This is a genomic window from Streptomyces sp. NPDC048479 (assembly GCF_040651435.1).
Taxonomy (GTDB): domain Bacteria; phylum Actinomycetota; class Actinomycetes; order Streptomycetales; family Streptomycetaceae; genus Streptomyces.
Genome location: NZ_JBEZKA010000015.1, coordinates 1 through 57,157, shown reverse-complemented (window position 1 = coordinate 57,157; position 57,157 = coordinate 1). Strand labels below are relative to the sequence as shown.

General features: G+C 68.6%; 51 protein-coding genes and 6 pseudogenes (1 of these 57 cut by a window edge). 32 read left to right on the top strand and 25 right to left on the bottom strand.

The features are described from left to right. Both AB0D12_RS23145 and betA read right to left on the bottom strand, forming a co-directional pair. Positions 1-22, bottom strand: partial view of a 5,10-methylenetetrahydrofolate reductase gene (locus tag AB0D12_RS23145; RefSeq protein ID WP_362685936.1) — the start only. 803 nt of this gene lie to the left of the window's left edge; the window shows 22 of its 825 coding nt (coding positions 1-22); the start codon lies at positions 20-22; its stop codon lies beyond the left edge, outside the window. Then, on the bottom strand, positions 19-1,677 hold the full coding sequence (betA, locus tag AB0D12_RS23140) for a choline dehydrogenase (protein ID WP_362685933.1): 1,659 nt from the start codon (positions 1,675-1,677) through the stop codon (positions 19-21). The genes AB0D12_RS23145 and betA overlap by 4 nt, the downstream gene beginning before the upstream one ends. Positions 1,678-1,821: 144 nt before the next feature. On the opposite strand from betA, the gene AB0D12_RS23135 reads away from it, so the two are divergent. Continuing rightward, the gene (locus AB0D12_RS23135; RefSeq protein ID WP_362685930.1) at positions 1,822-2,619 is read left to right on the top strand and encodes an IclR family transcriptional regulator; all 798 of its coding nucleotides are present in this window, start codon (positions 1,822-1,824) and stop codon (positions 2,617-2,619) included. A gap of 125 nt (positions 2,620-2,744) precedes the next feature. Here the strand turns inward: AB0D12_RS23135 and AB0D12_RS23130 are convergent, their stop codons facing one another. From AB0D12_RS23130 to AB0D12_RS23120, 3 genes are all read right to left on the bottom strand, one after another. Next, on the bottom strand, positions 2,745-3,878 hold the full coding sequence (locus tag AB0D12_RS23130) for an aromatic ring-hydroxylating dioxygenase subunit alpha (RefSeq protein ID WP_362685927.1): 1,134 nt from the start codon (positions 3,876-3,878) through the stop codon (positions 2,745-2,747). Positions 3,879-4,004: 126 nt separating this feature from the next. Next, entirely contained in the window at positions 4,005-5,168 is a 1,164-nt protein-coding gene (locus AB0D12_RS23125; protein WP_362685924.1) for an FAD-dependent oxidoreductase, read from the bottom strand. Continuing rightward, positions 5,165-5,527, bottom strand: a complete 363-nt coding sequence (locus tag AB0D12_RS23120; protein WP_362685921.1) for a bifunctional 3-phenylpropionate/cinnamic acid dioxygenase ferredoxin subunit — start codon at positions 5,525-5,527, stop codon at positions 5,165-5,167. The genes AB0D12_RS23125 and AB0D12_RS23120 overlap by 4 nt, the downstream gene beginning before the upstream one ends. Positions 5,528-5,703: 176 nt before the next feature. Here AB0D12_RS23120 and AB0D12_RS23115 point away from each other — a divergent pair, with 176 nt between their 5' ends. Further along, on the top strand, positions 5,704-7,083 hold the full coding sequence (locus AB0D12_RS23115; RefSeq protein ID WP_362685918.1) for an L-serine ammonia-lyase: 1,380 nt from the start codon (positions 5,704-5,706) through the stop codon (positions 7,081-7,083). Positions 7,084-7,160: 77 nt separating this feature from the next. On the opposite strand, the pseudogene AB0D12_RS23110 reads toward AB0D12_RS23115, so the two are convergent. After that, positions 7,161-7,556: pseudogene (locus AB0D12_RS23110) on the bottom strand (DDE-type integrase/transposase/recombinase); the annotation flags it as partial. Between the two features lie 293 nt (positions 7,557-7,849). Between AB0D12_RS23110 and AB0D12_RS23105 the strand changes: the two are divergent. From AB0D12_RS23105 to AB0D12_RS23065, 9 genes and pseudogenes are all read left to right on the top strand, one after another. Beyond that, complete coding sequence (locus AB0D12_RS23105) at positions 7,850-7,987, top strand: DUF6507 family protein (RefSeq protein WP_362685915.1); 138 nt, start codon at positions 7,850-7,852, stop codon at positions 7,985-7,987. Between the two features lie 2 nt (positions 7,988-7,989). Beyond that, a complete protein-coding gene (locus tag AB0D12_RS23100; protein ID WP_362685912.1) occupies positions 7,990-9,291 on the top strand; it encodes a hypothetical protein in 1,302 nt (433 codons plus the stop codon). 786 nt (positions 9,292-10,077) lie between these two features. Beyond that, positions 10,078-10,299, top strand: a complete 222-nt coding sequence (locus AB0D12_RS23095; RefSeq protein WP_362685909.1) for a hypothetical protein — start codon at positions 10,078-10,080, stop codon at positions 10,297-10,299. Then, positions 10,300-10,503 (top strand): hypothetical protein, encoded by a 204-nt coding sequence (locus tag AB0D12_RS23090; protein ID WP_362685906.1) that lies wholly within the window; start codon positions 10,300-10,302, stop codon positions 10,501-10,503. It abuts the gene before it with no gap. Then, positions 10,500-11,360 carry an immunity 49 family protein gene (locus AB0D12_RS23085; RefSeq protein WP_362685903.1) on the top strand — a complete coding sequence of 287 codons (861 nt, stop codon included), beginning with the start codon at positions 10,500-10,502 and terminating at the stop codon, positions 11,358-11,360. Before AB0D12_RS23090 ends, AB0D12_RS23085 begins: the two co-directional genes overlap by 4 nt. Next, positions 11,344-11,499 carry a hypothetical protein gene (locus AB0D12_RS23080; RefSeq protein ID WP_362685900.1) on the top strand — a complete coding sequence of 52 codons (156 nt, stop codon included), beginning with the start codon at positions 11,344-11,346 and terminating at the stop codon, positions 11,497-11,499. The genes AB0D12_RS23085 and AB0D12_RS23080 overlap by 17 nt, the downstream gene beginning before the upstream one ends. An 8-nt stretch (positions 11,500-11,507) precedes the next feature. Further along, a pseudogene (eccCb, locus tag AB0D12_RS23075) lies at positions 11,508-14,960 on the top strand (type VII secretion protein EccCb); the annotation flags it as partial. Between the two features lie 29 nt (positions 14,961-14,989). Next, positions 14,990-16,165: pseudogene (locus AB0D12_RS23070) on the top strand (DUF6177 family protein); the annotation flags it as partial. Next, positions 16,116-16,358 (top strand): DUF6177 family protein, encoded by a 243-nt coding sequence (locus AB0D12_RS23065; protein WP_362686360.1) that lies wholly within the window; start codon positions 16,116-16,118, stop codon positions 16,356-16,358. The pseudogene AB0D12_RS23070 and the gene AB0D12_RS23065, both read left to right, overlap by 50 nt. Before the next feature lie 438 nt (positions 16,359-16,796). Here the strand turns inward: AB0D12_RS23065 and AB0D12_RS23060 are convergent, their stop codons facing one another. The 4 genes from AB0D12_RS23060 to AB0D12_RS23045 form a co-directional block, all read right to left on the bottom strand. Then, a complete protein-coding gene (locus tag AB0D12_RS23060) occupies positions 16,797-17,426 on the bottom strand; it encodes an MBL fold metallo-hydrolase (RefSeq protein WP_362685897.1) in 630 nt (209 codons plus the stop codon). Then, positions 17,426-18,511 (bottom strand): S-(hydroxymethyl)mycothiol dehydrogenase, encoded by a 1,086-nt coding sequence (locus tag AB0D12_RS23055; protein WP_362685894.1) that lies wholly within the window; start codon positions 18,509-18,511, stop codon positions 17,426-17,428. Before AB0D12_RS23055 ends, AB0D12_RS23060 begins: the two co-directional genes overlap by 1 nt. Before the next feature lie 662 nt (positions 18,512-19,173). Further along, complete coding sequence (locus tag AB0D12_RS23050) at positions 19,174-19,368, bottom strand: hypothetical protein (RefSeq protein ID WP_362685891.1); 195 nt, start codon at positions 19,366-19,368, stop codon at positions 19,174-19,176. Next, positions 19,365-20,192, bottom strand: a complete 828-nt coding sequence (locus AB0D12_RS23045; RefSeq protein WP_362685888.1) for a class I SAM-dependent methyltransferase — start codon at positions 20,190-20,192, stop codon at positions 19,365-19,367. The genes AB0D12_RS23050 and AB0D12_RS23045 overlap by 4 nt, the downstream gene beginning before the upstream one ends. A 474-nt stretch (positions 20,193-20,666) precedes the next feature. On the opposite strand from AB0D12_RS23045, the gene AB0D12_RS23040 reads away from it, so the two are divergent. From AB0D12_RS23040 to pgm, 4 genes are all read left to right on the top strand, one after another. Beyond that, positions 20,667-22,160: an APC family permease gene (locus tag AB0D12_RS23040; RefSeq protein WP_362686358.1), complete on the top strand. Its 1,494-nt coding sequence runs from the start codon at positions 20,667-20,669 to the stop codon at positions 22,158-22,160. Between the two features lie 36 nt (positions 22,161-22,196). Continuing rightward, complete coding sequence (locus AB0D12_RS23035) at positions 22,197-23,171, top strand: hypothetical protein (protein WP_362685885.1); 975 nt, start codon at positions 22,197-22,199, stop codon at positions 23,169-23,171. Between the two features lie 6 nt (positions 23,172-23,177). Beyond that, positions 23,178-24,875: a phenylacetic acid degradation protein PaaN gene (paaN, locus tag AB0D12_RS23030; protein WP_362685883.1), complete on the top strand. Its 1,698-nt coding sequence runs from the start codon at positions 23,178-23,180 to the stop codon at positions 24,873-24,875. Between the two features lie 122 nt (positions 24,876-24,997). Beyond that, complete coding sequence (gene pgm / locus AB0D12_RS23025) at positions 24,998-26,638, top strand: phosphoglucomutase (alpha-D-glucose-1,6-bisphosphate-dependent) (protein ID WP_362685882.1); 1,641 nt, start codon at positions 24,998-25,000, stop codon at positions 26,636-26,638. Between the two features lie 57 nt (positions 26,639-26,695). Here the strand turns inward: pgm and AB0D12_RS23020 are convergent, their stop codons facing one another. Beyond that, positions 26,696-29,017: a collagenase gene (locus tag AB0D12_RS23020; RefSeq protein WP_362685879.1), complete on the bottom strand. Its 2,322-nt coding sequence runs from the start codon at positions 29,015-29,017 to the stop codon at positions 26,696-26,698. Positions 29,018-29,186: 169 nt separating this feature from the next. Between AB0D12_RS23020 and AB0D12_RS23015 the strand changes: the two genes are divergently transcribed. The 5 genes and pseudogenes from AB0D12_RS23015 to AB0D12_RS22995 all read left to right on the top strand — a co-directional run bounded on the left by AB0D12_RS23015 (position 29,187) and on the right by AB0D12_RS22995 (position 34,035). Next, positions 29,187-30,551 carry an aminopeptidase P family protein gene (locus AB0D12_RS23015; protein WP_362685876.1) on the top strand — a complete coding sequence of 455 codons (1,365 nt, stop codon included), beginning with the start codon at positions 29,187-29,189 and terminating at the stop codon, positions 30,549-30,551. Between the two features lie 200 nt (positions 30,552-30,751). After that, positions 30,752-31,088 (top strand): annotated as a pseudogene (locus AB0D12_RS23010) ((2Fe-2S)-binding protein); the annotation flags it as partial. Between the two features lie 74 nt (positions 31,089-31,162). Continuing rightward, positions 31,163-32,071, top strand: coding sequence for a dihydrodipicolinate synthase family protein (locus AB0D12_RS23005; RefSeq protein ID WP_362685873.1), 909 nt, complete (start codon positions 31,163-31,165; stop codon positions 32,069-32,071). Positions 32,072-32,087: 16 nt separating this feature from the next. Then, positions 32,088-33,089 carry a proline racemase family protein gene (locus AB0D12_RS23000; protein WP_362685870.1) on the top strand — a complete coding sequence of 334 codons (1,002 nt, stop codon included), beginning with the start codon at positions 32,088-32,090 and terminating at the stop codon, positions 33,087-33,089. 223 nt (positions 33,090-33,312) lie between these two features. Then, entirely contained in the window at positions 33,313-34,035 is a 723-nt protein-coding gene (locus tag AB0D12_RS22995; RefSeq protein WP_362685867.1) for a GntR family transcriptional regulator, read from the top strand. Positions 34,036-34,146: 111 nt separating this feature from the next. On the opposite strand, the gene AB0D12_RS22990 is transcribed toward AB0D12_RS22995, so the two are convergent. Next, positions 34,147-34,524, bottom strand: coding sequence for a hypothetical protein (locus AB0D12_RS22990; protein ID WP_362685864.1), 378 nt, complete (start codon positions 34,522-34,524; stop codon positions 34,147-34,149). A 344-nt stretch (positions 34,525-34,868) separates the two neighbouring features. Here AB0D12_RS22990 and AB0D12_RS22985 point away from each other — a divergent pair, with 344 nt between their 5' ends. From AB0D12_RS22985 to AB0D12_RS22975, 3 genes and pseudogenes are all read left to right on the top strand, one after another. Continuing rightward, positions 34,869-35,429, top strand: coding sequence for a hypothetical protein (locus AB0D12_RS22985; RefSeq protein WP_362685861.1), 561 nt, complete (start codon positions 34,869-34,871; stop codon positions 35,427-35,429). A gap of 55 nt (positions 35,430-35,484) precedes the next feature. After that, positions 35,485-35,988 (top strand): hypothetical protein, encoded by a 504-nt coding sequence (locus AB0D12_RS22980; RefSeq protein WP_362685858.1) that lies wholly within the window; start codon positions 35,485-35,487, stop codon positions 35,986-35,988. A 197-nt stretch (positions 35,989-36,185) separates the two neighbouring features. Further along, positions 36,186-36,299, top strand: a pseudogene (locus AB0D12_RS22975) (transposase); the annotation flags it as partial. Between the two features lie 7 nt (positions 36,300-36,306). On the opposite strand, the gene AB0D12_RS22970 reads toward AB0D12_RS22975, so the two are convergent. From AB0D12_RS22970 to AB0D12_RS22960, 3 genes are all read right to left on the bottom strand, one after another. Next, the gene (locus AB0D12_RS22970; RefSeq protein WP_362685855.1) at positions 36,307-36,576 is read right to left on the bottom strand and encodes a WhiB family transcriptional regulator; all 270 of its coding nucleotides are present in this window, start codon (positions 36,574-36,576) and stop codon (positions 36,307-36,309) included. Between the two features lie 432 nt (positions 36,577-37,008). Continuing rightward, a complete protein-coding gene (locus tag AB0D12_RS22965; protein ID WP_362685852.1) occupies positions 37,009-37,800 on the bottom strand; it encodes a DUF1206 domain-containing protein in 792 nt (263 codons plus the stop codon). A 412-nt stretch (positions 37,801-38,212) separates the two neighbouring features. After that, positions 38,213-39,127: a LysR family transcriptional regulator gene (locus AB0D12_RS22960; protein WP_362685849.1), complete on the bottom strand. Its 915-nt coding sequence runs from the start codon at positions 39,125-39,127 to the stop codon at positions 38,213-38,215. A gap of 230 nt (positions 39,128-39,357) precedes the next feature. Here AB0D12_RS22960 and AB0D12_RS22955 point away from each other — a divergent pair, with 230 nt between their 5' ends. The 3 genes from AB0D12_RS22955 to AB0D12_RS22945 all read left to right on the top strand — a co-directional run bounded on the left by AB0D12_RS22955 (position 39,358) and on the right by AB0D12_RS22945 (position 42,797). After that, positions 39,358-40,113 carry a sulfite exporter TauE/SafE family protein gene (locus tag AB0D12_RS22955; protein WP_362685846.1) on the top strand — a complete coding sequence of 252 codons (756 nt, stop codon included), beginning with the start codon at positions 39,358-39,360 and terminating at the stop codon, positions 40,111-40,113. Positions 40,114-40,165: 52 nt separating this feature from the next. Then, a complete protein-coding gene (locus AB0D12_RS22950; protein ID WP_362685843.1) occupies positions 40,166-40,723 on the top strand; it encodes a DUF6817 domain-containing protein in 558 nt (185 codons plus the stop codon). A 175-nt stretch (positions 40,724-40,898) separates the two neighbouring features. Next, entirely contained in the window at positions 40,899-42,797 is a 1,899-nt protein-coding gene (locus tag AB0D12_RS22945) for an ABC transporter ATP-binding protein (RefSeq protein ID WP_362685840.1), read from the top strand. Between the two features lie 260 nt (positions 42,798-43,057). On the opposite strand, the gene AB0D12_RS22940 is transcribed toward AB0D12_RS22945, so the two are convergent. The 6 genes from AB0D12_RS22940 to AB0D12_RS22915 form a co-directional block, all read right to left on the bottom strand. Beyond that, positions 43,058-43,510: a lamin tail domain-containing protein gene (locus tag AB0D12_RS22940; RefSeq protein ID WP_362685837.1), complete on the bottom strand. Its 453-nt coding sequence runs from the start codon at positions 43,508-43,510 to the stop codon at positions 43,058-43,060. A 137-nt stretch (positions 43,511-43,647) separates the two neighbouring features. Next, positions 43,648-43,926 (bottom strand): YkvA family protein, encoded by a 279-nt coding sequence (locus AB0D12_RS22935; RefSeq protein WP_362686355.1) that lies wholly within the window; start codon positions 43,924-43,926, stop codon positions 43,648-43,650. A 139-nt stretch (positions 43,927-44,065) separates the two neighbouring features. After that, positions 44,066-45,037: an NAD(P)-dependent alcohol dehydrogenase gene (locus AB0D12_RS22930; RefSeq protein ID WP_362685834.1), complete on the bottom strand. Its 972-nt coding sequence runs from the start codon at positions 45,035-45,037 to the stop codon at positions 44,066-44,068. Further along, positions 45,034-45,267 (bottom strand): helix-turn-helix transcriptional regulator, encoded by a 234-nt coding sequence (locus AB0D12_RS22925; RefSeq protein WP_327327788.1) that lies wholly within the window; start codon positions 45,265-45,267, stop codon positions 45,034-45,036. Before AB0D12_RS22925 ends, AB0D12_RS22930 begins: the two co-directional genes overlap by 4 nt. Beyond that, complete coding sequence (locus AB0D12_RS22920; protein ID WP_362685831.1) at positions 45,261-45,689, bottom strand: hypothetical protein; 429 nt, start codon at positions 45,687-45,689, stop codon at positions 45,261-45,263. Before AB0D12_RS22920 ends, AB0D12_RS22925 begins: the two co-directional genes overlap by 7 nt. A 782-nt stretch (positions 45,690-46,471) precedes the next feature. After that, a complete protein-coding gene (locus tag AB0D12_RS22915; protein WP_362685828.1) occupies positions 46,472-46,927 on the bottom strand; it encodes an Asp23/Gls24 family envelope stress response protein in 456 nt (151 codons plus the stop codon). A 372-nt stretch (positions 46,928-47,299) separates the two neighbouring features. Here AB0D12_RS22915 and AB0D12_RS22910 point away from each other — a divergent pair. Then, positions 47,300-47,542, top strand: a pseudogene (locus AB0D12_RS22910) (monooxygenase); the annotation flags it as partial. Positions 47,543-47,678: 136 nt separating this feature from the next. Here the strand turns inward: AB0D12_RS22910 and AB0D12_RS22905 are convergent. Both AB0D12_RS22905 and AB0D12_RS22900 read right to left on the bottom strand, forming a co-directional pair. Beyond that, positions 47,679-49,235 (bottom strand): glycerol-3-phosphate dehydrogenase/oxidase, encoded by a 1,557-nt coding sequence (locus tag AB0D12_RS22905; protein WP_362685825.1) that lies wholly within the window; start codon positions 49,233-49,235, stop codon positions 47,679-47,681. Continuing rightward, positions 49,232-49,831, bottom strand: a complete 600-nt coding sequence (locus AB0D12_RS22900) for a TetR/AcrR family transcriptional regulator (RefSeq protein WP_362685822.1) — start codon at positions 49,829-49,831, stop codon at positions 49,232-49,234. Before AB0D12_RS22900 ends, AB0D12_RS22905 begins: the two co-directional genes overlap by 4 nt. Before the next feature lie 69 nt (positions 49,832-49,900). Between AB0D12_RS22900 and AB0D12_RS22895 the strand changes: the two genes are divergently transcribed. After that, entirely contained in the window at positions 49,901-51,496 is a 1,596-nt protein-coding gene (locus AB0D12_RS22895) for an FAD-binding oxidoreductase (protein WP_362685819.1), read from the top strand. Positions 51,497-51,525: 29 nt separating this feature from the next. Further along, complete coding sequence (locus AB0D12_RS22890; protein WP_327327782.1) at positions 51,526-52,407, top strand: YegS/Rv2252/BmrU family lipid kinase; 882 nt, start codon at positions 51,526-51,528, stop codon at positions 52,405-52,407. Between the two features lie 14 nt (positions 52,408-52,421). On the opposite strand, the gene AB0D12_RS22885 is transcribed toward AB0D12_RS22890, so the two are convergent. Both AB0D12_RS22885 and AB0D12_RS22880 read right to left on the bottom strand, forming a co-directional pair. After that, positions 52,422-52,820 (bottom strand): nuclear transport factor 2 family protein, encoded by a 399-nt coding sequence (locus tag AB0D12_RS22885; RefSeq protein ID WP_362685815.1) that lies wholly within the window; start codon positions 52,818-52,820, stop codon positions 52,422-52,424. Between the two features lie 91 nt (positions 52,821-52,911). After that, positions 52,912-54,618 (bottom strand): RICIN domain-containing protein, encoded by a 1,707-nt coding sequence (locus AB0D12_RS22880; RefSeq protein ID WP_362685812.1) that lies wholly within the window; start codon positions 54,616-54,618, stop codon positions 52,912-52,914. Between the two features lie 800 nt (positions 54,619-55,418). Here AB0D12_RS22880 and AB0D12_RS22875 point away from each other — a divergent pair. The 3 genes from AB0D12_RS22875 to AB0D12_RS22865 all read left to right on the top strand — a co-directional run. Further along, positions 55,419-55,769, top strand: coding sequence for a MerR family transcriptional regulator (locus AB0D12_RS22875; RefSeq protein WP_362685809.1), 351 nt, complete (start codon positions 55,419-55,421; stop codon positions 55,767-55,769). 429 nt (positions 55,770-56,198) lie between these two features. Next, entirely contained in the window at positions 56,199-56,402 is a 204-nt protein-coding gene (locus AB0D12_RS22870) for a cold-shock protein (RefSeq protein WP_069775160.1), read from the top strand. Between the two features lie 360 nt (positions 56,403-56,762). After that, positions 56,763-57,157: DEAD/DEAH box helicase (locus AB0D12_RS22865; RefSeq protein ID WP_362685805.1), on the top strand; the 395-nt coding region annotated here is incomplete at its 3' end.

Sequence of the window (57,157 nt, the reverse complement as noted above, 5' to 3'; positions counted from 1 at the left end):
CGCTCTTCAGCAGTGTTCTCACCGTGGGTCGCGGTGCCGGTAGTACTGGGCCTTGGAGGCCGGAAGCGGCTTCTTGCCGAGGATGAGGTCGGCGGCCTTCTCCGCGATCATCATCACGGGTGCGTAGATGTTGCCGTTGGTGACGTACGGCATCACGGAGGCATCCACGACGCGCAGCCCCTCCACGCCGTGCACCCGCATGCTCTCCGGGTCGACCACGGCCATCTCATCGGTGCCCATTTTGCAGGTGCAGGAGGGGTGCAGGGCGGTCTCGCCCTCCTTCGCGACCCAGGCGAGGATCTCCTCGTCGCTCTCCACGGAAGGTCCGGGTGAGATCTCTCCATCGTTGTACGGGGCGAGCGCGGGCTGGCTGAGGAGCTTGCGGGTCACCCGGACCGCCTCGACCCACTCGCGGCGGTCCTGTTCGGTGGACAGGTAGTTGAAGCGCAGCGCCGGGTGCTCTCGCGGGTCCTTGCTCTTGATCTTCACGGAGCCGAGGGCGTCGGAGTACATGGGTCCGACGTGCACTTGGTAGCCGTGCCCGCCCGCCGGCGAGGTGCCGTCGTAGCGGACCGCGATGGGCAGGAAGTGGAACATCAGGTTGGGGTAGTCCACGTCCTCGTTGCTACGGGCGAAGCCGCCGGCCTCGAAGTGGTTGGTCGCGGCCGGACCCTTGCGGAAGAGCCACTGGAGGCCGATGAACGGGGCACGCCACTTCGCCATGTACGGCTGCATGGAGACCGGCTGCTTGCAGGCGTGCTGGACGTACACCTCCAGGTGGTCCTGCAGATTCTCGCCGACTCCCGGCAGATGGTGGACGACGTCGACGCCCAGGGACTTGAGTTCCTCCGCGTTACCGACGCCGGAAAGCTGCAGCAGTTGGGGGGAGTTGATCGCACCACCGCAGAGGATCACTTCGCGGGCACGGACCTGCTGGGGCTTGCCACGGCCGCGCCGGTACTCGACACCGACGGCGCGCTTGCCCTCGAAGATCACGCGGGTGACAAGAGCACGGGTCTTGACGTCGAGATTCGGCCGCCTCTTCACGGGCTTGAGGTACGCCTTGGCGGCTGACAGGCGGCGTCCGCGGTGGACGTTGCGGTCGAACGGGGCGAAGCCTTCCTGCCGGTAGCCGTTGACGTCGTCGGTGCGGGGGTAGCCGGCTTCCTGGACGGCCTCGAGGAAGGCGGGGAAGAGCGGGCTGGAGGCCGGGCCGCGTTCGAGGACGAGGGGGCCGTCGTGGCCGCGGAACTCGTCGTCGGGGTCGGCCGCCAGGCAGTTCTCCATGCGCTGGAAGTACGGCAGGCAGTGTGCGTAGTCCCAGGCCTCCATCCCCGGGTCGGCCGCCCACCGCTCGTAGTCCATGGGGTTGCCCCGCTGGAAGATCATGCCGTTGATGCTGCTGGAACCGCCGAGCACTTTGCCGCGGGCGTGGTAGACACGGCGGCCGCCCATGTGGGGCTCGGGCTCGGATTCGTACTTCCAGTCGTAGAAGCGGCTGCCGATGGGGAAGGTCAGCGCCGCAGGCATGTGGATGAACACGTCCCATGGATAGTCGGACCGTCCGGCCTCCAGCACCAGAACGCTGTTGTCCGGATCAGCGGAGAGCCGGTTCGCCAGTGCGCTGCCGGCCGATCCGCCGCCGACGATGACGAAGTCGTACTGCAGGGGAGCCATGGCTACCTCGTCTCGATCGCGCCGTTCGATACGCGGGGCATGCTAGTACGGGTAGCGCTATACGCACCAGGTTGCGAGCCACGCAACTTGCCGAGCCGCTCGTTCCTCTGTCCAGCTGTTGTTTACTGCGCGTATAGTTTCGCTGTGAGCAACTACAGTCCAGATACCGAAACGACCGGTTCGCAGCCCGGCGGAGTCCAGTCCGTCGACCGCGCCATCAGCGTGCTGGAAATCCTTGCCCAACAGGGCGAAGCGGGCGTCAGTGACGTGGCAGCCGAGATCGACGTCCACAAATCCACCGCATTCCGCCTGCTCGGCGCACTGGAGGCGCGCGGTCTGGTGGAACAGGCGGGCGAGCGCGGCAAGTACCGCCTCGGCTTCGGAATCGTGCGCCTGGCCGGCGCGGTCACGAGCCGCATCGACATCACACAGCAGGGCCGCCCGGTCTGCGAGCGCCTCGCGGAGGAGATCGGCGAGACCGTCAACATCGCCGTCATGCAGGAGCACTTCGCGATCAACCTGTTCCAGGTGCGCGGGCCTGCGGCAGTGGCGGCGCACAACTGGGTCGGCCAGCTGACCCCGCTGCACGCCACCTCCAGCGGCAAGATCCTGCTGGCCCACCTGCCCGCCAAGGAGCGCGCCGAGCTTCTGGCACAGACGGGCCTGAAGAAGGTGACCCCGCACACCCTGACCGCGAAGACGAAGCTCGAGAAGAACCTCGCCGAGGTCAGAGAGCACGGCTATTCCTGGACCCGGGAGGAACTGGAGCTCGGGCTGCACGCCATGGCCGCGCCGGTCCGCAACAGGGACGGAGAGGTCATTGCGGCGCTCAGCGCCTCAGGGCCCTCGTACCGGCTGACCGAGGAGCGTATGCGCGAGCTCGCCCCGCTGCTGATCCAGGGTGCGGAAGAGATCAGTCACCGGATGGGCTACCTGGGCTGATCCGGGTGCGCTCGCTCCGGCCGCAGGAGCGGTCGGAGCGTCATGAGCAGGGCGTGGGTCACCGCGGGGATTCCCGGGCGGCCCAGGTCTCGCTCCTTCCGATCTGAAGGCCGCCGTCGCCTGCGCTAATCCGGCTGCCGGGTGCCGAGGCGCTCGTGGATCCAGTCGTGGAACACGCCGATGTGGTGCTCGCTGGGTACGAGTACGCCGCCCTTGGCGTACAGGCGGGAGCTCATCGCGGGCTGGCAGCGCTCGCAGGCGTCGAAGTCCTGCCGGTTGACCCGGTCGAAGAGCTCCACGGACCGGCTGACATCCTTGCTGCTGTCCACCACGTCCTTGAGGTAGAGCCAGTCGCACTCGACGATCGTGCGGTCGACAGCGACCGGGTACATCCGGTGGAAGATCACGTGGTCGGGGACGAGATTGATGAATACCTGCGGCGGGACGGTGATCGCGTAGTAGCGGCGGTCCTGGTCCTCGGAGACCCCGGGGATGCGGTCCAGGCCTTCGGAGCCGTCCACGGTGAAGCCCTTGACCTCCGCACCGAATTCGGCACCGTGGCCGACGTAGTACTGCGCGGCATAGCCGTCGGCGAACTCCGGCAGAACCTCGGTGAGTTCCGGGTGGATCGTTGCGCAGTGGTAGCACTCCATGAAGTTCTCGATGATCAGCTTCCAGTTCGCCTTCACGTCGTAGACGATCCGCCTGCCGACCTCGAGGCTTTCCACGTCGTAGCGCTCGACCGACTCCACGTCGCCGAGCCGTGCGACGACCTCACCGACGACCTGTTCCTCGAAGGAGGGCGGGGTCTCCGCCAGACAGACCCAGACATAGCCCAGCCATTCGCGAGAGGCCACATTCGCCAGGCCGTACTCGACACGGCCGACGTCGGGCATCTTCGTGAGGTTGGGCGCCGCGACGAGTTTGCCCGTCAGGTCGTACGTCCACGCGTGGTACGGGCACTGGAAGGCGCGCTTGACCTCGCCGGTCTCCTCCGTACAGAGCTTGGCGCCACGGTGCCGGCAGACATTGAAGAAGGCGCGGACGGAGTTGTCCCGGGCCCGGGTGACGAGGATGCTCTCACGGCCCACCTCGACGGTCCGGAAGGCGCCGGGCTTGGCCAGGTCGGAGGAGCGCGCGACGCAGAACCACATCTCCTCGAAGATGCGCTCCTGCTCCTGGGCGAAGATCCCGGGATCGGTGTAATAGGAGCCGGGGAGCGTGGCGATCAGGCTGTCCGGCAGGCTGGTCGAGGTCACAGTGCACTCCTCGCGGGGTGACGTCGTTGATCGGTCGTCGCGCTGGGGACGAGACAGTCCCAGCGGCGTAGTGCGATATGCAATACATGGCGTGCTGAGCAACAGCGGGTGACGCCGCGAGTGGCGTCAGAGCGTGGCGGCAGCGAGCTGCTTGCGCCAGCGGGTGAACAGGCGTGGCTGGTTCATCCCGAGCACCGCGACCGGATGGCCCGACCGCCTGTAGACCGCCAGGAAGCTGCGGTCGTCCGGGAGCCCCTCCTCGACCGTCACACTGTCGGCCCCGGCGGAATGCCCGGCGAACTGGATCCGTACGCCGTACTGGTCCGACCAGAAGTACGGCGGCTTGGGGACTCCCGGCGTTGCCGCACCGCCGGACAGCAGCGCGGCCACGGCCGCGTCGGGCCGTTCCCGCGCGCCGGTCCAGTGCTCGACGCGCCGGTGGACCCCGGCGACCGGGTCGTACCAGGAGGCGCAGTCGCCGACCGCGACCACAGCAGCCACGCTTGTGCGGCCGTCCGCGCCGCATGTGACGCCGTCGTCCAGGGCGACGCCACAACCGTCGAGCCACTCGACGCACGGACGGGCACCCACGCCGACGACGACGGTGTCGGCCGGGATGCTGCGGCCGTCCTCCAGCAGGACCGCCTCGACGCGGGCCGCCCCGCTCAGGCCTTTGACGCCGACGCCGCACAGCAGCCGTACGCCGTGGTCCGCATGGAGCGTGGAGACGACGCCTCCCATGACCTCGCCCAGCGGTCCGGCCAGCGGAGTCGGCGCCGCCTCGACGACCGTCACGTCAAGCCCCAGGCCGTACGCGGTGGAGGCGACCTCGGCGCCGATGAACCCGCCGCCGATCACCACCAGCCGCCCGCCCCGGGCCAGGTCGGCCCGCAGGGCACGGGCGTCGTCCAGGGTGCGCAGCGTATGCACCCCGGTCAGGCCGTCGCTGCCCGGCAGCATGCGCGCGGTCGCACCGGTGGCGATGACGACCCCGTCGGCACGGACGGACCGGCCGTCCGCGAGCCGCACAGCACGGTCACCGAGGTCGAATCCCGCGGCCCGCACGCCGAGCAGCCACTCCGCCTGAAGGTCCTCACCGTCCGCCTCCAGCGCGAGATCCGCTTCGCGGATCGTGCCGGCGAGGAACTCCTTGGACAACGGCGGCCTGTCGTACGGACGGTGCGGCTCGTCACCGATCACGACCAGCCGTCCGTCGTAACCCTGTTTCCGCAGGGAGCGTGCGGCCGACAGTCCCGCGAGCGAGGCGCCGACCACGGCCACCGTCCTCACGCGAGCCCTCCGGCGAGCCGCGCCGCGATGCAGGGTGGCAGATTCGGGGCCGCCGTGGACGGCTGGACGTAGATCATGCCGTCCTCGATCAGGACCTCATGGGTGCGGACGGGGAGCTTGGCCGGCGGTGAGTCGACGGCCCCCGTCCGGAGGTCGAACTTCGAGGCGTGCAGGGGGCATTCGACTTCGGAGCCCTCCAGCCAGCCGTCGGCGAGCGACGCGTCCTGGTGGGTGCAGGTGTCGTCGATGGCGAAGACCTCGCCGTCATCGGTGTGGAACACCGAGACGGGCGGATCGATGTCGAGCCGGTGGGCCTCGCCTCGCGGCAGATCCGCGAGACGGCACGCGGGAATCATCATGACACCTCGGGTGCTCGGGTGCATATAACGAAACAGATTGCGGTAAGCGCAACGCCAGTTTGAAGTCCCCCAAAGCCCGTGTCAAGGCATCCCCCGGACAGGCCGACCCCTTGTTCCATGTTTCTTTTTACGCAACGCTGTGCGTAGTACACAACTTCTGATCCGGAAGGAACGACGTGGCGATCAGCGTCTTCGACCTGTTCAAAGTGGGTGTCGGCCCCTCCAGCTCGCACACCGTGGGGCCGATGAAGGCCGCCCGCCTCTTCGTCAACGCGCTGGACGAGGACGGCCTGCTGTCCCGCGCCGCCTCGGTGCGGGCAGAGCTCTTCGGGTCCCTCGGTGCCACCGGCCACGGTCACGGCAGTGACAAGGCAGTACTTCTGGGCCTGGAGGGCGAGGATCCCGAAACCGTCGACACCGACACCGTGGACGACCGGGTGCACCGGATCCGCGAGACGGGCCGGCTGCGACTCCTGGGCGTCAAGGAGGTGGACTTCCGCGAGCGCGAGCACTTGGTGCTGCACCGCCGCCGCACTCTTCCTTTCCACCCCAACGGCATGCGGTTCCAGGCCCTGGACCACGACGGTGGCGAGCTGAGGACATGTACGTACTACTCGGTGGGCGGGGGCTTCGTCGTCGACGAGACCGCGACAGGAGCCGACCGGATCAAGGCCGACGACACACCCGTACGCCTCCCCTTCCGCTCCGCGTCCGAACTGCTGCTGCGCGCCTACGAGTCCGGCCTGCCCCTCAGCGGAGTGATGCTCGCCAACGAACTGTCCTGGCGGAGCGAGAGTGAGGTCCGAGCCGGCCTGCTGAGGATCTGGGCCGTGATGCGGGAGTGCGTCGACCGCGGCTGCTCACGGACCGAGACCACCCTGCCCGGGCGGCTGAACGTGCCACGCCGTGCTCCCCGGCTACTGCGCACCCTCGCCGAGGACACCACCCAGCCCGGGGACCCGCTGAAGGTCATGGACTGGGTCAATCTCTACGCCCTGGCCGTGAACGAGGAGAACGCCTCGGGCGGCCGCATCGTGACCGCGCCCACCAACGGCGCCGCCGGAATCGTGCCTGCGGTGCTCCACTACTACACCCGCTTCGTTCCCGGGGCCGACGAGGACGGAGTCGTCCGCTTCCTGTTGGCCGCCGGCGCGGTGGGAGCGCTGTTCAAGGAGAACGCCTCGATCTCCGGGGCGGAGGTGGGCTGCCAGGGCGAGGTCGGGTCCGCCTGCTCCATGGCAGCCGCCGGTCTTGCCGAGGCACTCGGCGGCACGCCGGAACAGGTCGAGAACGCGGCCGAGATCGGCATGGAGCACAATCTCGGACTGACCTGCGACCCGGTCGGAGGCCTGGTCCAGATCCCCTGCATCGAGCGGAACGCGATCGCCTCGGTCAAGGCGATCAATGCGGCGCGGATGGCACTGCGCGGCGACGGCACCCATGTGGTCTCGCTCGACAAGGTCATCAAGACCATGCGCGAGACCGGCGCCGACATGAAGGTGAAGTACAAGGAGACCTCCCGCGGAGGCCTCGCGGTCAACGTCATCGAGTGCTGAGAAAACCCCTGGAGCGTCTCCCGTTTGAACGTCGCGTTGAACGATTCCGCAAGCGCGTTGTCCGCGCTGCTGCCCACTGCGCTCATGGACTGGCGCACGCCGGCTTTTGCGCAGGCTGCGCGAACGCGGCGGAGGTGTATTGCGCCCCGTGGTCGGTGTGCATCACGGCCCCGGCGAGGCTGCCGGGTGCGTATTGCCGCGGCTAGGGCGTCGGTGACGAGTTCGGCCCGCATATGGTCGGCGAGCGCCCAGCCGGCCAGACGGCGCGAGGCGAGGTCGATGACCGTGGCCAAGTAGAGGAACTTCCCGCCGTCGAGCGGGAGATAGGTGATGTCGCCGACGTACTTCGTGTTCACGGTCCCGGCGGTGAAGGCGCCGCCGATCAGGTCCGGTGCCTTCGCCGCGGTCGGGTCCGCGATGGCGGTCCGGTGCCTGCGACGTAGCCGCAGACCGGCCAGGCCGGTTTGGCGCATGGGCGTTCACCCCCTGCGGACACACACGGCAGGCGGGGCACCCCACCGCCGCAGGCAGACAACGCCACGGCGATGCGGTGCAGCATCAAGAAGATCACCCCCGCCGCCCCACGTCTCATGTGGTGGGTGCGCCCGGACCAATCACTCGAACTCGGCCGTGTGGCCCTGCACGACGGCTACAGGCTCCGCTGAGCCCGCTCCACCTAACGCTCTGATCAAGCGCCTGGCGCATCGCACCTCGCCGCATCCGGACACGCCGCCGTCCGGTTCAGTGAGAACCGAAGGCGAAGTCCGTGAACGGCGCGCGTGAGGCCACCGCGTACTACGTCGCTGGGGATCTTGAGCATGCCGCGAACGCGGAACATCTCGCCCTGGCCGCGCCGGAGGTCGAACTGCCCAAGCCGGACGGCTCACAGGGCGGGAAGAAGTAGCGATGATCGAGCCGTCTGGCATACCCCAGTTCGTCGGCAACCTCGACCAGCTGGAGAAGGACGTCTCCGCGCTGCGCAGTGATGCCATCGGCATCCGCAACGGCGGCAAGGACGTGCATTCCCGCTTTCAGGCACTGGCCGGCGTCTACAAGGCGCCCGAGGACACCCAGCTGTTCGACACCACCCGTCCGGTCATGGACAAGGCCGAGGCGTTCGCGACGAAGCTCGAGACGGTGGCTGACGCACTGGACACCTTCTCCATCGAGGCCCGGCCGCTCGCCAAGCAGCTGGCCCAGCTCAAGACGGATGCCCTCGCATTCGTCGACAGCGTCGCGGGCGACGACAACTGGACGTACGACGAGGACAAGATCAACCGCCAACAGAAGCTCATCGATGGCGTGAGCGCCGCCGAGAGCGCTTTTCGGGACGCCGAGCGCAGAGCCGCCAGCAAGATCTCGGCGCTCGTGGGCGGCCCGCGGTTCGTGGTCGACGACGGCAGCCACACCGTCAACGACAAGTCGGTGATGTACGGCTACGACCTCGAAGCCCTCAAACACGCCAAGGAACTGCCCTGGGGCACGCCCGAATCCGAGTCCCACCACGCCTGGGAGGTCGGTTACTGGGCCAAGAGCTACGTGTGGGACGGGCTGATCGTCGACAACATCTGGGGCGGCATCAAGGGCCTGGGGACCCTCGTCGGCATCGGCCCGGAAGACACCAGCGACGCCTGGGGCCACATCTGGGACATGGTCGGGGGCATCGGCCAGTACACCGCCAAGCCCTACGACTGGGTCATGGACCACACGATCGGCCCGGACGAGGAAAGCGCTGACGAGGTCCGGCAGAAGCACGCTGCCAAAGATTTCGGCAAAGGCCTGGTCGCCTGGGACATGTGGGGCCAGAACCCCGCCCGCGCGTCGGCCACCGTCACCTTCAACCTCCTCACCCTCGGCGCGGGGCCGTACGGCGTCCAAGGTCGGCACCTACCTCGACCCGCTCTCAGCAGGCCTCACGGTCGGCGGGAAGGCGATCTGCGCTCTGCCCAAGCTGTCCGAGGTCACGGCCGGGATCCGCAACGTCTTCGACACCACGGCGAGCTCGCAGCGCCTGCACAGCGTCATCGAACTCCCCGACGGCTCCAAAGTCCTCATCAAGGACGGCAAGTTCATCCCCGTCAACGCGGAAGGCAAGGTCAACACCACCGCTCCTCACCAGGAGAAGGCCTCCGTCGAGCGGACAGGCCCCGAAGAAGTACCGTCCCAGCGCGAGCCTGCCCTGGTCGGCGCCGGCGCCCGGGCGCCTGAGGGTCCAGCCCCTGCGGGCGGAAACCTCCCGCCACAGGCCAGTCATGACGCTGCGACCAGAGGGGGCGGCAGCCATACCCCTCGCGGCCCGGGAGAGGCATCGGGCAGAGTCGGAGCCGCACACGCTGTCGGTTCCGAGACGCGCAGGTCGGGTGCTGGAACGGTCGGCAATGGCCATGCCCTTACTGGCTCCGGTAGCCACGGAAGGGGCGGGCTGGACGACGTCGGCCGGACCGGCGATGGTGTGGATGGCGCGACCGGGCCGGACAGTGACATCGCCGGTGGGCACACGGAGGTCCAACGCCCCAGCTTCATACGTGAGGGAGCCAACCCTTATGGCCCTCGCGGATCGCTCACGCTGAAGCAGATCGAGGAGATCCAGCTCTACCGGGCCAACCATGAGCCCGGATACTTCGAGCGCTACTACAGGAAGGACGGCACGCGCCGAAGCCTGGAGATCCACGACGAAAGCGGGTTCACTCCGCCTCATCTCACCCGGCTGTCGGACGACGCCCCGTTGATTCGTGCCAGGGACGTTCCTGCGCCGCCCAAACCGTATTTCCTAGATGACGAGTACATCAGCGTGGGGGCGGACACCGTCAAGAGCAAGGCGAGGCTCCGGGTCCTGGAAGAGGCCGCGCAGACACGCCACTTCGCCGTCGAGTGGGACAACAAGGTCGCGGACTGGAAGGCAGAGACCGGCAGGGCCCACGAAATCCAAGGCACCGTCGATTCGGCCGCGCAGTGGGGAGAAGCCAGGGGACGTACCAGGAATCCCACACCGCGATGGGCGAAGCAACGGAGAAATTCGGTGAGAAGGCAGCAGAACACCACTACATCGCCGAGCGCTACGCGGACTTCGAGAAGGAGACCCTCCTCGGGCCCAAGAACGGCAATGACCAGTTCGACCAGGTGTGGAAGCACGAGGACGGCCGAGTGGTCGTCATCGAGGCCAAGAGCAGTCCTGGCACCGAGCTCGGCAGGCGCACCCTTCCGGATGGTAGGTAAGTGTCCCAGGGAAGCCGGGAGTACTTTTCCGACATCCTCGCCGCCATGGAAAAGCGAGGTGAATTCGAGCTCGTAGATTCCCTGGAAAAGGCGCTCAAGGAGGGCAAACTGGAATACGTCGTCGTCAAGGGGGAGAGGAACACGGAAACGTATACTGGCTATCAGTATCGCCGGTTCGACATCAGCAAGGGGACCCTTCCGTGACTGTGACTGTTGCCCGGCATGGTGCGCCAGGACCCGACGCCGAGCGATTCGCGGAGCGGCTGGGCCGGCGAGTGGCCAGCCGAATCGACGATCTCGAAGAGTCAGCGGACATGATCGACTTCGCGTTCAGCACAGCTGTCATGGCGTTGCGCGCTCGCTGCATAGTCGATCCACGAGCGGCGGCGGCGGAGACGTGGGAGGCCGCGGTCAAGGCGATGCAGCTGGGCTCGGCGCTGTTCGCCGTGACGAGTGCGAGCGAGGGAACCGTCGAGTGTCGTATCGACCGGAAGATGCGGATCCTTCCGGCCATCGGCCCACGGTCGTTCGCCGACGCGGGGAACTGGCTGACGGCATTCTGGCTGGCGGTCGTCTGCCGTGAGCAGCAGCGGATGACCCAGCTGTGCGAGATTCCGCTGGAGCGGCTGCGTTCGCCGGAGGGGCAGTACGACGAGTACATCTACTCCTGGGTGGACACTCTGCAGACGTACTGGTTGCGGCGGCCAGGGCTAGTGGAGAAGCTCACCGCCGCGTTCCAGGCGTCGGATCCCGGGGTGGCGCGGGTCGCCCCGCGGGACCTGCTGCAGGGTCTGCTCTATCCGCCGATCAACCTCTTCTACCACTTCGTGCGCAAGGACGAGGAGGGCTTCAGTCCGGCCCTGGAGGAGGCACTGAAGCTGCACAAGGCGTACTGGACCCTGGACGAGGACCGGGAGGCGGACCTCGACGGCACCATCGCCCTCGGCCCCCTCGCCATAGCCTGCCTCGCCCACGACGGCGGAATCCCCATCCAGATCGAGTCCGAGTACCTGCCCAAGCACCTGCTCCAGCACGGCTGGCTCGGTGAGTTCCCCACCTGAGGCGTACATGACGGCGATCGTTTCGCGTCATCACTTCCGCACGGACAAGGCCGCCGAGGCCATGGTGCTGACCGTCGAGAGCGCCAAGGATGTGCTCGACGAGCTCAAAACGTCGGAGTTCGCCCCCTTCGATGCCTAGGACTCCAGCCGGATCCGTTCATGCTGAACGAGGCGCGGGCGCTGGTGGCCCGGTTCACCACAACCACCGACTTCCCCCTGACCGTCCCCCTGGACCGGGCCGGGAATGTCAGCATCGTCGGCGACCGGGAGGGCGTGCTGCGCGTCGCCCGCGCCCTGCTCATCCAGGCCGCCGTCACCCACGCGCCCGACGACTTGGCACTCGCGCTCGGCGTGCCCGGCGAGCGGCTTGAGGAGTGGGAGTGGGTCAAGTGGCTGCCCCACATCCTGGATACGCAGACGGACGACGGGCCGGTCGCGGCGCGCCGGATCGCGCCGAGTCTGCCGCAGCTGGCGCGGTTCATCGGACCGGATCTGCGGCAGCGCGCCTCGTACGCGGCCGAGGTGCGGCGCGGGCTGTCCGACAGAAACGCGCTCGTGCTCATCGACCGGCTCCTGGTCGTCAGCGACGAGTACGGGCAGAACGCCGATGAACTGGCCCGCCCCGACGTGGCAGTTGGCCTCACGGACATGGGCGTGACCGTGCTGCATCTGCTGGAGCAGCAGGTGCACGAACCCGACCAGGTGACGGTGCGGATCACGGTCGACGGCGACCAGGTCGTGGTCGAGGATCTGCGTAACCCCGATACCCCCACCGCCTCCGGCACGTCGGACAGTATCGGCACCGCCGGGGCCGAGGGCATCGCCCGGATGCTGGCCCCCCTGCGGCTGTCCGCCGAGTCAGTGGCCGAGGGCACGCCGGTGTCCGGCCCCATCGACTTCCCGGCCCTGCTCGGCATCGACGACCCGGCCGCCCTCGACCTTGACCGGCTCTGGGCGCCCCGCAGCGAACGGGATTTCCTGCGAGTACCCATCGGCCTCAACGACCGCCACGAACCGGTGCTGCTGGACCTGAAGGAGTCCTCAGAACTCGGCATGGGCCCGCACGGCCTGTGTGTGGGCGCGACCGGCTCCGGCAAAAGCGAACTCCTGCGCACCCTGGTCCTGGCCCTGATCGCCGCCCACCCGCCGGAGGATCTGGCGATGGTCCTGGTCGACTACAAGGGCGGCGCGACCTTTGCCCCCTTCGCCGGCCTGCCCCACGTCGCCGGAGTGATCACCAACCTGGAGAACCAGGCCGGGCTCGTCGAACGCGTCCACACCAGCCTCGCCGGCGAGGTCAAGCGCCGCCAGCAAGTGCTCAAGGACGCCGGCAATGTCGCCGACATCGGACACTACGCCGCGCTGCGCGCCCAGCGCCCCGAACTGGAGCCGCTCCCACACCTGTTCGTCGTCATCGACGAGTTCGGCGAACTCCTCACCGCCAAACCCGACTTCATCGACCTGTTCCTCTCCATCGGCCGCATCGGACGCTCCATCGGCGTACACCTGCTCCTGTCCAGCCAGCGCATCGAGGGCGGCAAGCTCAAGGGCCTGGACACCTACCTCGCCTACCGGCTCGGCCTGCGCACCTTCTCCGCCGACGAGTCGCGTACCGTCCTGGAGACCGCAGACGCCTTCCACCTGCCGCCACTGCCGGGCTTCGGCTATCTCAAGGTCGATACCTCGACGTATGAGCGTTTCAAGGCGGGTTACGTCTCCGGTGCCTATCGAGGACCTGCCCTGCCCGAATCTGCGGACGAGCGACCGCTCGTCCTGCCCTATCCTGCCTTCAACTCCCCTACACGGGCGGACGCTTCGGATGCTGCAGTTGACGCGCCCGCGATGCGGGAACGCGAGACCGGACAGACCGTGATGTCGACCCTGGTCGACCAACTTCGCGACGCCGCCGAGCCGGTACGCCGCATCTGGCTGCCCCCGCTGCCGCACGCGATCTCCCTGGACGCGGCCGCAGGCCCCCTTGACGTTTCCGAACGCGGCATGCAGCTGACCCGCCGGGCGGGCACCATGCGAGTACCCCTGGGGCTACTCGACGATCCAGGCCGCCAGTCGCAGGGCCAGTGGATCCTCGACCTCACCGTGGCCGGCGGCCACATAGCGGTCATCGGCGGCCCGCAGTCCGGCAAGACCACCCTGCTGCGCACCCTCGCGCTCTCCCTGTCCCTCACCCACCCAGCGACCGAAGTCGCTCTCTACGGACTGGACCTGTCGGGAGGCGGGCTCGCCGCCCTGGCGGGTCTGCCGCATGTGGGCGGCATCGCCGGCCGCGCCGACCGCGAACGCGCGGCCCGCACCGTCGCCGAGGTCCGCGCCATGCTGAGCGCCCGCGAAGAGGCCTTCCGCACGCACGGCATCGACTCCCTCGACCAGCTCCGCCACCTGCGCGCCCAGGGCGGACTTCCCGAGCTCGGCGCCACCGACATCGTCCTGTTCATCGACGGATTCGGCGCCCTGCGCGACGAGTTCGCCGACCTCGACGACGCGGTGGTAGATCTTCTCAAGCGCGGCAGCGGCTACGGCATCCACATCGTCGCGGGCATGCTCCGCTGGAACGACGTCCGCATCGCCACCCAGTCCATGTTCGGCACCCAGCTGGAGCTCCGGCTCAACGACCCGACCGATTCCTCCATCGACCGTAAACTCTCCGAGACCCTCAGCCCCGACACCCCCGGCCGTGTCCTCACCGGCGGCAAACTCTTCGCCCAGGCCGCCCTGCCCCGCATCGACACCGTTCCCACCGCCGACGGCCTCGGCCCGGCACTGGAAGACGCGACCCGCACCATCCGTGCCACCTGGAACGGCCACCTCGCCGCCCCCGTACGGGTATTGCCCACCCACTTGCCCGCACAGCGACTCCCGTCGGTGGCCGCCGAGCCGAAGAAGATCCCGATCGGCGTCGACCAGGACACCCTCGCACCCGTCCTGCTGGATCTGTTCGAGCAGGACCAGCACCTGCTGATCCTCGGCGACAACGAATGCGGCAAGACCAACCTGCTGGGGCTCATGGCCCGGCAATTCACCGCCCGCTACAGAGAAGACGAGCTGGTCTTCGCCGTCTTCGACCCGCGCCGGGGACTGCGCGCCGTCGTCCCCGAGCCGTATCGCGGCGGTTACGCCCACAACGCGAAACTCGCCGCGGCGCTGGCCACCGGCATCGCCGCCGAACTGGAAAAGCGGCTGCCGGACGACAGCGTGGACTTCGACGCGCTGGCAGACCACTCAGGCTTCACCGGCCCCCGCATCGTGATCCTCGTCGACGACTACGACATCCTCACCACCGCCGGCCAGCAGCCGCTGGCCCCGTTCCTGCCCTACATCTCCTCCGCCCAGGACATCGGCCTGCACTTCGTCGTCGCCCGCCGCACCGCCGGCTCCTCCCGCGCCCTGTACGAACCCTTCCTCACCGCCCTGCGCGAGACCGGCACCGCGGCCCTGGTCATGGCCGGGGACCGCACCGAGGGCCAGCTCTTCCCCGGCCTGTACGCATCCGCCCAGCCGCCGGGCCGCGGTGTGCTGGTCCGCCGCGGCCGCCCCCACCAGCTCATCCAGACCGCTCTCGCAGACCAGGAACCCACTCCGTGACCAAGGACGTCATCGCCCTCACGCCCACGATGCCGGACATCCGTACGTTGCTTGCGGGTCTCTACGCGGGCGGCCCCGACGTGCGGGTGGACTCCGCGGGCGACGGCGCGGTCGTCCAGCTCCGCGCACCCGGCGGACATCCCCTCATCTCAGTCGAAGCCCCCATCTTCGTCCAGGTCCCGGGCGAGGCCTCACGCCTCCTCGGCACGGCCATCGATGACGCCCAAGGTCCGTTCTGGTGGACCGAGACGCGGTCCACCACCGCCGTCCCCGACGCCGAATCCCTCGCCCGCTCCTTCGCCGGCCGACTCGTCTCCGTCCTGGGCGGCACCACCTGGCCCCCCGGCCCCGTGACCACTGATGTCGTCCCCCTCATCTCCGACAGCGCACAAGCCCCGGCAACGGACACCTCGCCTCCTGGCATTGACGTCCTCACCGATCAGGCAGCCGTGGTCATCCAGGACCGGCCCGTCGTCGCCATGAGCAGCTGGCTCTCCGACGCCCTGCGCACCGCGGCCACCACCAACCGCGCGCTGCAGATCGTCACCCCGCACACGACTCGCCTCACCGTCCCCACCCGCACCGCACTCCAGGGCCACCCCAACCGCTGGATCGTCCAGGACCCCGAGCATGGCTACTACGACGGCCTCTCCGGCGCCGCACTCCGCTGGCACAACGGCTCTTTCACCCCCATCCGTACGCATCCCGGCCCGGTCCCCGCCTTCACCGAGCAGCCCGCGTCCGGTGACCGCCAGCTGATCGTCTCCCTCCGCACCCAGCACGCCCCGGACGCGGGCCTGCTGCTGGGCGGCGCCCTGGAAACCACCTGGCAACACCTCACCGGCGCGCCTCCAACGGGCTGGAGCACCGCCGAACCCGTCAACCTTCCCTGGTCCACGCGCCAGTTGACCGACCTGACCCGCACCCGTGCCCCTCGCCCGACCTGGCTAATCGCTGTCGGCCACCCCGACCGCCCCGCCATCGCCACCCAGCGCATCACCCGCACCACCGCCGGAGTCGAAGAAGACATCACCCTCGCCCTGGGCTACGGCCCGGGCGAGACACCGCCCCTCGACACCATCCAGCCCCTCGCCGAGACCCTTGCGACCGAACACAACCTGGCCTCGATGCTCACCTCCCTCCGCTCCGCCCGCCGTGACCTCACCGTCCCCCCCGCATTTCGAGACGCCACCGGTCCCGCTCACCTTCACTCTCGGCACCAACCCCGTCAGCGACATCGGACTGGCCCACGCCAGTCGCCCGCCCCTGGGCCTGCACCCCGTACTGCTCGGTTCCGGCGCAGCGCCCGCCCTCCACTACCCCCTCGGCGACAGCGCGGCCACCTGGGGTGCCCTCCAACAGCTCACCACCCACCTCAAGGCCGCGCGGGAGAAGTGACAGGATTCTGGAGTCCCTCAACTGCCGCGCCCCGGCCACAAACACCGCCGAGGAGTTCAAAGACTGAGCTTCATTCGACGAAGCAACGGCCACGCACACCCACCGGGGCCAACCGGCAGCGGCTGGGACCGCCCCTCAGCCCGCCCCCCGGCCCGAGTGATCAGTCAGCGCCGTAGACCCGACCAGCCACATCTTGCGGTCGAGATCAGCCGACGCGCGTCTTGGGAAGATGCGTCGCCATCTGCACGACCAGCGAATCTCCGCAGGTCACAGCGGATGCGGCGCGACCAGCCCTTGACGGCGGCTCCCGCCAGGGACTCGAACCTGCGGCCAAGCGCTGACGGCCTACCGATTGAGCCGAACGACCGTCTGGATCACGAGCTGCCCACCCGATGGAATGCCGACGCGAGGCCGACGCGAGGCGGTCAGAACCCGCAATCAGAACCCGCGGTCGATCCACTCCTGCAGATGCGGGGCCTCGGCGGCGATGGTGGTCGTGTCCCCGTGGCCGGTGTGCACAACGGTGTCGTCCGGCAGTGCCAGCAGCCGGTCCCGGATCGACTCGATGATGGTGCCGAAGTGGCTGTACGACCGTCCCGTCGCCCCCGGCCCGCCCGCGAAGAGCGTGTCACCGCTGAAAAGGGCGTTCAGAGCGGGCGCGTACAGGCAGACCGCTCCGGGGGCGTGGCCGGGGGTGTGCAGCACCGTCAGATCGACACCCGCAACCGTGATGATCTGGCCGTGGGCCAGTTCACCGTCGGGCAGCCGCTCGGGATGGGTCTGCTTCCACAGCGGCTGGTCGTCCGGGTGCAGCAGGATCGGAGCGCCGGTCCGGTCGGCGAGCACCGGGGCGGCGTCGATGTGGTCGTTGTGGGCGTGCGTGCAGACGATCGCGCGAAGCGCCCGGCCCCCGAGCGCGGCCACGATGGCGTCGGCGTCGTGCGCGGCGTCGATGACGATCGCCTCGCTGTCGTCGCCGACCAGCCACACGTTGTTGTCCACGTCCCAGGTACCGCCGTCCAGGGAGAACGTTCCGGACGTGACCAGTCGTTCGATGCGCGCGGACATCACAGGACCACCACCGAGCGCAGCACGTCGCCGTGATGCATCCGCTCGAAGGCCTTCTCGACATCGTCCAGCGCGATGGTCTCGGTCACAAACGCCTCCAGATCCAGGCGCCCCTGCAGATGGAGGTCGATCAGCATCGGGAAGTCGCGGCTCGGGAGGCAGTCCCCGTACCAGGACGACTTGAGCGCTCCGCCGCGTCCGAAGACGTCCAGCAGCGGCAGCTCCAGTTTCATCTGCGGGGTCGGCACCCCTACCAGGACGACGGTCCCGGCCAGGTCGCGGGCGTAGAAGGCCTGTTCGTACGTCTCCGGACGGCCGACGGCCTCGATGACGACGTCCGCGCCGAAGCCGCCGGTCAGTTCGCGGACCGCCTCCACCGGATCGGTCTCCTTGGAGTTGACAGTGTGTGTGGCGCCGATCTTCTTCGCGGTGGCCAGCTTCCGCTCGTCGACGTCCACCGCGATGATCTTGGCTGCGCCTGCGAGCCGGGACCCGGCGATCGCCGCGTCGCCCACGCCGCCGCAGCCGATGACGGCGACGGAATCGCCGCGCCCGACGGCGCCGGTGTTGATCGCGGCGCCGATGCCCGCCATCACCCCGCAGCCCAGGAGCCCGGCGACCGCGGCCGACGCCCTCTCGTCGACCTTCGTGCACTGCCCGGCCGCCACCAGCGTCTTCTCGGCGAAGGCGCCAATGCCCAGGGCCGGGGACAGCTCGGTACCGTCGGCGAGGGTCATCTTCTGCTTGGCGTTGTGGGTGTTGAAGCAGTACCAGGGCCGCCCCCGCAGACAGGCCCGGCACTGTCCGCAGACCGCACGCCAGTTCAGGATGACGAAGTCGCCGGGTTCGACCTCGGTGACGCCCTCGCCGACCGCCTCGACCCGGCCCGCCGCCTCATGGCCGAGCAGGAAGGGGAAGTCGTCGTTGATGCCGCCCTCGCGATAGTGCAGATCGGTGTGGCAGACGCCGCAGGCCTCGACTTTCACCAGCACCTCACCCGGGCCGGGGTCAGGCACGATGATCGTTTCCAGGCTGACGGGGGCGCCCTTCCCCCGCGCGACAACAGCACGGACCTGGTGAGTCATGGCCACTCCTCAGCTGATACGAATCCATGGGGCACGCGTTGCTTATTACGGCACGCACCTCATGTGCCGCAACAACAGCATCATGGAGGGCCGACCTACGGTCAAGGATCCTGCGTATCAGGCATGCTGGATGACGGTGTCGATTCGCGCGTCGGGCGCGGAGTTCAGTCGATGCGGATCACGACCTTGCCGAAGGCGGTGCCCTCGGCGTAGTAGAGGTAGGCGTCCCGCACTCGTCGAAGGCGAAGACGCGGTCGATGACAGGCCGGGTCCCGTGCGCGGAGATCGCCTGGTCATGGCCTCGAAGTGGGCGCGGCTGCCGACAAAGACTCTTCTGATCGTGGCCAGGCTCTCCGCGTACGCCTCGTGCGAGACCAGGCAATAGCCGGCCCTGCGCCGCGAGGCAGTCAGCGCATCGCTGTCCGACGAATCGCTCCCACGTCTACGCCACCGACACCGACACCGTCGGTGAAGGACCGACCGGCGTGGCCATCACCCCGGCGGAGGACGAGCCGATGGCGAGGTTCCCGGCAAGCAGAACAAGCACACCTGCTACACCGCCACGTTCTCCGGCAACGACATCTACGTGGTCTCCACCGCCACCCTCTGCCGCTGCTCCGAGGGTGAGCCTCCTGCCCGGCCGAGCCGTGGCCCGACCGATGTCACCCCGACAGGGAACGCCGCCCCGTGCTCGCCAGCTCGTTGAGAGGGCCATCGGTCAGCGTGGGCACATGGAGCACCGCTGGTGCGTCCGTCATGGTCTCCATCGTCGCGTCGACGTCGAGGGTGGCGAACTCGCTGCTGGTGTGGAGCTCCCACACGCGCTCCAGCTGCGAGCGGACGGAGTCGGTCGTCATGGAAGGGCCTCCTCGGGCTTCCATCCCCAAGCGGTGATCAGTCCGGGTGAGAGTGCGGCGCATTCGGACGAGTCGAGCGAACGGATGGCCGCGTCGATCGTCGCTTCGTCGACCAGCCCGGTGTCCACGATGCTTGTCCTGGCCCGGTCCCAAGTCTGCGCCCAGAAGCGGCTGATGGGGCTGCCGGGCAGCAAGGGAGGTACATGGATCTCGGCCGCGACGGAGGTGAGACCCGCGTCGCGCAGCAGTCGTGGGTACTGCGGCACCCAGGTGACGTCGGTGCCGATGGTGTTTCGCAGGCCTTCCCACATCGCTCGCATGACCTCGGTGTACGGAGTACTGGGTTCGCCTGCCGTCGTCAGGTCGACGGCGTCGCCGAGAACCAGCACACCACCCGGGGCCACCAGCTCGCAGAGCTTGGTGATCATGCGCCGGTAGGAGGGCAGATGCATGAGGACGAACCGCGCGTGGACCAGGCGGAACCGGCCCGGGTCGAAGTCCGGCGCGCTGATGTCGGCCTCCAGTACCCGGAGCCCGTCAGTGGGGGACGCGGTGAGGAAACGTACGTCGCGGTCGACCGCGAGCACGGATGCGACCCCGGCCCGGCGCAGCAGCTGCCTTGCGACGGTGCCGGTGCCCGCCCCCACGTCGAGGCAGTGCCAGCCCGGGCCGGCTCCCAGCTCTCTCAGCCGGGCCAGGGTGGTGGCGTCATAGGTCAGCCCGCCGAGGTCGATGCGCTCGGCCTCGCCGCTCTGCTCGGGCCTGAATACCGTTTCTCCGTACCGCCTCGGGGACGGAGCATCGTCATGGCGGGGCACAGACACGTATGCGTCACCGCCTTACCTCGAGGCGTCGCGCGAGCAGGGTGCTGCGGGGCAGGGGCAACAGGGGGCAGCCACCGTCTCGTACTCCTTCATTATGACCGTCAAGACCGGTCGCTTCCTGTCGCGCCCGGCGCGGTGCCAATCGGCCGGAGAACGGCGGGGCCGACAGAGTGGCCCAGGCCGTTGAAGGCGGGTCCGGCTCCAGCCGGATGACGTGCTCGCAGGACTCGCGTGCGGCCACGTCGTATGAATGTGGATATTCTGCTGCTCGAACTCTTGCAAATTCACATTCATTTCGGCAGGATCTGCCGAGTCCACGCCGGTCAGCCGCATATCTGGCTGCCCGTGGACCCATGGGTCGCTGAAACGACACACTCTGACCTCTTCGTCAGCCCCTGGCGGGCCTGCTGTCCCATGGGGGAGCACCGCCGGATGCGCCGTTGTGGTTTCACTTGAAAGGCACGTCCGTTGAGCATGAGATCCGGCATCGGTGGCGGTCTGCGGGCGGATGCCCTCAGCACGTACGACATGGTGGTCATGGCCGTCGCGGGCTGTGGTCCGGCATACACGGTCGCCGGAACGATTCCCGCGCTGATCGCCGCCGTCGGTGTGGCAAGCCCCGCGGCTCTGCTCTATTGCGCCATACCGGTGATCGGCATCGCCCTGGCCTACCGGCAACTCGGCCGCGTGGACCCCAACGCGGGGGCCGCATACAGCTGGGTCGCCCGGTCGTTGCACCCCTTCCTCGGGTTCCTGTGCGGCTGGTCGCTCGTGGTCGCCTGCACCGTCTTCATGGCGTCCAGCACCGTGCCCGCCGGCAATGCGACGCTCTCACTCGTCGCGCCGAGCCTGGTCGGTGACCCAGTGCTGGCCGCGGTCGTCGGCTCCGGCTGGTTCCTCCTGATGGCAGGGGTGGTGGCGTACGGAGCCCGGATCGGAGCCCGCGCGCTGGCCGTCATCACCGCCGTACAGCTGTTCCTGTTGATCGGCTTCGCGGTGGCTGCGCTGCTGTCCGACGGGAGCGGGGCGGAGTTCTCCCCCTCCTGGTTCGGCTTCAGTCACTTCGAGGGACAGGAATCCTTCGTGACGGGCGCGCTCATCGCCACCTTCGCGTACTGGGGGTGGGACGTGACCAGCAATCTGGGTGAGGAGACCCGGCGCGGCTCGCGTGGTTCGGGGTTCGGCGGGGTCATCGGTGTGGTCCTGGCGTTCCTGCTGTTCGCGCTGATAGCCGTCGCGGTCAACGTCCTCATGACGCCGACCGCCGTGTCGAGCGCCCCGGAAGGCATTCTGATCGCGCTCGGTCAGCAGGTCTGGCCAGGTGTAGGCGGCACGTTGCTGGTGCTCGCGCTGCTGCTGTCGACGGTCGCCATGCTGGAGACCGCCCTCATCCAGGCCAGCCGCACCCTGTTCGCCATGGGCCGGGACAGGACGCTTCTCCCCGTCCTGGGCCGTATCCACGCCAAGCGGCACACGCCGTGGGTGGCCACCGCCACCATCGCGGTGGCCGCAAGCACGCTCGCCATCGTCGAGGCCGCCCGACTGAAGCCCGGCGAGTCGCTGCTCTCGGACGCGGTCAGTGGCGTGGGTCTGCAGGTCACTTTCTACTACAGCCTCGCCGGACTGAGTGCCGTCGTCGTCCACCGCAAACTTCTGCGCACCTCCGCGTCCAACTTCCTTCTCATGGGACTCTGGCCGCTGGCCGGCGCGTTGTTCATGCTGTGGATCATGATCGAGTCCGTTGCCTCCCTGAGCACGTCGGCGCTGATCATCGGGTTCGGCACGCTCGCCCTGGGACTCGCGCCGATGCTCACCGCGTGGCTCCGGCAGCGGCCGTACTTCGAGCCCGGGCGCCTCGACGCCGACCGGGCGCGCGCCATGGACGATTCCTTCGGCGGCGCGGACTCCGACGAGACGCACGCCGTCAACCTGACCAGGAACCAGGACGAGCTCCTCACCGACTTCTGACTCCAGTTCCGCCTTCTCATTCAAAGGACGCCTGCCATGGCCCCGGCCTGGAACCGAAGACGCTCCGCGGCACCTCACTACGACCAGACCTTCGGCGACAAAGCGCTGTCCGCAGCATGCGAGGACATGGTCATGGGCCGCTGGGAAGGCGCACACGATCTGCTGGCCACCGGCCCCCACAAGGACTGGGACCGCCGCAGTCACCGCATCCGGCTGCTGGCCCACACCGCCGCCGACAAGCGGATCGTGGAAGCCTGGCAGACCGCCCAGCCGAACAGCGCGGACGCCGTCGTACTGCGGGCGGACACCGAGGTGATGCGGCTTTTCGCGGCCGCCCGTACGGGAACCCTGCCCGGACCCGACAGCCTGGACCGCACGGCCCACATCTGTCTCAACGCCTCCGAGGCCTTCCCTGAGGACCCCCATCCCTGGGTATCGCTGATCACGCTGGGCCGGCTGTACGGCAGCGGGAACCATTCAATGAACCGGTGGTGGCCGGAACTCCTGGCCCGCGACCGGTACCACCGCGAGGCGCACCATCAGGCTCTGCGCTACATGTCGGCGCGCTGGCACGGCTCGCACGGCCAGGCCTACGCCTTCGCCCGTGACTGCGCGGTCTACGCACCGGCCGGCTCCCCGTTGCTGGTCATGCCGCAGATCGCTCGCGCGGAGGAGTTCCGGCACCGCACCGAGACCGAAGGGGCCAGGCCGCACACCATGGTCGGCTACTGGGCCGGGGAGCGCTGGGATCTCCTGGAGACCATGGAACGCTGGATAGCGGTCCGATCCCCCATCGAGGGGGCGCAGGACGTCGCCGATCTCAACCATCTCGCTCACGGTCTCGCGCATGCCGGACTTCTCGTCGAGGCCGCGACGGTCTTCGATCTGCTCAAGGGACGGGCCACCCGGGCGCCCTGGTCGTACACGGGCGACGCGGAAGCGGAGTACATGCGCTGGCGCGAGCGGGCGTCCCGTGCGGCGTCGGAGCAGACGGATCCCCGGAAAGGCTGACCTCTGATGCGTACCGGCTCCTTCAACGAGGGCAGCCTGCTGGAGCAGGCGGTGCAGGCTGCCGTGAGCGGTGCTGGTTTCGCTCCGTTCACCGAGGGGCCGGCCGGTGCTGTCGACCGTCGCAGAGGGGCGGCGCACAGTGCGGGAGCGGTCTTCCGGTCGATGCTCGGGAAGGACTTCAGCCTGGGGCAGCCCGGTGCCCGTGAACGGGTGGGGACCGAGTCGTCTCCGTACGGCTTCAGCCTGGGCGTGCGCTATCTCCGTTCCGAACCCAGTGAGTTGGTGGAGGCGGCGGTGCGGGCGACGGCGGGCTGGCGTGCGGCGGGACCGCGGCGCCGGGCCGGGCTCGCGGTGGAAATGCTCTGCCGACTCCATGACCGTAGCCATGAGATCGCGCACGCGCTGCATCACACCACTGGGCAGGCGTACACCACCGCCCACCGGTCGGGCGGTCCGCACGCGCAGGACCGGGGACTCGAGGCGGTGGCCCATGCGCTGACCGAGTCAGTGCGCAGACCCGCCGCCCTGTCCTGGGAGCATCCCGGCAAGTTGGGCGGCCCCGTGCAGATGGACGGCACGTGCACTGTCGTCCCGCGCGGCGTCTCGTTGCTCATCGGCTGCCCGGACTTCCCCACCTGGAACGGCTATCCGGGCCTCTTCGCAAGCCTGGTGACCGGGAATCCGGTGATCGTCAAGCCCCACCCCCGGGCGGTCCTGCCGCTCGCGCTGACCGTACAGGTCGCCAGGGACGTACTGGCGAAGGCGGGGCACGATCCCAACGTGGTGACACTGATGGCGGAAAAGCCCGGTGAGAAACTGGCGTCCCGGCTCGCGACCGACCCCGCGGTCCGACTCATCGACTTCACCGGCTCGGCCCGGTTCGGCGACTGGCTGCGGCGCAACGCCCGTCAAGCCGGCGTATACGCCACACCGGTCGGGGCCAACACGGTGCTGGTCGACTCCACCGACGACTACCGCCGAATGCTGCGCGAGCTCGCACTGTCCCTGTCGCTGTGCAGCGGCCAGAGCTGCACCGCGCCGCAGAACATCCTGGTGCCTTCCGGCGGGATCACCACCAACGAAGGCCACAAGCCCATAGGGCGGTTCAGCGTCGATCTGAGCCGCGCCGTGAAGCGGCTCCTGGCGGATCCGAGGCGTGCGGCAGGGATTCTCGGGGCAATTGGCAGCGACCGCATCCGCAGCTCCCTCGCGCATGCGGCCGAATGCGGGGTGGTGGTGCACGCATCCCTGCCGGTCGCACACCCCGACCATCCGGCGGCGGACATCCGTACCCCGCTGATCGTCCGGCTGGAGGCACACGACGAGCAGGTGTACTCCCGCGAATGGGCCGGGCCCGTCTCCTTCGTGATCGCCACCAAATCGACCTCGCAGAGCCTGGACATCTTCCGCCGCACCGCGCGCGGACACGGCGGCCAGTACGCCTCGGTCCACTCGACGGACCCGCTGGTCCTGGGGGCCGCCGAGGCAGCATCGCTCGACGCCGGAGTACATCTGTCGGAGAACCTCGCCGGTAATGTCTTCATGGACCAGTCGGCGGTGTACGGCGACTTCTGCGAGGCGGGCGCGCCCGCGGGTGCTCACACCTCCCTCGCGGACCCCTCCTTCGTCACCGGCCGGTTCCGTGTCGTGCAGGCCCGCCGCCCTGCGGCCCCGGTACTGGGCGTGAGCTCTGTCGGGGCGTAAGAGCCCCTCGCGCGGCTAATTCCCCAATGGCATATCCGTCCGAGGCGCGGTCGCATGAAACGCCATTGAGGCGCGATCATTGCCTGGGGCCGAGACACCGGTCGCGGAGGAGGAGTGGACTGATGCTGAACGAACGCGCGGGACAGCCGGCGCGGCCTGAGGATCTCGTCGATGTCGCCCGGCTGGTGACCGCCTATTACGCATTGCACCCCGATCTCGCCGACCCCTCCCAGCGCGTCGCCTTCGGCACGTCGGGGCACCGCGGGTCTTCCCTCGCCACTGCTTTCAACGAGGATCACATCGCCGCGACGAGCCAGGCGATCGTCGAGTACCGGGCCCGTCAGGGCACCGACGGGCCTCTGTTCCTCGGCGCGGACAGCCATGCGCTGTCGGAACCGGCCCGCGTGACCGCCATTGAGGTCTTCGCGGCCAACGGAGTGACCGTACTGATCGATACCGAAGACGGATACACCCCCACTCCGGCCGTGTCGCACGCGATCCTTACCCACAACCGCGGGCGTGCCTCCGGGCTGGCCGACGGTGTGGTGGTCACCCCCTCGCACAACCCGCCGGCGGACGGCGGGTTCAAGTACAACCCGCCGAGCGGAGGGCCGGCCGGCTCCGAGGCAACCGGTTGGATCCAGGAGCGCGCCAACCAGATCATTGAGGGAGATCTGAAGGATGTGCGCAGGCTGCCCTATGCCCGCGCGCTGGCCGCGTCGACCACCGGGCGGTACGACTTTCTCGGCTCCTACGTGCGGGACCTGCCGTCGGTACTCGATCTGGACGCCGTGCGCGCCGCGGGCGTGCGGATCGGTGCCGACCCCCTGGGAGGCGCGTCGGTCGCGTACTGGGGCCGAATCGCCGAGGAGCACCGTCTCGACCTGACGGTGCTCAACCCGCACACCGATCCGACGTGGCGGTTCATGACCCTCGACTGGGACGGCAAGATTCGGATGGACTGCTCCTCCCCGTACGCGATGGCGTCACTGATCGAGGGCCGCGACCGCTTCCAGATCACCACCGGCAACGACGCGGACGCCGATCGGCACGGCATCGTCACGCCGGACGGCGGACTCATGAATCCCAATCACTATCTCGCCACCGCGATCGACTATCTCTTCAGCCACCGCGAGCAGTGGCCGGCCGGTGCCGGCGTCGGCAAGACGCTGGTGTCGTCCGGCATGATCGACCGGGTGGCCGCCGACCTCGGTCGCGAGCTGGTCGAAGTACCCGTGGGTTTCAAGTGGTTTGTGGACGGGCTGGCCGAGGGCACCCTGGGCTTCGGCGGTGAGGAATCCGCCGGTGCCTCCTTCCTGCGCCGCGACGGCTCGGTGTGGACCACCGACAAGGACGGCATCCTCCTGGCGCTGCTCGCGTCCGAGATTCTGGCGGTGACGGGGCAGACACCGAGCGAGCACTACGCGTCGCTCACGGCCCGGTTCGGCGAGCCTGCCTACGCCCGCGTCGATGCTCCCGCAACCCGGGAGGAGAAGGCTGTGCTGAGCCGCCTCTCCGCCGACCAGGTGACGGCCGACTCCCTCGCCGGGGAGCCGATCACCTCGGTGCTCACGCACGCTCCGGGAAATGGGGCTCCCATCGGAGGTGTCAAAGTCACGACGGACAACGCCTGGTTCGCCGCACGCCCTTCGGGCACGGAGGACGTCTACAAGGTGTACGCCGAGTCCTTCCTCGGACCCGAACACCTGACCCGTGTGCAGGAGGAGGCACGTTCCCTTGTCTCTGCGGCCTTGGACGGTTGACCTCCTGGGTCGTACGGCGGTTGTGCCACGCGCCGGACGACCCAGGGGCTCATTCCGTCAGCTGCGCAGCGGGCCGTCGCAGGTGTAGTCGGCACTGCCGGCGCGGCCGTCCGTCCAGAGGTCGACCTTGCCGAAGTGGCAGTTCATATCGGCCAGGTTGGTGGAAGCGGGGCGAGTCCGATCCAGGATGAAGTAGTCGACCGTCTCGGACATGTCCTTGAAGATGCGGTCGGGGCTCGAGGCGTCGGTGAGGGTCGCGGTGATCCGGCCGGTGCAGACGAAGCGGCGCGTCGTCGGATCCGGTGCGGTCGCGCAGGTGGGACTGAGCTGGGTGGCGGTCGCGAAGGAGGCGCGGACGGCTTCCGCCGAGGAGTCCCTCAGCCGGTCGTTCGGATTGAACGTGGTGTTCGGCACGAAGAGTTTGTCCACCTGGGCGATCTGTACATCCAGGAAGCTGTCGTACGCGCGCTGCAGCGCCGCGTCCCCGCCCAGGCGGTTCCGCCAGGCGTCGAAGCCGGCAGGGTCGTCGGCGCGCAGGTACCCGTACATCTCGCGGATCAGCGACGGCCGCTCGGTCCACAGGAACTCGAAGAAGGTGCCCGCGTAGTCGTAGAAGCGGAAGCCGTCCCCGTCGTAGGTGGCGTGCAGCAACTGCTGCACGGTCATGCGCGGTCCGCCGCCCGCTGTGTCCTCGATGACGCCCTGCACCAGTGACTTGCGCACGGCGATGCCGTCGTCGCGGGTGCCGCCGTCGAAGAACTCGGCCGTGCCTTCGTCCATCGCGGTCGTGCGGTCGTCCTGGTACCACGGCCCCTCACCGAAGTAACCGGGCACCGCCCAGCGGCCGTTGAGGTAGTGCGTGTACTCGTGACGGAAGAGCTCCTCCAGGGTGAGCGAGGAGTCCTGCGGAACGCGCCGCTGGTAGGTGTAGAAGGTCGCGCCGCGCTCGATGTAGATGCCGCCGTTGTTGGTACCCATCCCGGTGAGCAGCGGGTGGTACGTCTCGTAGTCGGCGCGCGAGGCGTAGAGCACGATGTTCAGCGAGGTGTTGGTGTCACCGGCGAGCGGCGCGTCGGTGCCGAGGACGCGGTGGAACTGCGCCTTGACCTGCTTGCTCGCGTAGTAGAGCTGATCGACGGTGGCCCGGGCCAGCCCGGTACGGACCTTTATGGCGCCGTTGTCGTAGCTGTAGGTGTACGGGAAGATGCGGCGCTCGATGTCGTCCTTGCACACCCCGTACGGCTTGCATGCCTCGTAGAAGTTGAGCCAGCCCGCCACCTTGGCCCAGGGCTGGCTGCCCTCGCCGAAGTTGCGCGTGGTGACCGGCAGCAGTGCGCCCAGGCCCGAGACGGTCTCGGTCTTCAGTGCCTCGATCTGGCCGAAGCGGCCGTACTCGCCGAGCGCGTCCCGCACCACCCACTCGTTCGCTGTGCCCTTGAGATGGGTGTATCCGGCGAACTTCTTGAAGGCGTTGCGGTAGGTCGTGTTCCGGGTGACCAGCGTACGGAAGGAGGTGTCGTTGTTGCCCGGGTAGATGCCCAGGTAGTTGACGGAGAGCCCGGCGAGCGCGGCGCCGCCCCACGCCGGGTCCTTGTAGGTGGTGGTGTGGTACTGGTCCAGAGTGGCCAGCACCTTCTGGATCAGGCCGATCTGGGAGTGGCGCAGCCCCGGGCCGCTGCCCGCGTAGAGACCTTCGCGCAGGGTCTCGGCATTGGTGCGTGTCACGGTGAAGGAGCGGGCCGCTGTCCCGAAGGCGTTGATGGCGCGGCGCATGGCCTCGGTGGTCGGGGCGTCGGTGACGTCGATCTCGGCGCGTGAGAAGTCGTGGTAGACCACGGCGTGGAGGTAGGTGAACATCTCCAGGAGATGACTGCCGTTCTTCCCGTCATGAGCCGGGGAGAGCGTGGATATCCGTCGGGAGACGGCCTGGACGTGGGCATCGGACATGACAGGAGCGAGGCGGGCGTCCCAGGTCCAGATGAGGTTGCGCAGACAGCCGTCGGCGGTGACGGCCGGATCGGCGAGGAAGTCCGCGAACTGCTCCGGGCTCAGACGGGTGATGCCGTCCAGTGTGCAGGGAACTGCGAGAGCGCCGGCCGCCGTCTTTGCCGTACCTGCCGTACGGGCGCCGGGGACACGGCCCTCCGGCAGCCCGCCGGGCGCGGGCGCGGTACGGGTCGTGAAGGTGGGTGCCGTGGCGAGGCGTGCCACCTCGTCCTGCTGGTTGTGGCGTTCGACAGCCCCGGCGGGAGCGGCTGCCCGCTTCGGCTGGACGGGCGCCGCCGAGGCCTGGCCGAGCGGTGCGAGGGGGGCCAGCAGCGCTGCGGCCGTTATCACCGCGGCCAGCAGGGGTCTGGGGGCGTATCTGTTTCGAGACACCGATGTCTCCTGAGGGGGGCTTGGGGATGAAGTGCCGTGTCACAGGCAGCAGTTGAAGCGAGAGAGCAGCTGCCGCCATGTGACGTGTAACGTAGTAATGTGAAATTGCACTGACAACCCCTGTGCACACTCCACTTCGCCGGAACCTTGTCCCAGGGAGACGAATCCGATGACCGAACAGGCGCTCCGCACCGGAAGTCACGACTTGACGCCTTCCGCCGAGTTCCAGGCCGCCATGGCCCGCGACTGGGCCACCAGCCCGCTGCCCGGCGAGCTCCTTCTGCCCGCCGCCCGGTTCACCCCCTCCCGCCGCGCCCGGCTGTCCGCCCGCTTCCCCGGCGAACGACTGATGATCCCCGCGGGTGAGCTCAGGGTCCGTTCCAACGACTGCGACTACCGGTTCCGCCCGCACAGCGCGTATGTCTGGCTGACCGGACTGACCGGCGAGGACCAGGCGGGGCATGTGCTGGTGCTGGAGCCGTCGGGGCCGAACGGGCACGACGCCGTGCTCTACGTACGGCCCCGCTCCCCGCGCGACGACAGCGAGGAGTTCTACCGGGACCGCCGCTACGGCGAGTTCTGGGTCGGCCGGCGCCCCGACCTCGGCGAGGTGGAGCGGATGACCGGCATACCCTGCGCGCACCTGGACGCGTGCGGAAAGCTTCCTCCCGGCCGGGACGCGTCACACGACGCCGAACTCGCCTCCGTGCTGAGCGAATTGCGGCTGATCAAGGATGCCTGGGAAGTGGACCAGCTTCAGCTGGCAGTCGACCACACCGCGTCCGGTTTCGAGGACGTTGTCAGGGCACTGCCGCGTGCACTCTCGCATCCGCGCGGTGAGCGCTGGATCGAGGGGGTCTTCGGACTGCGCGCCCGCTCCGAGGGAAACGGCACGGGTTACGACACCATCGCGGCATCCGGCGCGCACGCCTGCGTACTTCACTGGATACGCAACGACGGCGCGCTGGACCCGCAGAAGCTACTGCTGCTCGATGCGGGCGTGGAGACCGACTCCCTCCACACCGCCGACATCACCCGCACCCTCCCGCTGTCCGGGCGCTTCTCGTTCCTCCAGCTGCAGGTGTACGAGCTGGTGCTGGCAGCCCAGGAAGCGGGAATGGCCGCACTCAGGCCCGGAGCGAGCTTCCGGGACTTCCACCGGGCGGGCATGCGGGTGATCGCCGAGGGACTGGCCGAGTGGGGAATTCTGAAGAGCCCGGAGGGCGATCTGCACCGGCGCTACACCCTCTGCAGCAGCGGCCACATGCTCGGACTCGACGTCCACGACTGCGCGCAGGCGCGCGTCGACACATATCTGGACGGCGTGCTGGAGGAGGGCAATGTGCTCACCGTGGAGCCGGGCCTGTACTTCCAGCCGGACGACGAGACGCTGCCGGCTGAGCTGCGCGGCATTGGAGTACGGATCGAGGACGACCTGGTGATCACCGAGGACGGTGCACGGCTGATGTCCGGCGCGCTGCCGCGGACACCCGAGGGGATCGAGTCCTGGATGGGCGCGCTTCTGGAGGGCTGACCTCCGTCCCATGGCGGGCGTCCGGCCGATCTTCGCAGCACCTTGGCAGCCCAAATACCATGTGACATATTACTCCTGTGTCCACAGAAAAATCCCCGGACGTCGTCATCGGGGCCGGCGCGGCCTGCGCCTTCCGCACAGCGCCGGCGGTCCGGGCGATCGCCGCACGGCTGTGCGGCACACCGGCCGTCACCGAGACGCTGCGCCGCCGCCGGGCCCGGATGCGCGCCTTCGCCGACGCGATGGGCGCCGCCCACGCTCCTGGTCCGGGGTGGGCCGGCCGGCTCACCCCGGACACCGACGTCTGCCGCTGCGAGCAGGTCACCGCGGGCCGTATCCGTGCGGCTGTGGACGACCTCGGGGCCCGCGACAGGCGCATCGTCAAGCTCATGACGCGCGCGCATGGGCTGGCGCCCGGGCCGTATATGCGGCCAAGCCGTGGCCTGCCCCGCAGGCGGAATCGAGTCCCCCGAACGACGGCCGCTCGCCACTCCGGTACCGCCCGATGTACCGACCGGGCTCGACCCCGCCGACTGAACCAACTCTGCGTACCCTTGCACACCCCGTAGGAGTGTTAATAAAATGTCACACCTCATCGAAGGGGATCCTTCATGACCTCCCACTCCTGGAGCAGCGCCCACCCGTGGCGCGGCATCATGGTCGCCACCGCCCTCCCGCTCCGCGACGACCTCTCCGTCGACTTCGACGCGTACGCCGAGCATGTCGCATGGCTCATCGCGAGCGGCTGCGACGGCGTCGTCCCCAACGGATCCCTCGGCGAGTACCAGACGCTCACCGACGACGAGCGGGCCCTCGTCGTCCGCGTCGCCGTGGATGCCGCCGGTGACGGAGCCCGGGTCATGCCCGGTGTCGCCGGCTACGGGAGCACCGAGGCCCGCCGCTGGGCCGACCAGGCGGCCGAGGCCGGAGCCGGCTCGGTCCTGCTGCTGCCGCCCAACGCATACCGCGCCGACGACCGTGCCGTATGCGCCCACTACGCGGAGGTCGCCCGGAGCGGACTGCCGGTCGTCGCGTACAACAACCCCCACGACACAAGGGTCGACCTCACCCCCGAGCTGCTCGCCCGACTGCACAGCGACGGCAGCATCGTCGCCGTGAAGGAGTTCAGCGGCGATGTCCGCCGCGCATACCAGATCGCCGAACTCTCCCCCGACCTCGACCTGTTGGTCGGCGCCGACGACGTCCTGCTGGAGCTCGCCGTCGCCGGAGCCGTCGGCTGGATCGCCGGCTACCCGAACGCCTTCCCGACCACCTGCACAGAGCTCTACCACGCCGCCGTCGCAGGCGACCTGGACACCGCGCTGCCCCTCTACAAGTACCTGCACTCACTGCTGCGCTGGGACTCCAAGGCCGAGTTCGTCCAGTCCATCAAGTTGTCCATGGACATCGCCGGGCGCCGCGGCGGCCCGGTCCGCCCGCCACGCTTCCCGCTCACCGGCGCCGTCGAGGCCGCTGTGCGCGCCGCCACCGAGAAGGCCGTCGCCGACGGCCATCACTGACCACAGGGGCCCACGCATGCGTACTCGCAATGTCTTCCATGCCGTCGACTCACACACAGAGGGCATGCCGACCCGTGTCATCACAGGCGGCGTCGGCGTCATTCCCGGCGCCACCATGGCCGAGCGGCGCCTCCACTTCATCGAGCACCTGGACAACATCCGCATGCTTCTGATGTACGAGCCCCGCGGCCACGCTTCGATGAGCGGGGCGATCCTTCAGCCGCCCACGCGTCCCGACGCCGACTACGGAGTCCTCTATATCGAGGTCTCCGGACTGCTGCCGATGTGCGGACACGGCACCATCGGCGTCGCCACCGTTCTGGTGGAGACCGGCATGGTGCCCGTGACCGAGCCGGTCACCAGGGTTCGCCTGGACACCCCGGCCGGTCTGGTCTCCGTGGACGTACACGTCGAGGACGGCGCGGCAAAGTCCGTCACCCTCACCAATGTGCCCGCCTTCTGTGTCGGCCTGGACCGCGCGGTGGATGTGCCGGGGTACGGGAAAGTGACGTACGACCTCGCCTTCGGCGGCAACTTCTACGCCTTCGTCGAACTCGACGCGCTGGGACTGCCCTTCGACCGGGCCCGCAAGGACGATCTGCTGGCCGCCGGACTGGCGATCATGGAGGCCATCAACACCGCCGACCGGCCGGTCCACCCGGAGCAGCCGGAGATCGGCGGGGTCAAGCACGTATATCTCGCCGCACCCGGCTCGGACGCGCACCGCTCCCGGCATGCCATGGCCATCCACCCGGGCTGGTTCGACCGCTCACCCTGCGGGACCGGCACGTCCGCCCGGATGGCGCAGCTGCACGCCCGCGGCCGGCTGCCACTGCACCGCGACTTCGTCAACGAGTCCTTCATCGGGACCGAGTTCACCGGCCGGCTGATCGAGGAGACCACCGTGGGCGGACTGCCCGCCGTGGTGCCCACGATCACCGGCCGTGCCTGGATCACCGGCACCGCCCAGTACTTCCTCGACCCGGACGACCCGTTCCCCGGAGGCTTTCTGCTGTGACCAACGCCGCCCTGCCGGATCCATGCCGCGTCCGCCGGCGTCGACTTCCAGGTGCCATTCGCGGTGCGCAGTCCTCCGGCCGTGGGACCGCGCGAACAGGGCCGCGCGACCCTGGAGTTCCACTCCCCCGGCCGCACCTACGTCCTCGCTTCCACACCCTCGCACCTGCGAAAGCAACGTGACATTGTACCCTGGTGATCCGCGGCAGTACGGAAGGAACACCATGGGGCACCTGAAGCAGCGCAACCTCATCACAACCCGGGAACGGCTGCGCGACCAGGTGGCCCACGCCCTGCGAGCCGCGCTCATTTCCGGCGAACTCCGCCCGGGCGAGGTCTACTCGGCGCCGGGGCTCGCGGAGGACTTCGGCGTCTCCGCCACCCCGGTCCGCGAGGCGATGCTCGACCTGGCCCGCGAAGGCCTCGTCGAGCCTGTACGGAACAAGGGGTTCCGGGTCACCGAGGTCAATGAACGCGACCTCGACCAGTACACCGAGATCCGCACCCTGATCGAGGTGCCGATGGTCGGCCGGATCACCCGCAGCGCCTCCCGCAAGGACCTGGAAGCGCTGCGGCCGGTGGCCGACGAGATCGTCCGCGCCGCCCGCGAGCACGACCTCATCGGCTACCTGGAGGCCGACCGCCAGTTCCATCTCAGCCTGCTCGGCCTCACGGGCAACGAGCGTCTCGTCGAGACGGTCGGCGATCTGCGCAAGCGTTCCCGTCTCTACGGACTGACGGCCCTGGACGAGCGCGACCAGCTGCTGCCGTCCGCCGAGGAGCACCTGGAGCTCCTCGATCTGATGCTGGCCGGTGACGCAAAGGCCGCCGAGGCCTGCATGACCCGGCACCTGGGCCATGTGCGCTCCCTGTGGGCGGAAGGCCGGAAGGACGCCGAACCCACCGCAGCGCGCCGGCCCCGGCGGAAGTCCGCCGCCGCGGGCTGACAGCAGGGGCGACCCGGCGAACTTGAGGCCGCCGGGCCGCCCCGGGTCTACGTGGACGTCACTCGCCCAGAACGCGTTGCGGATCGAACGGCCTGACTCCTATGCGTTGTTCTACTTGCTCTCTTTGAAACACACCACGAATGACTCGGCACCGACCTGAGTGAGGGAACCTGTCGCGCCGGTGACGTCCGAGCACGCGAGAGTACCGGAGACCGCGTCCTTGACGGTCTTGAGCACGGTGTAGTCGGCGTGGGCATCCGTGCAGCCGAGCTTCTTGACCTCCGGGGTCTCTGTGGTCCCGGTGTTCTGGAAGCAGTCGCCCGCCTTCAGTGTCCCGGCGTCGTCCTTCGAGTCGTGCGGACCGAAGACGGAAAACGCCACCAACCCCGCGACGACGACAACCAGCCCCAGCAGGACCAGACGGTTGCGCTTGCGGGGCGCGTCCGTAACCAATGCGATCGGCTCATGCAGGGGCGGAGTTGCGGACACAGGTGGTGCTACCTCCGACGGGGTGATGGACAGGCAGGTGCAGGCGACCCTAGCAACCCACCCGTCACCCTTGTTGATCGCATCCGGTCGGGCCGGACGGGAGTATCGCCGGTCATCGCGGACGTGGAGGCGGTGAATCCTTCTCAGGCGCGGCTGCTTCTGCGCCGGACCCTGGTCGGGCTGTCCGGCGCAGGCTGCGTCCGGAGGAGCGATTCACTCTATTACTCTATAATTGTCACGATTGGCCCCTATTGTTAAATTCGAGCTAACGCACCCCGAGGGGTGGCCGAGACGCTTCGGTCACTGCACTCGGAACCCGCCCTCGGCTGCCAGTGGAGGATGCGATGGACACGACGTGGACGATCGTCATCATCGTGGTCGCCGTGATCGTGGTGGTTCTGGTGGCGCTGGCCGTGCGGAGTATGGCCCAGCGTCGACGGCTGCAGGAGCGCTTCGGGCCGGAATACGAACGCACCGTCGAAGCCCAGGACAGCCGTCGAGCGGCCGAGCGTGATCTGACCGCACGAGAGAAGCGCCACGAGAATCTGGAAATCCGGGCGCTGCCGTCGACCGTCCGGGACCGGTACGCGCGGGACTGGGCCAGTGTGCAGGAGCACTTCGTGGACGGCCCCGACCAAGCCGTGGGCGAGGCGGACCGGCTTGTCACCACCCTGATGAGCGAGCGCGGCTACCCGACCGAAGGGTACGAGCAGCAATCGCGGGACCTGTCCGTCGAGCATGCCCGCACGCTGGAGCACTACCGCGCGGCCCACGAGATCAACCTGCGCACCGGCAGCAGGGACACCTCCACAGAAGAACTGCGGGGCGCGATGGTGCACTACCGGGCGCTGTTCGAGGAACTGCTGAAGGACGACACCACTTCATCGGATGAAGGACGCCGATGACCGGCGAGCATGGACAACATCCCGTCACTTACCAGTCCATGGAGGTGGAAGCGACATGCAGGGAGAAGGCGGATTCGGGCGCGACGACCGTGTCGCACCCGGCGAGGAGAGGCTTTCCACTGAGGACATAGCCCGGCCCCAGCCAGAGCCTGCGGAGCCACCGCCCCTGGACGACCCGATGCCAGTCGCCGATCCCGGCCGCGCGGAGCCGAGAAGCAGAATCACGGACGCGCCCGGTGACCAGCGGCCCGCCGCCCATCAGCCCGCCGGATCGGGGCAGGAGGACGCAGCTGTTCCACTCCTCGGGTCCCGGGAGGCGGAAGAGCTGCGTTCGCGGTGGAGCGAGATCCAGCAGGGCTTCGTCGATGACCCTCAGGAGTCCGTGCGGGCAGCAGACGGGCTGGTTGCCGAGGTCATGCAGCTGCTCGCTTCGACCTTCGCCGACCACAAAGACAGGCTCGAAGGGCAATGGCACCAAGGGAATGAGGTCGCCACCGAGGATCTACGGATCGCCCTGCGGCAGTACCGGTCCTTCTTCGACCGCCTGCTCACCACCTAGCCGGCAGGACTCCGTCAGGTCTTCCCGAGGACTTCCTCGGGAGCATGGGTGGACCTGTGGATCTGCGCCAAGTAGAGGGTATGCGGCGTGAGTTGGCGGAGTTCGTGACTGGTGTGTTCGTGTCGGCGCCGCGGCGGGTCGCCGAGCGGAGGGGTCCGTTGATCGGTCCGGGTGCCTGAGTGGTCGATGTGTCGCTTCCCAAGGACGGCCGTATGCCGGTCGGCGTCGCCCCGAAGTACTGCGGAGCCTTGGGCAAACAGGCCAACTGCCAGGTCGCCGTGAGCGTGCACGCGGCTCCCGACGTCTCCGCCACCACGGCTAGCCGGCGCTCCGCGCCTGGGACCGCCGCCGGGCCGTCCGGCGCTTGAGCGCCCGGCGCTCGTCCTCGCCGAGTCCGCCCCACACACCGGAGTCCTGGCCGTGCGCCACGGCCCACTCCAGGCACGGCTCCTGGACCGGGCACCGGCGGCAGACGGACTTGGCCTCGGCGACCTGAAGCAGGGCCGGGCCGGTGTTGCCGACGGGGAAGAACAGGTCGGGGTCTTCGTCGAGGCATGCCGCTTCATGACGCCAGTTCTCGTTCTCCACGGGAGTTCCTCCTCCATTCGCAGATGATTGTCGGTTCCCTTACGGGTCGCCGACGATCGCCCGCTGAAACTGCCGAGGCGCATGCGAATGCTGGACTGTCCGAATCCGGCCGGTGCGCACCGGGGGTCCCGCCCGGTCGGCCGGCACCGGAGCGTTGTCCCGTCGAGTCTCGTTCCTGCGCTCTGCTGTCGGCGGCGGAGGCACGTAGCAGCGGCGGCGCCGCGGGAGCAGGTGCCTGCTCAGGACGGCCGGAGACCTTTCGTCGCTGCCGGGCGGGACCCTCTGCCTCGACGCGCAGCAGCAGCTTGCCGGTGCTCGTGCGACTGCCCATCAACCGGTGCGCCTCGGACGACGAACGGCTCGGCTGGGCGACCGATGTGCACTGGCCGGTCCCCGCCCGCCTCGACGACCGCCGCCGCCGCCGGTGAACGGTCACAGGCGGCGCCACCGCGCCGAGGCGAAGGAGAAGACGCCGAAGAGAGACAGTCCGACCGCGACGGCGACCAGGAGCCACGGCCCCATCGGGGTGTGGGTGAAGCTGCGGAGCGTCGCGTCCATGCCCTTTGCCTCGTGCGGGTCGAAGCGGACCGCCGCAACCAGGATGAAGATCCCGGCTGCGGCGAACACAGTGCCGCGCGCCCCGCCGCCGCCCACACCCAGGCCGGTCACGACCTGCCGCGTGCGGCGGCTCATGGCCGCGGTGTCCAACTGCCGCAGGAAGCGCCGCAGCGCCGCCCGTACGGCGAGCACCGCGCCGATGCCGATCAGGAGACAGCCCGCGGTGCCCACCAGCACACGTCCGTACGGCAGTTTCAGCGCTGATGCCGTCCAGTCCTGAGACTTCGCATCGCCGCTGGAGCCCTGGCCGCTCCCTGCGGCAAACGCGGCAGTTGCCCAGCAGACCGCGGCGTAGAAGAGGGCCCGGCCACCGTCCAACAGCCGGGAGGCGGCCTTCCGCCGAGGCCCCCCGGTCATCACCGCGCGGGCGCCCCGCCAGAGCGCCATACAGCCGAAGCCGACGACAAGCGCCCACAGCATCACCCTCCCGAAGGGCTGCTCCGCGACCTGGCGAAGCGCGCCCTGGCGATCTGCTTCCTCGCCACCGCTCCCCAGAGCGATCCTGACGGCCAGCGCGCCAATGAGGACGTACACGACGCCCCGGGCGACAAAGCCCGCCCGCCCTGCGACGGTCAGGGTCTCCTGCTCCGCGGAGTGGCCGGTCATGGATCTCGAAGCACGGGCCCGCCAGTGTGCGTAAGACGACGTCAAGATGCCTCCCTCAGGTGTGGGCGCGCGGTACGCCTCCTGAGCCCCGAGTGCCCCCGGCCGAGCGTCCGATGCACGCTGCTGGAAGGCGATGTGTTGGCCACCACCCACGACGCCGGCCGCCGCGCGGGCGGCGCTGAGCCCGGGCGACGTCGGCCCGCTGCCCGACCGAGGCTCCGTTGACACCTGCGGCCCCAGCCGCCGTGCACAACTCCCCAGCGATCCTGCCCCGTTGGCAGGGGTCTCCACCCGGCGTTGACTGACAACGAGGGCGTAGGGCTGTGGTGCTCCGGAACCCCCAGGCAAAGCCTTCACCTTCGCTTCGCCCGGCGCCGGTTTCGCTGAGGCACGGTGGGGCACCGATCGCGGCTCATGTCCGGTCAGCAAGCACTCCGGGCATCTCCGCGCAGTTCTGGGCGACGGTATCGGCGAAGGCGCGGGCCAGTGGGCTCAGGGCGTCCCACCGGCGTACCGCCCAACCGGCGGACAGGGCGGGCAGTGCCGGAAGCGGGATCAGGCGGACGCTGCTGTGTTCGGCGTCGTTGCGGCCGGGCAGGGCGGGTACGACGGCGTGGCCGAGGCCGAGCTCCGCGAGGAGAATGGCGGTGTCCCAGTCGGCGACACCGGTGTCGGCGGTCCATCGGACTCCCAACTCGGCGAAGTACGCGTCGAGATGAGCTCGGGATGTCGAGTTCTCGGGGAGGCGGATCAGCTGCAGGTCCGCCAGGTCCGCGGGGTCCATGTGGGTCTTGGCCGCCAGCGGGTCGTCGGCTTTGACAGCCAGCACCCAGGGCAGTTCGACGACGGGGCGCTGCTCGATGCCTCGGACTGGGGTCCCAATGGTGATCCAGGCGAGGTCCAGGTCGTGCGCGGCGAGCGCGTCGAAGCAGCTGCGGCTGGAGTTCTCCGTCTCGAACTCCAGGCTCACCTGGGGGTAACGCCGGCGGAAGTCGATGATGGCCTCGGCCATGAAGTGCCGTACGGTCGTCGCTCCCGTGGTGATCCGCACCGAACCGCCGTCCCCGCGCACCAGGTCCTGGAGACGGCGCAGGGCGAGGTCGATGCCACCGATACCGTCGGCGGCCGCTGCCTGGAGGATGCGCCCCGCCGAGGTGGGCACAACACCACGTGGATGCCTCTCCAACAGGCTCACGTCCAGTTCCCGTTCCAGCCGTTTGACGTGCTGGCTCACCGCGGACTGCGTGCATGAGAGGTCGCGGGCCACGGCGCTGAGGCTGCCTGCTCTGCACACCGCAATGAAGACACGTAGATCGTCAAGAGTCACGAGGGTGAAGGTATCCCTTGGGGGTCTGCTAGGAAACCTGAGGATTGACTTGGGATTTCACCGTCACCGAAGATCGCTTCTGGGCCCAGGGCGGCAACCTGTTCAGGGAATTCGTGACGGTCCGGACCGCCGCGAATTCCCCGAACAGGTGCCGACCCAACCGGCTCGGAGCAAAGACTGTCCGGTCACCCGAGCTGCCCGCCCCTGTGCGCGTCTTCGGAAGGTGAGTTGTGCAAGCAATCGAGTTGGTGGCCATCGGAGCCGCCGGCATCGCCGCCGGCGGGATCAACGCGGTGGTCGGGTCCGGGACTCTCATCACCTTCCCCACCCTGCTCGCCTTCGGCTATCCGCCGGTGCAGGCCAATATGTCCAACAACATCGGCCTGGTGCCGGGCGTACTGAGCGCCGCATACGGCTACCGCAGAGAACTCAAAGGCCAGTTGGGCCGGTTGATCCGGTTCGGCATCGCCTCGCTCATCGGTGGGCTCATCGGCGCGCTGCTCCTGCTGAGACTGCCCGCCGAGACCTTCAAAGCAATAGTGCCCGTACTGATCCTGACCGCCTGCGTGCTGGTCCTGCTGCAGCCCCGGCTCGGCCGATGGCTGCAGCAGCACCGGAGCCACAGGCGAGATGACGGCGGCGCCCCCTTGTGGTTCGGCGTACTGGGCACAGGCATCTACGGCGGCTACTTCGGAGCGGCACAAGGGGTCCTTCTCATGGGACTCTTCGGCAGCTTCCTGCGCGAAGACCTGCAGCGGCTGAACGCCGCGAAGAACGTCCTCGCCTCCATCGTGAACGGAATTGCGGCTGTCGTCTTCATCACGGTTGCCCACGTCGACTGGAACGTCGCCGCAGTGATCGCCGTCGGCTCCGCCCTCGGCGGCGTACTGGGCGCACGCGTGGGCCGCAAGCTACCACCGGCCGCGCTGCGCGCCCTCATCGTCACCGTCGGCATCACCGCGGCCGGAGTCATGGCCTTGCAATAGGCCTCCTGGACGAGTAACACCCCTGCCGAACAACTGAAAGGAGTCCGGCCGCGTGCCCACATCAGCAAGCACCGCTCACGCCCTCGATCTCCTGCGCGACTGCGGAGCCGAGAATCTCGATCATCCCGGCGGCACGCTACTCGCCCACCTTCAGCGGGTGCAGCGACAGCTCCACCGCTGGAGAGCCCGCCCTGCGCTCCGACTGGCCGGGCTGTGTCACGCGTTCTACGGAACCGACGGCTTCGCCACAGCGCTTCTGCCGATCGACCGTCGCCGCGAGCTTGAGGCAGTGATCGGCCCCGAGGCCGAGTCCATCGTCTACCTCTACGCAAGCTGCGACCGGAAGCGGTCGTACCCCACGCTCGCGGACGCCGACGCCGCCTTCCGGGACAGATTCACCGGCCGCACCTTCACGCCGAGCATTCAGCAGCGACAGGACTTCGCCGAGCTCTCCGTCGCGAATGAGCTGGACATCGTCCGTATCGACCCCGCCCTCCGGGTGAAGTGGGCGCCCGATCTCCTGGTGCTGTTCACGCGCTTTCGCCCGCTGCTGAGTGAGCAGGCCTGGCAGGAGTGTCTCACTGGTCTCACCCTGGCTGAGCCTGCTTGAAAACCTGGCCCTCGCCCGGGTCGCCAACACCCGCCGCACCTGACGGCTCGGCGAGGACCGAGAGGAATCAATTGACCTAAAGCTAGGTTGAGGTCATAACGTTCTGGGTGCGCCCCGGGCCACACCGGCCGACGGGAACCGCGTCGGCCCACCCAGATTCCGGAGGCGGCACCCCATGGACATGGAAGTCACCGCGTGGACATCGCTGCACAGTGCGATGAACGCCCAACAGGACCGGAGGCCCTTCTCCCGGGCCACCCTGCGCCGAATCGCCTCATTCGCCAGGCCGCACCGTCGGCAGCTGTACCAGTTCCTGCTGCTCAGCGTGATCACGGCATTGCTGGCGGTGGCCACACCCGTGCTCGCGGGCCGCGTCGTCGATGCGATCGTCAAAGGCCAGGAAACCGGCACGGTCACCCGGCTCGCGCTGCTGATCGCCGTCATCGCCGTCGCCGAGGCGGGGCTCGGTCTGCTCACCCGCTGGCTGTCGGCGACCCTCGGGGAGGGGCTGATCCTCGATCTCCGCACGGCGGTCTTCGACCACGTCCAGCGAATGCCGGTCGCCTTCTTCACCCGCACCCGCACCGGCGCACTCGTCAGCCGGCTCAACAACGACGTCATCGGGGCCCAACGGGCCTTCAGCAACACCCTGTCCGGCGTCGTCTCCAACCTCGTCACCCTCCTGCTGACGCTCGCCGTAATGCTCAGCATCTCCTGGCAGATCACCCTGCTCGCCCTGGTCCTGCTGCCGGTGTTCGTCGTCCCCGCCCGCCGGATGGGCTCCCGCATGGCCAAGATGCAGCGCGAGGCCGCCAACCACAACGCCGCCATGGGCACACAGATGACCGAACGCTTCTCCGCCCCCGGCGCGACTCTCGTCAAACTCTTCGGACGGCCCGCCGACGAGTCCGCCGAATTCGCCGCGCGCGCCCGCCGGGTTCGCGACATCGGTATCCGTACCGCCATGGCCCAGTCCGTCTTCATCACGGCCCTCACCCTGGTGTCCGCCCTGGCCCTCGCCCTGGTCTACGGGCTCGGCGGCTACTACGCGCTGCGCGGCAGCCTGGACCCGGGAGCCGTTGTCGCCCTCGCCCTGCTCCTCACCCGCCTCTACGCCCCGCTGACCGCACTGGCCGGCGCCCGAGTCGAGGTAATGAGTGCCCTGGTCAGTTTCGAGCGGGTCTTCGAGATCCTCGATCTGAAGCCACTGATCGCCGAGAAGCCGGACGCCCGCCGGGTGCCGGACGGGCCGGTGTCCGTGGAGTTCGACGGGGTCCGCTTCGGCTATCCCTCCGCCGACAAGGTCTCCCTCGCCTCCCTCGAGGAGGTCGCCACCCTCGACTCCCGCGGCGGCACGGAAGTTCTGAACGATGTCTCCTTCCGCGCCGAACCCGGCCGGATGGTCGCGCTGGTCGGCTCCTCCGGCGCGGGCAAGTCCACGATCGCGCAGCTCGTTCCGCGGCTGTACGACGCCGACAGCGGTTCCGTACGGCTGAACGGCATCGACGTACGCGACCTGACCTCGGACTCGATCCGCGAGACGATCGGCATGGTCACCCAGGACGGCCATCTCTTCCACGAGTCCGTGCGCGCCAACCTGCTCCTCGCCCGGCCCGACGCCACCGAGGACGACATCTGGGACGCCCTGCACCGGTCCCGCCTGAGCGGGCTGGTGGCCTCACTGCCCGACGGTCTGGACACCGTCGTCGGCGAGCGCGGCTACCGGCTCTCCGGCGGCGAGCGCCAGCGGCTGACCATCGCCCGGCTGCTGCTGGCCCGCCAGCGGGTCGTCATCCTCGACGAGGCGACAGCCCACCTCGACTCCACCTCCGAGGCGGCCGTGCAGGAGGCCCTGGGGGAGGCTCTGGAGGGCCGTACCGCTGTGGTGATCGCCCACCGGCTCTCGACCATACGGGACGCCGACCTGATCCTGGTCGTCGAGGCGGGCCGCGTCATCGAACGCGGAACCCACACCGAACTCCTGGCCGCCGGAGGCCGATACGAGGAGCTGTACCGCACCCAGTTCGATCGCCCGGGGGCGGAGGAGGCACACCCCGTGCACCCCGTGCACTGACCCAGCGCACCGGCACGCGTGTCGGCCGCGTCACCGGCATGGGGTCGTTTTCTCTACTGCCGGTGCCGCAAAGCCCTGGCGATGTCTCGCGATCCGTCAGGTCCGGCCGCGTGTCTGGGCAGGCACGTCGAACGAGATCCACACGTCGGGCGGCAGGTTGGGCCGACCCGGTTGGGGGCCGCATGGGCTGCGACCTCGCAGAGCCTCTCGACTACGGGCGTGGCACCGGACCCGGCGCCACGCCCTTGTGGTTCAGCCGGTCAGCATATTTTGTAGTCGACCCGGGTCGAGTTGTAGGAGCAGGTGTCCACCTTGCTGCCCGACGGCTTCTTCAGAGTGGCGGTGTCCTTGTCGTTGTTCCACACGTACCACGCGCGCCCCTGGTAGCGATTGGCCGCGGTATTGGTGCCCTTGCCGGTGCGCACCGTCACCGTCTTGCCCTTGCCGAGGCTGAACGTGCCGAAGGTGTACTTGTGGTTCGACGCATCGACCAGGACCCAGCCCTTCAGGCTGACCGCGGCGCCGGTGGTGTTGCGGATCTGCACGTACTCCGCGTTCAGGCTCGAGTTGGCGCCACGGTCCGAGCCGGGGCTGTCGTAGTAGACCTTGTAGAGGTGGACCGAGCCGGCCGCCTGCGCAGGCGAAGGCAGGGCGATCAGACCGGCGAAGGCCGCGATGGTTGAGGCAGCAGCCATGGAGCGGGTACGGAGCATGAACATTCCTCGGGGTCAGGCCGGGCACCCCCCAAAATTGGGCCCCGGCAAGACGCCAAGAATAGGGACTATCCAGCCCGATATGACAGGAGTTCGAAAAACTGGGACACATCGGCCTGTTGTCCGGATACTGCGCATCAGCGTCGGCGGGCCACGTCCGCGCTTTGCGCCGCAGCCTGGAGCGAGCGCAGTGCGAGCAGCAGAAAGCCGATGTCGTCGAGGAGGACCGGGTCCGGCAGCAGGTCGACCGGACTCACCAGGTAGATCAAGGCACCCCAGAAGACCGCTTTGTTCTCCATCGGAATTCCGGCATCCCGCAGCTGCCGCCGTGCCTTCACAAGTCTGACCACGAGCACGCCGGCCAGCACGACGGTGGTGGCGATCAGGACCGTGGCGACTGCCACCACCACCCACATTTCGGTATGCACGGCTTCTCCCACCTCCCACGTCTCATCAGAACAGGTACCCCGAGAACGGCTACCCCGCTCCGGCGGAGGCTCTCACCCGGGTGCCGTCAGACGGGTGGCGTGGATGCGTTCAGGACCTCAGGGAACCTCACACCGTGATGACGACCTTTCCGCAGGCATGGCCGGCCCTCAGGTACTGAATGGCCTTGGGAACCTCACTCAGCGAGTACGTCCTGTCGACGATCGGAGTGAGTTTGCCGGCCTCGATCAGCTTCCCCAGCAACTGGAGGTCCTCCTGATTCTCCGTGGACACCAGCATCCGCAGTCTCTGACTCACAAACGGTGACAGCATCGCCGCCCGGAGCGCGCGGTCCACGCCCTGCACCCACCGTCCTCCCCCTTCGGATCCGACGATGACGAGGCTTCCCCGCGGATCGAGAGTACGCCGCAGGTGTGCCAACGAACGACCACCCGCTGTGTCGAGGATCAGGTCGTAGCGCCGGGGCCCGTCCGCGAAGTCCTCGCGTGTGTAGTCGATGACGTCGTCGGCGCCGATCGAGCGGACCAGGTCCGTCTTCTTCGTGCTGCACACACCGGTGACGCTCGCTCCGAACTCCTTGGCCAGTTGCACCGCGAACGTCCCTACGCCTCCGCCCGCACCGATGACCAGCACCTTCTGCCCTGCCTGGACCTGTGCACTGCGGCGAAGACCCTGGAGGGCGGCGAACGCGGAGGAGGGGACTGCCGCCGCCTGCTCGAAGGTGACGTTCGCCGGCTTGGGCGCGAACTTGTCCTGGTGCGCGCAGGCGTACTCGGCGTAGGAGCCCGCACAGGTGCCGAACACCTCGTCACCGGGCTGGAACCGGCTCACGTTCCGGCCGACTGCCTCGACACGCCCCGCGACGTCCAGACCCGGAACACGAGTTTTGGGTCTGCGCAGCCCGAATCCTACGATGCGAAGGAGGTACGGCAGGCCCGTGACGAGGTGCCAGACTCCCTGGTCGACGCCGGCGGCGTGAACGCGTACGAGCACGTCGTCATCGCCGACAACCGGCTTGTCGATCTCCTTGAGTTCCAGGCCATCGGGTGACCGGTACGTCTCCCGGACTATTGCCTTCATGGTGTCTTTCCTTCGCTGTCCGGGTACTGGAACACAGTGTCGAGCGGGACGGTGAACACCCTGGCGATCTGAAATGCCAATTCGAGTGAAGGCGAATATCTGCCTTGCTCGATGGCAATGACGGTCTGGCGTGACACACCGATGCGTTCTGCCAGATCCGCTTGCGTCATCTCTCCGTGCGCAAACCGGAGGGCCCGGATCGCGTTCGTGACCCTGGTGGGCTTCACCATGACTGGAAGCCTCGGCGATACGCGACGATCTTGGCCGTGGAACCGAGGATCGCCGACAGTACGAACGCCAGGTAGACCGCGTTGGCGATCCAGAAGTAGTCCAGCTCGGCCATCGACATACCGAGCGCTGCCACTCCCCCGATGACGACGAATGACTGGCCGATGTGTTCGCCGAACCGATTGATCTCCCTGTCGCGCTGATCCTTCTTGCGGGTGTCCTTCGGCGAGAACATCGCGATGAGCATATGGAGCACGATCGACGCTGCGATCGAGATGCCCAAGGCCCACAACAACGTCGCCACATACGACACCTCGACGAGAGGGGTATCCCCCGTTCGCCCAAGAATGACGACGAGGTAGCCCGCGTACGTACTGACCGCGAGCACCCCCATGACCCATGCGCTCTTCTCTTCGAATGGCATACCGCGAATGTAAAGCAACACAGACACCATGTCAAAGTTTCTTGACATGGTCGCGCGCGGTCGACCCCGGGCTCTCCCAAGGCGGGTGCCACCAGTGACATAGGGGCGCGAGCCGGAGCGAACGCGCCTGCCGCGCGTGCCCCTTCGCTTCACCTTGTGCGCCAGGATTCAGTCGAACCCGGAGCGGCGGGTGTGTCGCGACGCCGTGGTGGTGATCGTCGCGCTCACGGGGCTGCCGCCGGCGTACGAGCGTGACAAGCACCGGGAAGTGTGGTTCTTCCGTGGGCTGATCCAGTGCGCGGCACAGGCGCGGGGGCCGCCCGGCGCGTCCGGCAAGGAGGCCAGTACGACCGCCAACTCCTCAATGGTGCCCGTGAGTTCCCCGACCTATTCGTACGGCGTCCGGCGTCCCACGGCCCGCTCTGCGGTGCGGGCAACCGCTCCAGAAGCGTGCCGATGGCGGCCAGGACCGCGGTGAGCGCGGGGGTGCCGAGGCCGGCCGGGTCGGGGTGAACGAGGAGGCCATGTCGCGGTCGAAGTGCGGACTCGGCCGAGTCTCCAGGGTGACTGGGCAAGGTCGTACAGGAAACGCGGATGGTTCCACAACGTGCTTGCCGAACAGCCGAGTTGGGGAGTCCGGCCGAACGCCGAGCTCGGGCTGAGCCGGACAGTCCGTCGCGCGACAGCCAACTCGCCCCGATTGAACGGTGGTTGACCGTCGACCTGGGCCCGGCGGTTGTCGTGCGACAGCTGCATGCATTCGACCGTGCGGCCGTCAGGCGTCATCGCACTCTGGCGCCCTTGACTCCGCTGCTTCCTTCGTCGTCATCGTCGGAACCGGGCACGTAGACGTCAAGCACGTTGATGTTGATCTCGACGACTTCCAGGCCGGTCATCGTCTCAACGGCGTCCGTCACATTGCTGCGGATGTTCTTGGCGGCCTCCATGATCGGAACGCCGTACTCGACGACGATACCGATGTCGATGGCCGTCTGCTTCTCCCCGACCTCGGCCTTGACACCGCGACCGGGGTCGGAGGGCCGAGACATCTTGTCCCGGACCGCGCCCATCGCTCTGGAAGCTCCTCCACCTACAGAATGAATGCCGTACGTGTCCCGAACCGCGATTCCCGCAATAGCGGCTACCACGGAATCGGCAATCGTGGTCGTGCCGCGCACGCTGTCCCCGTCGGCGCTCTCCTCCAGAGTGGTCGCGCCTGGGCGGTCGATACTGGCCATCGGAGATCCTCCGCACAGAGTCGGTTCCTCTCATCGGCGGAGTGGACCCTGACAAGGGATTCCTCACCGCCCGAGCCCCCACTCCACTGTGCTCCTGGCCTTTGGCATCCGCCATTCGGGCGAATCCATCACCAATACATGCCACGCCCCGTCCCGGCGCACGGCACATCACTGCTCCCGCAGCTTGCAGGGCGTCGAGGCCGAGCACCGGGCCAGAAGACCACGCATCCGAGGATGCGGCGTAGACAATCGTGGCTCGGCGCTCGTGATCCCGAGGGCGGATGCAAGGGGGACCACGCACAGCGGAGGGGTAGTTGGCGGCGGGGCGCGGGCGGACGCCACGCTGTTGTCATCGGAGGCAGCCTCGCGGGAATGCCGGCGGCACACGTGCTCGCCGAGCACGCCGACAAGGTGAGGGTCGTCGAGCGCGACCACTCCCCCGAGGACCCCGAGCCGCGCCCCGGCGTGCCGCAGGGCAGGCACGCCCATGTGCTGCTCGAGGGCGGACAGCTCGCGTCGGACGCTCTACTGCCGGGTTTCTTGGCCGAGTTGAGGGCCTCGGGCGCACCGCGGCTCGGCATGCCGTCGGACATGGTGCAGCGGCAGAGCGGGCGCACGGCGGCGACTTCGTACATCGGCCCCCGCTCAGTAACCCGCGAGGAGCTTCACGGCCATGACCCCTGCCCGGTCACGCCTCGAAGCCGACGAGGAGGACCGGCCCAGCCCGGCCGGACGCGGCCTCGGTGTGAACTCAGCGGGCGAGCGCGCTGCGGGCGGCTTCGCACGCCGCTTGGCGGTCGTGCGGGACGAGGCCGATACGGGTGCGCCGGTCGAGAATGTCGGACTCGTCGAGGGCTCCCTCGTGGCGGACCGCCCACACCAGTTCGGCGCCGGTGACGGGGTGTCCGGGAACCACGGGCAGGGCCAGAGACGGGTCGGCGAGGCCGAGTGCGTGGACGGCCGGGGCTTCGGATCCGTAGCGGCGGACCAGACGTCGGGGCGCGGCAAGCGTCGCGAGCGTGCCGGGCCGGGCGGCGCCGACAAGCGGGATCGAGGTCGTGCGGCACCGGTCGGCGCTCAGACCGCTCCCGGTGACGGCGGCGTCGACGGCGTCCTGGGCCATCCGCCGGTAGGTGGTGAGCTTGCCGCCGACGACCGTGACCACACCCTGGGTTGACGTCACAACGGCGTGCTTTCGGGAGATGTCGGCGGTGCGGCCCGTGTCCGACGTCGTGGTGTCCAGGAGCGGACGCAGCCCGGCGAATGCTCCCACCACCGAATCTCGGGTGATGGATACGTCGAGGGCCGAGCCCAGCACGTCGAGGAGGAAGCCGATGTCCGTCTCGGGCACTTCCGGTACGTCCGGGATGGTGCCGTCGATCGGCTCGTCGGTCAGCCCCACGTAGACCCGGCCGTCACCCTGTGGCAGCACGAGCACGAACCGGTTGGGCTCCCCGGGGATCGGGATGTGCATACCGGCGGTGAGGCTGCCGAGCTCCTCCGAGCGCAGGACCACATGCGTGCCGCGAGAGGGGCGCAGCCGTACGTCGTCGACGAGGCTGCCCGCCCAGACCCCCGTGGCGTTGATGACCGTGCGGGCGCGGATCTCCAGTTCCTCTCCGGTGAGTTCGTCGCGGACCCTGGCGCCGGAGCCGGTGAGTGAGAGCGCGCGGGTGCGGGTGAGGATGCGGGCGCCGTGCGCGGCCGCTGTGCGGGCTATCGCGGTCACCAGGCGTGCGTCGTCGGTGAGTTGGCCGTCCCAGGACAGCAGTCCCCCGCGCAGGCCTGTCGGCCGCAGTGCCGGGACCATGTGCCGCGTCTCCACCGTGGAGAGGGCGCGGGGAGCGGGCAGAGTGGTGCGTGAGGTGCGGGCGGAGGCACGCAGGAGGTCGCCGGCCTTGAAGCCGGCCCAGGCAAGCGCAGCCTGGCCGCGGGAGACCAGTGGGGTGAGCGGCAGGACGAAGGGCTGGGCCCGTACCAGGTGGGGGGCGGTGCGTTCCATGAGGACGCCGCGTTCGACGGCGCTTTCGTGGGCGACGTCGAGCTGGCCCGTGGCGAGGTAGCGCAGTCCGCCGTGGATGAGCTTCGAGCTCCAGCGTGAGGTCCCGAAGGCCAGGTCATGGGCGTCGATGGCGGCGACGGTCAGCCCGCGTGAGGCGGCGTCGAGTGCGGCTCCGGCGCCCGTCGCGCCGAGTCCGACGACAAGGACGTCGACGCGGGCTCCGTCGGCGAGTTCGGTGAGCTCGCGGCGTCGGCGTGCCGCGCTGAGCGAGGAGGGGGCAGGAGCACGGCCACTCGAGCGGCTCATGGCGTAAGGGTCCTCTCCAGAAGGGTCCGCAGCTCTTCGAGGAAGGCTGCTTCGGTGAGTTCAGGGTCGGTTTCGTCGGTCATCGTGCGCAGCGAGAGCGTGAAGGACTGCGCGACGAGCAGCAGCGAGCGGGCTTGAAGGTCGGGGTTCATCCGGCGGACGGACCCGTCGGCGTGGCCCTCCCGCAGGGCACCGGTGACGAGCCCCAGCAGTGCGTCCTGGCTGGTTCCCCGGTGGTCGAGCACGTAGGGCAGCAGCAGCTCGGGGTCCACGTCGATGATCTTGCGGAACAGCGGATGGGCGCGAAAGGCGGCGACTCCGGCAACCATTCCGTCGATGAGCCGGGTCAGGGTGGGGACGTCGGGCTCCGGGCCGGTCATCGTGCCGACGGCGAGTGCGATCCACTCCCGGGTCATCACGTCGCCGACCAGAGTCCGTACGTCCGGCCAGCGGCGGTAGAGCGTCATACGGGACACTCCGGCGCGCCGGGCCACGTCGGTCAGGGTGGTGCGGCGTACGCCGACAGCCAGGACACAGTCGCGTGCCGCGTCGAGAACGGCATCTCCGTCCGAACGGTTGTGACGAATGGGCGTCATCTGTCACAGTGTAATCGCAGTGCAGGCCGTACGGCACGGCGACCCGCAAAACCGAGGGTGAGGATCCAAGTGGACATGTTGTGGAGCGGCTGGGGAGACCCGGCCAAGGCGGCCCCGCTGCCCGACACGGTGGTCGGCCTGCTGCGCGACCTGCTGGGCGTCACGCCGGGGGAGAGCGGCCCCGCGCACATCGGCAGCATCCCCGCTCCCGACTCCCCCCTCACCGACAAGACCCGTCAGGCGCTCGTCGACTGCCTGGGGGACGCCACGCATCTGCGCACCGACGCAGAGACACGCATCCGGCACACCCGGGGCAAGTCCACCCCCGACCTGCTGCGCATCCGGGCCGGCGAGGTCGACGACATCCCGGCAGCTGTCGCACTGCCGGGCAGCCACGACGAGGTACTCGCCCTACTGCGAGTCTGCGCCGAACACGGCGTGTCCGCCGTGCCGTTCGGAGGCGGAACCTCCGTCGTCGGCGGACTGGCCCCCGAGGCGCAGCGCTGCTTCATCGCGCTGGACCTGCGCCGACTGGACAGTCTGCTCGCGCTCGACGAGGTCTCCCGTACCGCCGTTCTGCAGCCCGGGCTGCGCGCACCCGAGTGCGAGGCGCTCCTCAACGAACAGGGCTTCACCCTGGGCCACTTCCCGCAGTCGTACGAGTGGGCCTCGATCGGTGGGTTCGCCGCGGCGCGTTCCAGCGGCCAGGCCTCGGCCGGATACGGCCGATTCGACGACATGGTGCTCGGCCTCACCGTGGCCACCCCGGAAGGCACCCTGGAACTGGGACGCGCGCCCCGCTCGGCGGCAGGACCGGATCTGCGCCAGCTGATCCTCGGCTCCGAGGGAGCGCTGGGTGTCATCACATCGGTGACCGTGCGGATCCGGCCCGTGCCGCAAACCAAGATCTACGAAGGCTGGCGCTTCTCGTCCTTCGAGGCGGGCGCGCTGGCACTGCGCAAGCTCGCCCAGGACGGTCCGCTGCCGACCGTACTGCGGCTGTCGGACGAAACGGAGACCTTCATCGGCCTCGCACAGCCGGACGCCATCGGCGGGTCCGACGCCCCGCAGGCGGCCGGCTGCATGGCGATCGCCGGCTACGAGGGCACCGCTGAGGACACTGCGGACCGGCGTGCCCGGGCCCGGGAGGTGCTGCTCGCCTGCGGCGGTGAATTCCTCGGCGCAGAACCGGGCGACCGGTGGGCCCACGGCCGCTACAACGCCCCGTATCTGCGTGACGCGCTGCTGGACGCCGGCGCGTTCGCCGAGACCCTGGAGACGGCGACGTTCTGGTCCGGCCTGCCGGCGCTGTACGACGCTGTACGCCAGGCTCTCACCACGACCCTGACGGACGCGGGCACCCCGCCCCTGGTCATGTGCCACATCTCCCATGTGTACGAGAACGGCGCGTCCCTCTACTTCACCGTGGTCTCGGCGCAGGGGGACGATCCGGTCGCCCACTGGGCCCCCGTGAAGCGGGCCGCCAACGACGCGATCCTTCTCGCCGGCGGCACCATCAGCCATCATCACGGAGTCGGCACCGACCACCGCGACTGGTACGCGCGGGAGATCGGCCCTGTCGGAGTCAACATCCTGCAGGCCGTCAAGAACGAGATCGACCCGTCCGGGGTCCTCAACCCCGGCGTCCTCATCCCCGTCCGCTGACTTGCTCCGTGCCGACCGGAGGCGCATTCATGCGACATTTCACAGCCATCGTCAATCCCACCGCAGGCGGTTCCAGCGGTACGGCCGCCCTGCTCCCGCTGGCCCGCCTCCTGCGGGAGGCCGGGGCACAGCTCGACACCCAGTACAGCCGCAGCCTGGAACACGCACGGGAAGTGGCACAGCAGGCCGGCGAGCGTGGGCACGTCGTGCTCGCCGTCGGCGGCGACGGGATTGCCGGCTGTGTCGGCGGGGCGCTGAGTGGCACTGACACCCTGTTCAGCATCGTCCCGGCCGGCCGGGGCAACGACTTTGCCCGCGCGCTCGGACTTCCGGCCGACGCACCCGCCCTGGCCGAAGTGCTGCTCAACGGCTCGCCTCGGGCGATCGACACCATCCAGGTCGAATCAGCCGTGCACCCCGGGACATGCGTGCTGGGCAGTGTGTACGCGGGAGTCGACGCGGTGGCCAACCAGTACGCCAACACCGCCCGGCTGCTGAGGGGCGCCGCCTCGTACTACGCGGGCGGCATGCGCGCCGTGCTGACCTGGCGACCCGTCTCCTACCGCATCACCGTGGACGGCGTGCTGCACGAACGGCGCGGCTACACGGTCGTGGCCGCCAACTCCCGCTTCTACGGATTCGGCCGCCAGATCGCCCCCGACGCACGGCTCGACGACGGCCTGCTGGACGTGGTCGTGATCCGGCATGCACCCAAGCGGCTGTTTTTCGCGATCATGAATGAGCTCAAGACAGGGGCGCACGTGCAGCGCCCGGAGGTGGAAATCCTGCGGGGCAAGGAGATTCGTATCGAGGCCGATCGCGATATCCCCTACGGCGCGGACGGCGAGATCGAGGCGACGCTCCCGGTGACGGCACGGGTGCAGCCGGGGGCACTCACCGTGCTCTGCTGACGCGGAGGTGTGCCTCACACGTTGGGTTGCACACGCTCGGGCGGAATGGGCGTGGCCTGGTGGAAGTACATGCGCCATGTCCCATCCGCAGGCTGCTTGCGCCAGAGCGAAGCCCGCCGTGCCCGGACTCCACCGGTCGTGGTCTCGTAGGTGAGGTGCACCAGCCCGGGCGCCAGCAGAACACCGGTCACATGAGAGGGCTCATAGCGCGGACCGTTTTCTCCGCCGCCCTGCATCCCGGGCAGCTCGGCAAGCATTTCCTCATACGTCCACCGCCGACCCGAAGCACCGACCTCTACGAACTCCGGGTCCAGCAGCTGCCGGGCAAGCGACCGTGACGATCGCACGCTGGGGTCCATCAGACGCAGTTCGCCCGCGATCGCTTCGCGTACCTCATCCGTCTCTCCGCTCATACAGACATCTTCGTCCCGGTAGCCAAGTCCTTCGCGAACCGAGAAACCGCGCGGCGCCGGCCCGCCCGCACACAGCTTTCCGCAACACGCTTCAGTTCTGCGGAGAGAAGCCGGCGGTCCAGCGCTGGTCGCTGTCTCCGTCAGCCGGGTCGAAATCGAGCAGACTGCCCTCGGAGCTGCCCAAGGGTTCAAGGGCGAAGTCCGGCGCGACCTGTGGTCGTATGGCTCCTGATCCATCGACGGTGAAGAGCAGATTCAGTCCGTTCCTGCCGTTGACGGAGGCGCAGGACCAGATGCCGACGCCGCGGTCGGTGTCGCCGCGCGAGTCCAGACAGAAGTCGGGATCTGCGTTACTGCGCAGGAGGCCGATGGAGTCCAGACTCCACTGCTGGGTAAGGGCACCACTGCAGCGTGCGGTGACGACATCGGTGCGGTTCGCCATCACACCGTTCACGATGTCCAGGCACAGACCGGAATCCGTGTGGACGACCTGGGTGTAGCCGCCCCCCGGGACGATCGGCACCGGCCGGCGCGGGACGCTCTTCGACGGAGCGGGCGCCGGAGGATTGGGGGCAGGAGGATTGGAGGCAGCGGCCGACGTGGTGGGGCTCGGCGAGCGTGCGGGCTTCTTCGACGGCTCCCGGCTGGGGCTCGGCGACGGGGTGGGTACGGGCACTGCCGCGGTGGGCCAGGCTTCCCTGAGCGGGGGCTCCGCCGCGCGGTCGCGTGCCGGACCGGAGTCCTCGGATGCGGTCGCCAGCAGAGTGCCTGCGACGACAACGGCCGCGGCCGCCACAGCGACGAGGACGACGGTCCGGGACAGCCGCCTCGCGCCGTTCCGCGCCGTCTGCTCGCTCTGCGGCGACTCCGCCGAGGCGGTGAACGCGGACATGCCTGCCGTGGGGGCCGACCTGTCGGGCTGGACCGGTACGGCGTCGAGCAGGCCGCGCACGGGACCGCGCGCCGCGTAGGCCGCTCCGCCCCACCGGAGCAGTCCCTCAGCCAACACAGTCCGGGGGGCGTCCGCCATCCGCGGCAGCTCCGCGACCAGCCGTGTGCAGCTGGGACATTCCGCCAGATGGAGCGTCAGATCCTCGCTGCGCCGCCGGTCTCCCGGCCGCGCCGCCGCCTCGATGATGCGGCGGAATCCCAGACACTTTCTGTCCCCGCCCCGCTCCAGATATGCCCGAAGATAGGCCTGGCGCATGGCGTTCTGTGCCTTGTCCCGCAGCTCGGGAACGAGGTTCGGGTCGACGCTGAGGAAGGTGGCGACCGTGGCGTCCGACTCCTCGTCGACCACCGCGTACCAGAGGACGCCCCGGGTCAGCTCCGGCAGCCGGTAGAAGCCGGTCAGCATGGCCGACGACGCCTCGAGCCGGAGGCGCCGGGATTCAGGCAGATCCGCTGCGCTGAAGTCGTCAGTGTCATCGATCCACGCCACGAAGTCGGATTCGAGCCGGTCCCGGCGACCGTCGGCGGCCCAGCTGAGCCCCACCCGCTGAACAAGCATCAGCAGATGGTGACGCCAGTTCCCCTGGGGCTCGATGCCCCGGCACGCCTCCCGGGCGGCGAGGTCGAAGGCCTGGACGGCCAGCTGGTTCCCAGCGACCTGGTAGCGTCCGCAGAGCCGGGCGTAGGTGAGAACAGCAGGCAGGTGGCGGCGCTTGAGCTCCTGGACGGCGGGATAGGCGGGCGGGGCACCGGCGCGGATGCGTTCGGTGAGCTCCGCGTCCGACAGGGCGGCGTAGAGCAGTTTCTCGTCCGCGGAATCGGGACCGACCTTGTGGAGCTCTGGCACCCTGTTGACTCCTCGTTCACTACCGCGCGACCAACCCACCTGCCCAGGCGGAAACACGCCGTTGTTACCTGCAGGAAACAAGAGCCCATAGTGAAGCAGCCGGATCAGCAGGGAAAGATGTTTCCGTGGGTAAGTCGTCGCCGACGGCCGCCCCGTGCCCGTGTCGGCACCGTGGAGGTGCTGCATCAGCGGCAAGCACGGCTGCGGCATTCGATGAATGCGTCAACTGGCGCACCGTCAACTGGCACCGATGTCCGTGCCTGAACCCGCCGGAGCCCTCCCCCTCTCCCAACCGCCGAAGACCGGCAGGTCCTGCCTTCCTGCTCCTGTACACCGCCTGAGCCGGTGGCCCGGCTTCGGACCGCTGCAGCCGTGCGACGATATTTCTCCCCAGGACCAGGAAAATCTATCGCGTCCAGGGTAGAAATTACCCGCCTTCACGGTTAGAGTTTCTCGCGTAGCCGACGAAGTCAGCGAACGCGACAGAGTCGGCCCGGGCGGCCTCCGGGGTCGCCCTGCAGTACCGCAGTTCTCAGAGCAGTACGACCCGAACAACCAGAGAGGAGCAGACGCCATCAGGATCGCCCGGGCGAGGATCCAGTACGCCCGGGTACCGCAGGCCCCGATTGGAACGTGGTCCCCGGTCACGCATCCGCGATCCCCGCACCTCCGCCCTCAGGGACGGACACGCGGAACAAGAAAGCCAGCGCACAGCGCCGGCAGATGGTGTTGATACCCCCTCGGGGCCCTGGCGTGTACGCGTCGGGGCCCCTCGACGCGCGTTCCAGAAAGAGGTGCAAATGCCCCCAGAAACTCCACCGCACACCACCAGCGACCGATTCGATGATGACGACTATCCCGCCTACACCATGGGTCGCGCCGCCGAAATGATCGGCGCCACGCCCGGCTTCCTCCGGGCCGTCGGCGAAGCCCGTCTGATCACCCCGCTGCGATCCGAAGGCGGCCATCGCCGCTACTCCCGCTACCAACTGCGCATCGCCGCTCGCGCACGCGAACTGGTCGACAGCGGGACACCGATCGACGCAGCCTGCCGCATCGTCATTCTGGAAGACCAGCTCGAGGAAGCCCTGCGCATCAACGAGGATCTGCGCCGGCCCACTGCAGACTCGGGCGGGGCAGTCAGCTCCTGACTGCTCCTGAGCATCGGCGAACCCCCGCCCCGGCCACGAAGGCCGGACAGGCGTACTGTGCGCCGGCCCGGTGAAGAGGCCGCGCTCCCATGACCGACACCACCTCGGCTGCTCCGTCCGTTCCGCTCCCATGCGCTCCGCACACTCGAGTATCTATTGCCGCAGGCACAGATATTCGGGCAATGCGCGATGAGGGTTTGTGGCACGGCGGGCGGAGTGATATTACTCGCCGCGCCCGGCCGCTTGCGCCGTGCTACCGTTGTTCTCAGTTGCAGTTGTGGTTCCCAAAGACTTCAAGTGCTCGTACCGGCGTTAATTCCGGAGCGTGCACTTCTGTATTGCCGGATACTTTCCGGACGGGGCAATCATCGCGGCGACGCGGAGCTCGCACAGTGCGGGCACCGGGCACTGCCCCGAAGGAGATATGACATGGCTACTGGCACCGTCAAGTGGTTCAACGCGGAAAAGGGTTTCGGCTTCATCGAGCAGGACGGCGGCGGCGCTGACGTGTTCGCCCACTACTCGAACATCGCCGCCCAGGGCTTCCGTGAGCTGCAGGAGGGCCAGAAGGTGAACTTCGACGTCACGCAGGGCCAGAAGGGCCCGCAGGCGGAGAACATCGTTCCCGCCTGACGCTGACACGCACGACGCAGCTGGGGCCCGCACCTGGGGTGCGGGCCCCAGCTCGTTACTTTTTTCCGGGTTTCAGCCAGGGCCGCAGCAGCTTCACGCGAGGCGAGAGACAATACGTTTTCTCACCGTACGGCAGTCGATCCGTCCACGGCTCCTGCCAGCCACAGACCCGCCCGATTTCCCTGATTCGGCATCCCACACCCTGGCGCATGTCAGTCATTTTGACGTACCGGCCCCCCGCTTCTTTCGTCGGCGGTCGGACTTTGTCTTTGTTTTTACTTCGGCTCGTTCTTGCGATTTCCGTGGCGCTCATTGCTGCCGAGAATCCCTCGATACGTGCCATATCGAGGAAGGTTCTCCATGAACCGCTCAGCTCGCACGAACGACCGCTACTCCCGCACCCGCAAGGGCGGCAACGCCGGCTCCGGCAGAGGCGACGGCTTCCGTTCGCAGTCGCAGGGACGCCAAGGCGCTCCGGGCCGCTCGGCGGCCCCGCGCCGTTCCGGCGGCTACGGGCGTCGTCCCGCCGCACTGCAGGGCGAGTTCGCGCTGCCGGTCACCATCACCCCGGCCCTCCCCGCCGTCGAAGCCTTCGCCGAACTGGATATACCCGCACCCCTGCTGGCGGCGCTTCGCACCGAGGGGGTGACCGTGCCGTTCCCGATCCAGGCGGCGACGCTGCCGAACTCCCTGGCCGGCCGGGATGTGCTGGGCCGCGGGCGTACCGGTTCGGGCAAGACGCTTGCCTTCGGTCT

Bases quoted from the DNA above. Each gene is read 5' to 3' on its own strand.
- betA (WP_362685933.1), bottom strand. From the start codon at position 1,677: ATGGCTCCCCTGCAGTACGACTTCGTCATCGTCGGCGGCGGATCGGCC.
- AB0D12_RS23120 (WP_362685921.1), bottom strand. From the start codon at position 5,527: ATGATGATTCCCGCGTGCCGTCTCGCGGATCTGCCGCGAGGCGAGGCC.
- AB0D12_RS23100 (WP_362685912.1), top strand. From the start codon at position 7,990: ATGATCGAGCCGTCTGGCATACCCCAGTTCGTCGGCAACCTCGACCAG.
- AB0D12_RS23095 (WP_362685909.1), top strand. From the start codon at position 10,078: ATGGGCGAAGCAACGGAGAAATTCGGTGAGAAGGCAGCAGAACACCAC.
- AB0D12_RS23060 (WP_362685897.1), bottom strand. From the start codon at position 17,426: ATGTCCGCGCGCATCGAACGACTGGTCACGTCCGGAACGTTCTCCCTG.
- AB0D12_RS23055 (WP_362685894.1), bottom strand. From the start codon at position 18,511: ATGACTCACCAGGTCCGTGCTGTTGTCGCGCGGGGGAAGGGCGCCCCC.
- AB0D12_RS23050 (WP_362685891.1), bottom strand. From the start codon at position 19,368: ATGACGACCGACTCCGTCCGCTCGCAGCTGGAGCGCGTGTGGGAGCTC.
- AB0D12_RS23040 (WP_362686358.1), top strand. From the start codon at position 20,667: ATGAGATCCGGCATCGGTGGCGGTCTGCGGGCGGATGCCCTCAGCACG.
- AB0D12_RS23035 (WP_362685885.1), top strand. From the start codon at position 22,197: ATGGCCCCGGCCTGGAACCGAAGACGCTCCGCGGCACCTCACTACGAC.
- paaN (WP_362685883.1), top strand. From the start codon at position 23,178: ATGCGTACCGGCTCCTTCAACGAGGGCAGCCTGCTGGAGCAGGCGGTG.
- pgm (WP_362685882.1), top strand. From the start codon at position 24,998: ATGCTGAACGAACGCGCGGGACAGCCGGCGCGGCCTGAGGATCTCGTC.
- AB0D12_RS23015 (WP_362685876.1), top strand. From the start codon at position 29,187: ATGACCGAACAGGCGCTCCGCACCGGAAGTCACGACTTGACGCCTTCC.
- AB0D12_RS23005 (WP_362685873.1), top strand. From the start codon at position 31,163: ATGACCTCCCACTCCTGGAGCAGCGCCCACCCGTGGCGCGGCATCATG.
- AB0D12_RS23000 (WP_362685870.1), top strand. From the start codon at position 32,088: ATGCGTACTCGCAATGTCTTCCATGCCGTCGACTCACACACAGAGGGC.
- AB0D12_RS22995 (WP_362685867.1), top strand. From the start codon at position 33,313: ATGGGGCACCTGAAGCAGCGCAACCTCATCACAACCCGGGAACGGCTG.
- AB0D12_RS22985 (WP_362685861.1), top strand. From the start codon at position 34,869: ATGGACACGACGTGGACGATCGTCATCATCGTGGTCGCCGTGATCGTG.
- AB0D12_RS22980 (WP_362685858.1), top strand. From the start codon at position 35,485: ATGCAGGGAGAAGGCGGATTCGGGCGCGACGACCGTGTCGCACCCGGC.
- AB0D12_RS22965 (WP_362685852.1), bottom strand. From the start codon at position 37,800: ATGACCGGCCACTCCGCGGAGCAGGAGACCCTGACCGTCGCAGGGCGG.
- AB0D12_RS22945 (WP_362685840.1), top strand. From the start codon at position 40,899: ATGGACATGGAAGTCACCGCGTGGACATCGCTGCACAGTGCGATGAAC.
- AB0D12_RS22940 (WP_362685837.1), bottom strand. From the start codon at position 43,510: ATGCTCCGTACCCGCTCCATGGCTGCTGCCTCAACCATCGCGGCCTTC.
- AB0D12_RS22935 (WP_362686355.1), bottom strand. From the start codon at position 43,926: ATGTGGGTGGTGGTGGCAGTCGCCACGGTCCTGATCGCCACCACCGTC.
- AB0D12_RS22930 (WP_362685834.1), bottom strand. From the start codon at position 45,037: ATGAAGGCAATAGTCCGGGAGACGTACCGGTCACCCGATGGCCTGGAA.
- AB0D12_RS22925 (WP_327327788.1), bottom strand. From the start codon at position 45,267: ATGGTGAAGCCCACCAGGGTCACGAACGCGATCCGGGCCCTCCGGTTT.
- AB0D12_RS22920 (WP_362685831.1), bottom strand. From the start codon at position 45,689: ATGCCATTCGAAGAGAAGAGCGCATGGGTCATGGGGGTGCTCGCGGTC.
- AB0D12_RS22915 (WP_362685828.1), bottom strand. From the start codon at position 46,927: ATGGCCAGTATCGACCGCCCAGGCGCGACCACTCTGGAGGAGAGCGCC.
- AB0D12_RS22905 (WP_362685825.1), bottom strand. From the start codon at position 49,235: ATGAGCCGCTCGAGTGGCCGTGCTCCTGCCCCCTCCTCGCTCAGCGCG.
- AB0D12_RS22900 (WP_362685822.1), bottom strand. From the start codon at position 49,831: ATGACGCCCATTCGTCACAACCGTTCGGACGGAGATGCCGTTCTCGAC.
- AB0D12_RS22890 (WP_327327782.1), top strand. From the start codon at position 51,526: ATGCGACATTTCACAGCCATCGTCAATCCCACCGCAGGCGGTTCCAGC.
- AB0D12_RS22885 (WP_362685815.1), bottom strand. From the start codon at position 52,820: ATGAGCGGAGAGACGGATGAGGTACGCGAAGCGATCGCGGGCGAACTG.
- AB0D12_RS22875 (WP_362685809.1), top strand. From the start codon at position 55,419: ATGCCCCCAGAAACTCCACCGCACACCACCAGCGACCGATTCGATGAT.
- AB0D12_RS22870 (WP_069775160.1), top strand. From the start codon at position 56,199: ATGGCTACTGGCACCGTCAAGTGGTTCAACGCGGAAAAGGGTTTCGGC.